This is a genomic window from Psychrobacter sp., from assembly GCF_041554015.1.
GTDB lineage: Bacteria > Pseudomonadota > Gammaproteobacteria > Pseudomonadales > Moraxellaceae > Psychrobacter.
Genome location: NZ_JBFFMS010000001.1, coordinates 57672 through 115342 on the forward strand (window position 1 = coordinate 57672; position 57671 = coordinate 115342).

Sequence of the window (57671 nt, forward strand, 5' to 3'; positions counted from 1 at the left end):
TAATACCATCCCAGCGCATGATTATTACCACTGTGTAAAAGATATTTGCAAATATAGCATATTGTTATCACAGCAGAAACAACTATAATGGACAGTATAAAATTAATGCTTTGCAGACTGATATAACGAGCGCTTGCCTCTATCAAGCAAGCACTATAAGCTAAATTGGTCTGCGTTTAATCAATGATAAAATTAATTAAAAGAGAGCTTATTATGTCAGATAAATTTATTAAATCTAAAGCCGCCATTGCTTGGGGGCCAAACCAGCCACTATCTATCGAAGAAGTGGATGTCATGCTGCCACGTAAAGGTGAAGTATTGGTAAAAATCGTGGCAAGCGGCGTCTGTCATACTGATGCCTTTACCTTGTCTGGTGAAGACCCAGAAGGCGTGTTCCCTGCGATCTTAGGTCACGAAGGCGGCGGTATCGTTGAGCAAGTCGGCGAAGGCGTGACCAGCGTACAAGTCGGCGATCATGTTATTCCGCTTTATACCGCTGAATGTGGCGAATGTAAAATGTGCCTATCAGGTAAAACCAATCTGTGCTCAGCGGTACGCGAAACCCAAGGTAAAGGCTTGATGCCTGACGGTACCACGCGTTTTTATAAAGATGGTGAGCCAATTTACCATTATATGGGCTGCTCAACCTTTTCTGAATATACCGTCTTGCCAGAGATTTCTTTGGCAAAAGTCAACGTCGAGGCACCACTAGAAGAAGTCTGCTTGCTTGGCTGCGGTGTCACCACTGGTATGGGCGCCGTGATGAATACGGCAAAAGTTGAAGAGGGCGCAACCGTTGCTATCTTTGGTATGGGCGGTATCGGACTATCAGCGGTCATCGGTGCTGCAATGGCAAAGGCCAGTCGCATCATTGCTATTGATATCAATGAAAGCAAGTTTGAATTGGCTAAAAAATTGGGTGCGACTGACTGCATCAATCCAAAAGATTATGACAAGCCTATCCAAGACGTTATCGTTGAATTGACCGATGGCGGCGTTGATTATTCGTTTGAATGTATCGGTAACGTCGATGTCATGCGCTCTGCGCTTGAGTGCTGCCATAAAGGATGGGGCGAATCGGTTATTATTGGTGTTGCTGGCGCAGGTCAAGAAATCTCAACCCGTCCATTCCAGCTCGTAACCGGTCGCGTCTGGCGCGGCTCAGCATTTGGCGGTGTTAAAGGTCGTTCAGAGCTGCCAGGTTACGTTGAGCGCTATTTAGCAGGAGACATTCCATTACAGGATTTCATTACCCACACCATGCCGTTAGAAGATATCAACGAAGCCTTTGATTTGATGCATAAAGGCGAAAGTATTCGTACGGTTATTCATTTTTAAAAATCCGTTATGAATAGTAAGGATTGTAAATTTAGCCTTAGAAAATAACAGTATGCTAAAACAAAAATGCCGCTCCTATTACGTGTATCAAAGGAGCGGCATTTTTCTGTTTATCGTTTAGTCTTTTTTAAAGCTATGCATATCTTCTAACATACCCGTAAATCTATCATATAGCCAAGGCTCCATATCATCGACCACTTGATTATATAAATGTGGCCCTATGGTCTTGATGATAAAATCCAATAAAAACTTCGCTGGCAGATTACCAATATCGACATCAAACTCATCATTCATATAATCTCTTAACTTATCCAAGACAAGGTCTTCTGTCTCATCTGATAGGGTAATCAATTTGTCTTTATTCATATAAAAATACTCTAATCCTGCATAGTCGCCAATTGCTCTAGAATATTGACATAATTGTCCACGCCCTGCGCGCCGCTCACCAAGTGCTGCTCATTAAAAATAATAGCAGGCACGCTTTGAATACCTTGCCGCTGCCAATGCTGCTCTATCTCACGTACGTCATTGGCAAACCGCTGGTCGTCTAAAACCGCCAGTGCTTCTTTGCCATCCAGCCCAATCTCTGCGGCAATATCGGCAAGCACGCTGATATCAGAGAGGTTTCTATTATCGGTAAAGTGGGCGGTAAATAACGCCTGCTTTAACTCATGCATACGCCCTTGCTGCTCAGCCCAATGCAAAAGCTGGTGCAAATTAAAGGTATTGTGCATACGCAATTCATCATTAAAGTTAAACTCAAATCCAACCTCAGCACCTGCCTTGGCTATTCTGGCGCGACTGGCATCTGACTCAGCTTTGCTTGAGCCATATTTCTCCATGATATGCTCGCGCATATTTTGACCATCACTTGGCATATTGGGGTTTAGCTCAAACGGATGCCAATGTATCTCATGAGCAGTATTGGTTTGCTTAAGGGCCTCAGCCAGTTGGCGATAGCCGACGACACACCAAGGACAAACGACGTCTGATACGATATCGATGCGTAGTGGCTGCTCTGATGTTAACTGCTTTGTGTTTTCCATATTTTCCGCCTGATTTACTATTTGTTTTTTATCTAACGAAGTGCTATTTGAAAAATGCCTTAATCGATACTAAGAGAAAGATCAGATAATTACAATGGTGACTAAGTGACAGAGTGAGAAGGTATGGTTAATCGCTATTATGAGTGAGTATATTAATGGCATGTCTTATTCAATGAGGGTGAAAGCCAATTTATTCATAAGTGGCTAGTCGTGATTAGCTAGATTTAGGGTTTTATAGTCCTAATCGTGCATTGTATATAAAAGGTGTGCTATACCTTAAATAGTTTTTATAGGACAGTGAGCTGACTTTCCTTTAAAGTGTTATTGATAAGGTCGTTTGCAACGTCGATCTGCTATTCGTCAGTATTGATGTTTTATAGTGATAATCATGAAAAACTATCAAAAATCATCAAATATGTTATATGAATACTATATAAGCCTATCTAATATCCAAAGCCAAATCTGGTAGTTTTTTTGCCATCACAGTCAGCAGGGCTTCATCAATGAATAAGATCATAATGACACAGCCCTTTATTATCTAAGTTTTTGAGTTAATAACACTTTTTTTGGATGATAAGTTTTTACGGCCCTCTATCTGACAGGTGACAGTTTTCAAAAAACTGTCCATAACTTTTGATGATGGTGATATTTACTAGACTTATACAGCAAAAAAATGATATACAGTTATGAGAAAAAATTGTTTGTGGCGCTTTATGTATGAGGTAAAGGCACAAGCAATTAGATTCTAATCCCATCAGTTTCTATACCACATAGCGTATAGCAGCGACATCAATCCTACATCTGTGTTTACCATCCTATCATTTTCGGGTATGCGATAAAGCGCCGGTGTGAATCAGCACGATGACAATTTCTACCTTAAGGAGCTTATATGAGTATCAGTCAGGCAATCGAAAAAATCGAAGCACGTTATGCCCATCAACCTGAGTTTATTCAGGCAGTAAAAGAAGTTGCAATCACGATTGCTCCGCTATATGACTCTCATCCCGAGTATGATACTTTTAAAGTTTTTGAGCGCTTGGTTGAGCCTGATCGTGTGATGGCGTTTCGCATCAACTGGGAAAATGATAAAGGTGAGGTACAGGTCAATCGCGGCTGGCGTGTCCAGTTTAGTAATGCGTTAGGGCCTTATAAGGGCGGCATTAGATTTCACCCAACCGTTAACCAATCGGTGTTGAAATTCTTAGGTTTTGAGCAAATCTTTAAAAATGCCTTGACCGGTCTGCCAATGGGCGGTGCTAAAGGGGGTTCTGACTTTGATCCAAAGGGTAAATCAGACAATGAGATCCGCCGTTTTTGCTACGCCTTTATGCGTGAGCTGCATCCCTATATCAATAAAGATACAGACGTACCGGCTGGTGATATCGGCGTTAGCGGACGCGAAATCAGCTATATGTTTGCCATGTATAAAAACTTAACCCGCGAATACGGCGGCGTGTTGACCGGTAAAGGCGTGGGTTTTGGTGGCAGTTTGATGCGTACAGAAGCAACGGGCTATGGCGCGGTATACTTCTTAGAAAATATGCTAACGGCTCAAAATGAGCATATCGATGGCAAAATAGTACTGGTGTCAGGTGCGGGCAACGTCTCCCTACATGCTGCTGAAAAAGCGCATATGCTGGGCGGCGTCGTCGTTACTGTCTCTGACTCACAAGGGACTTTGTATGATGAAAAAGGTTTTAATCAAGAAAAGATCAACTGGTTAAAAGCGCAAAAAGCCAAGAGCCAGCCATTAGCAGATTATGTCGCTGTTTATGGCGGTGAATGGCTCGCTGGTCAAAAACCTTGGCACATCAAAGGCGATATCGCGATCCCATCAGCCACGCAAAATGAAGTGAATGAAGACGATGCTAAGCGGATGGTGGAAAACGGTATCAAGTACGTGGTTGAAGGCGCTAACATGCCATTGACGGCAGAAGCGATTGATCATATTCGCTTGCACCGTGTGCACTATGCTCCAGGTAAAGCGGCAAATGCAGGCGGCGTGGCAGTATCAGGTCTTGAGATGTCACAGAACTCAGTACGTCAGTACAAAACCTTTGAGCAGATCGATGCACGTTTAAAAGCCATTATGAAAAATATCCATGACGGCGCTGCTGAAGCTTCAGGAAAATATCATCAAACCGATAAAGGCTATATCGATTATATGACCGGTGCCAATATCGTTGGCTTTAAGCGTGTCGCTGATGCTTTGGTTGCTTATGGTATCTTGAACTAAGAGGTGTTTGCTATTAGCGGCTTATGGGTCTACTGAGCCATAAGTTGTTAATGTCATAAAGTCTTGTTTTATAAATTAAAAAGCCCTAAGCAACGAATGATTGGGGCTTTTTGGATTTTAAAATACTAGGGTAAAAAACGGTGTAAAGGTTAGCGCCATTTACCGTTTATCATAATACCTTCTATAGGATTTAACCCCATCTGATAAGCTAAATCAGCAGGACGGGTGATATCCCAAAGTACCAAATCCGCATCACAGCCAATTTCTACACGCCCTTTATGCGATAAGCCAAGCGCTTGAGCAGCATGAACCGTTGCCCCTGCCAATACTTCTTCAGGGGTCATATAAAATAGCGTACAACCCATATTCATTGCTAACAGTAGCGATGTCAGCGGTGAGGTACCTGGATTACAATCGGTTGAAACTGCCATAGGTACTTGATGGTGACGCAACTCTTTAATCGGTGGCAACTTGGTATCACGTAGCGTATAAAACGCACCCGGTAACAGCACGGCAACGGTGTTGCTGGTTGCCATTTTTTTGATATCGTCTTCTACTAAATGTTCAAGATGATCGCTTGATAATCCTTTATATTCTGCGACCAAAGCGCTAGCGCCTATATTTGATAGTTGTTCAGAATGCAGTTTCACCGGAAGGTCTAATGAGCGTGCGACTTCAAAGACGCGCTTCATTTGCTCAGCAGTAAAAGCGATATTTTCACAAAAGCCATCGACTGCATCGACCAAACCCTCGCCATGCAAGATTGGTAACCACTGGCAAACTTGCTCGATATAGTCATCGGCATTGTCTTTGTACTCAGGCGGTAGCGCATGAGCGGCTAAATAAGTGGTACTAACATGAATATCATGCTTTTCGCCAAGCTGGCGCGCTACCTTCAGCATCTTACGCTCAGTCTCTAGGTCTAAGCCATAGCCGGACTTAATCTCAATACTGGTCACACCTTCTTTAATAAGGGCAAGCAAGCGCTTTTCACTTTGCGCAAATAACGCCTCAAAATTAGCCTCACGAGTAGAACGAACTGTTGAGACAATACCGCCGCCTTGAGCGGCAATATCTTGATAATTAGCACCGTGTAGACGCGCTTCAAACTCATTGCTGCGATTGCCGCCATAGATGATATGAGTATGACAATCGATCAATCCAGGCGTTATCCAATGACCGTCAGCGTCAGTGATTTGTTGACTTTGATAATGGATGAGATAGGCCGTTATTTGAGTATGCGCTCCAATCCATGTAATTTTGCCATCTTTAATACCGATAGCCGCATTTTCTAACTGACCATAAGGGGTACTTTTTGCGGCAGCGCTGTCCCTATTGTCAGCATAAATATCGAAACCATATTGCGCAGAAAACGTCGCAAGATTGGCATTAATAATGACGTGATCAAAAGAAGTCAGGGTATCCATTGCATCTGTAGTATTGATAGAGTCGTCGAGTATTTGTGCGCTAGAGTGGTTCATAATAAGCTCCTGCTTAATACTGATAGTCAGGTGAATATATAAAATTCATCTTTAAAGTTTTATTCATAAGCCTTTATTTATAAGCTTTTATTCATAAAGTCAGTAAATGCTGCTCTACAATGGTCGCTAATAGTCGTGCCGCAACTTTGCAGCTACGTGCATCAATATCAAAGGTCGGATTAATCTCAGCAATGTCAGCCATTTTTACTTTACCTGAGGACAAAATAAGTTTGACCGCGCGCTCAACGAATGCCAAGTCAATACCATAAGCCGCTGGCGCACTGACACCAGGTACGACGCTAGATGGCAAGCAATCCATATCAATGGTTAAATAAATAATATCGACGCTATCGATAAAATCTGTTATTTGAGCCGCAATTTTTTTCCATTTTTTACTGGTGCACTCTTCATCACTGATGATATGCACGCCCAATTGCTCAGCACGATCAAAGAGCGCAGCAGTATTGGAAAAGCGACTGACGCCGATACAGCAATAGTTAAATGACTGACCTTGCTCATCAAGGTGCTCAGCAATTTGTCGAAATGGCGTACCAGACGTTGCGACATCAGACTGACGAATGTCCAGATGCGCATCAAAGTTAATAATGCCAATACGCGGTAGCGCCTTTGTAGCATTGGCAGCATTGGTAATATCTGTCGGCTGTAGCGCTTGCCACAATCCTAAAAAGCTACCATAAGCAATGGCATGACCACCGCCAAGTCCGATGGGTAAGCCGCCTTGTTTAATAATATGGCTTACCTTATCGGCATAATTAACCTGTGCTTGTTCTAGAGTACTCGCAGCAAAATCATCATTATCATGACAGTGAATATCACCTGCATCCCCTAATAAGGTTGGCAATTGATTATGAAAGCGTTGTTGTAATTCAGCGATGACTGGTAGCGCAGCAAATGCCTGACGAATCAAGGGCGGAGCCGCTCTTGCACCCACGCGTCCTTGATTGCGTCTGACACCTTGATCACAAGCGAAACCGACCAGCCCAACGCGCTGGCCGTTTTGCTGACTAGTATTATCAAAGGCATAAGGCTGAGCTATTTGATACCAGTAGCGGGCACGAGCTGTCTCGAACGGCTCTGCACGCCCTGTCCAGCGACTCATATCAGCTACCGTATGGCTCACGGATTTTGTATGGATAATCGTGCTCGCTGCTTTATTTGTCAGAGAGGTCATCGCCAGCTTCCTTGTTTTATTCGCTTTTATACTATTGGCTGGGATCAACCAGTTTTTATCAATCAGCCGTTATTTAGAATCATACCAATTACTACGTAATGACTGCCAATGCTCAGCAAGCGTACCGTCCAATACCAGCTGCTTCGCTGCTTCGATGTCAGGGGCTAGATAACGGTCTTTATCATAAAAGGTTACTTGCTCGCGAAGTTTCTGATGTGCCACTGTCAACAGCTCTGAGGTTTCTAGTCCGCGATGGAAGTCGATACCTTGACTAGCAGCCAATAGCTCAATACCGATAATGGTGGCAGTGTTTTGTGCCATCTCATATAGGCGACGGGCACAATAGGTTGCCATCGACACATGATCTTCTTGGTTAGCAGAAGTTGGAATGCTGTCGACACTACCAGGATGGGCGATAGATTTGTTCTCTGAGGCGAGCGCTGCGGCGGTTACATGAGCAATCATAAAGCCTGAGTTGACCCCAGCATTATCCACTAAGAATGGCGGTAAGCCACCTGATAGGGTAGCATCGATCAGTAAAGCGATACGGCGCTCAGACATAGAGCCAATTTCGGCAATTGCTAAGGCTAAAATATCAGCAGCAAAAGCCACTGGCTCAGCATGGAAGTTACCGCCAGAGATGGCAACGGGACCGTCTTCATTGTTAAAAATAAGAGGGTTGTCAGTGACGGCATTTGATTCAATCAATAGCGTCTTGCCTGCTTGATTGATGATATCAAGGCAAGCGCCCATCACTTGCGGCTGGCAACGCAAGCAGTAAGGATCTTGTACTCTGTCGTCTTGCTCGCCATCATGTGAGGCGCGAATAGCACTGCCTTTGATCAGCTGACGGTGCGCTTTGGCAATTTCGATTTGGCCATGATGACCACGTACTTCATGAATACGCGCATCAAATGGCGCATCTGAGCCTTTAGCGGCATCGATAGACAGTGAGCCGACGATGGTTGCGGTTTCAAGCAAATCACGTGCTAAGAAATAACCACGTAATGCCAGTGCTGTGGATACTTGGGTACCATTAATCAAGGCAAGGCCTTCTTTTGCCGCAAGGGTGATTGGCTCAAGACCATGCTGCGCTAACGCATCAGCGGCTAGGACTTTTTTACCATCAACATAAACATGACCTTCGCCCATCATCGCTAATGTCATATGCGATAAAGGCGCAAGGTCTCCTGAAGCACCTACTGAGCCTTTGGCAGGGATATTTGGGGTGATTTGATTATTAATTAAACCCAGTAAGCTATCGACCACAGCGCGGCGTACGCCAGAGACGCCTTGTGCCAAACTGGTCACCTTCATTACCATAATCAGTCGAACCACGTTCGCTGGTAACGCTTCACCCGTACCCACCGAGTGAGAGACGATAAGGTTACGCTGTAGCAACTCTAACTGGTCATCGCTGATACGGGTTTTTGCCAATAGACCAAAACCGGTATTGATACCATAAGCGCTTTTATCACGGCGGATAATCGTTTGTACATCTTCGTGTGAGGCATCTATCGCCTCATAGGCGCTATCAGGCAGGGTCAATATGACGGGCTGCTCATAGATATCGCGGAGTATTTCAAAGCTAAGTTGACGCGGTTGTAGGGTGAGTTTTTTGATAGCAGTCATGATGGTAGTCCTAATGTTAAATGTTATTAGCTGTATTTATTATATGGTGGGGTAGTGATGTTGTGCTCGTATTAACAGGTGCAATTTATCTTAACTTATCCAGCCAAACGATATTGCCAAATGTCCAAAAGCTGCTGCCAACAAGATACTAAGTGCCACACGCTGGAACCAAACGATGACCATTTTGCCAACAGAGATGGGAATTTCAGTTGCTAGTACACAAGGAATCATGGCAGAAAAAAACAGCACACTGCTAATAGAGATGACGCCTGCGACGTAACGGGTCAACATATCCTCTTCACTGAGCAATAATGCGGGCAAGAACATCTCAGCCAATCCTGCAGACATGCCTTTGGCAGCGACGAGCGGCTCTGGCAAACCGCCCAACCACGTAAAGGGGTAAAGTAGCAGCCCTAGGGCGTCAAATACGGGCGTATACTTGGCCAATAATAAACCAGTGAGTCCAACGGCGATGATAGAGGGCACAATCGCTGCTGCCATGATCAAACCATCACGAAAGTTGCTCCATAGAATGTGTTTAAAATCCGATGCATGGCGTGACGTGGATAAACCCAGCTCATAAGCTGCTTTTAGACGCGCGCCTCTTTTATAGTCTAAATTTGGACGCTCTACTTCATTATCAAATAGACTAATTGGTGGAATGCGGGCAGTGATGGCGGTGACGATAAAGGTAATCACTAGCGTTGACCAAAAAAACAGATTCCAAAATTCCATCAGCCCCAGTGTTTTGGCGACAATGACCATAAATGCGGCAGACACGGTAGAAAAACCTGTGGCAATGATAATAGCTTCACGCGCAGAATACTGCTTTTGTAGATAAACACGATTGGTAATTAATAGCCCAATCGAATAACTGCCCACAAAAGAGGCAACGGCATCAATCGCTGATGCACCAGGCGTTTTCCAGATAGGTTTCATAATCGGCTGCATCAGCACGCCAACCATCTCAAGCAAACCAAAACCTACTAAGAACGCCAGAATCAATGCCCCAAGCGGCACAATCATACCAACAGGTAATGCCAGTTTTTCAAATAAAAACGGCAGCATATCCTTTTCCATCATAAAGGCTGGCGCGTTACCAGTGATATACATCACGGCTAACACTAAGCCAAGCACCTTAAAGACCGTTAGAGTTTTATGCGTGATATTTTTGCGCCATGAGCCATCGATAAATGGTTTACTCACCCCAAATATCATCAGCACAAATAATAAGGTCACAGATAACGTATGTTGCTGATTGACCAGATAAGTGGCACCATGGTCGAACAGAATCGTACTTTTGTCACCAATGGTAAAAGGGACAAAAAACATCACCAAACCTATCGTACTAAATACAATCAGCTGTAGTAGGGCAATAGGTTTTGATAGCAGGGTCTCTGATGCGGTTGTATCCGGCATGGTATTGGCATCTTGCTCAGTTTGCCCAAGGTTTATGGTATCTTGCTTGGTCATATTATCGTCCTTGATAAAATCATGTTGTCTTTTTTTCTATGAAAACTACTTAATCATCGGTAGATTTAGACCATAATCCTGAGCAGTTTTAATCGCCAGCTCATAACCTGCATCGGCATGACGCATCACACCTGAGCCGCAGTCATTGACCAGTACGCGTGACAAGCGTTTGGCCGCGCTATCTGTGCCGTCAGCGACGATGACCATACCTGAGTGCTGCGAGTAGCCCATGCCAACGCCGCCGCCATGATGCAATGATACCCAAGTTGCACCGCCTGCCACGTTGAGCATACCGTTTAATAGTGCCCAATCCGATACCGCATCTGAGCCATCTTTCATACTTTCGGTTTCGCGGTTTGGACTGGCAACAGAACCAGTATCCAAGTGGTCACGACCGATGACGATAGGGCCTTTTAGCTCACCGTTTTTGACCATCTCATTAAAGGCAAGACCTGCTTTATCACGCTCACCAAGTCCTAACCAACAGATACGTGCTGGCAGACCTTGGAACTGAATGCGCTCTTTTGCCATATCAAGCCAGCGATGGATATGGGTGTTTTCAGGGAACAGCTCTTTGATTTTTTGATCGGTTTTGTAGATATCTTCTGGGTCGCCTGATAATGCAACCCAGCGGAATGGCCCTTTACCTTGGCAAAAAAGCGGACGAATATAAGCAGGTACAAAACCTGGGAAATTAAAGGCATCTTTAATCCCTTCATCAAATGCCACCTGACGGATGTTATTACCATAATCGGTCGTTGGGATACCCATTGCCTGCAAGTCTAGCATCGCCTGTACGTGTACGGCACAAGAAGCAGCGGCAGCTTTGGTTAGATCAGCATGTTGCTCTGGATTTTCTTGAGCAGCCTTCCATTCTTCAACTGTCCAGCCACTTGGCAGATAACCATTGATTAAGTCATGGGCTGAGGTTTGGTCAGTGACCAAATCAGGTTTTATCTCGCCTGTATTGGCGCGCTTAACCATCTCAGGCAGGATATCAGCGGCATTACCAAGTAGGGCGATAGAAACCGCTTCACCGGCTGCGGTATGTTGCTTGATGAGCTCATAAGCATGGTCAAGATTGTCAGCTTGCTTATCGACGTAGCCTGTACGCAAACGAAAATCAATACTAGACTGCTGACACTCGATATTTAAAGAAGTTGCGCCCGCAAAGGTTGCTGCGAGTGGCTGCGCGCCACCCATACCGCCAAGACCCGCAGTCAAAATCCAACGCCCTGCCCAGCTACCATCATAATGCTGGCGACCAGCTTCTACAAAAGTCTCATAAGTGCCTTGGACGATGCCTTGCGTACCGATATATATCCAGCTACCAGCGGTCATCTGACCATACATAAATAAGTCTTTACGATCGAGTTCGTTAAAATGCTCCCACGTTGCCCAGCGTGGCACAAGGTTAGAGTTGGCAATCAATACCCGTGGTGCATTTTCATGGGTTTGAAAAACGCCAACTGGTTTGCCAGATTGTACAAGCAGGGTCTCATCGTCTTCTAATTCTTTGAGTGACGCTAAGATTTGATCATAGCTTTCCCAATTGCGGGCGGCGCGACCGATACCACCATAGACGACCAAGCTTTTTGGGTTTTCAGCGACATCAGGGTGCAAGTTATTTTGTAGCATACGATAAGGGGCTTCGGTCAGCCAGCTTTTGCAATGTAGCGTGCTGCCAGTCGGTGCTGCGATATTGCGACTCTCGTCACGGCGAGTATATTTAGGGGTTTTATTCAGTCCATTATCAGTGGTCATGAGCCTATCCTTGTGATATCTGTTGAGACAATATGGCAATCAAAGTGAGCCTTGTACGGCCAGTCTGCTAAATTTATTTATACTGCCGTAAAGTTGTATATACAAATTATCAGGAATGGTTTTTTCATGCAAGTTTTTTTTCTTGATTGCCGCATTATTTTTGTGAATGTTCGGATGAATCGACAGCTGTTATATGGTTTTGCTGAGGTCTAGGAGATTGTCTCGTGTTACTATGGCGCTACTATTATTGTTAAAACTAACGGTTAAACATGGATACGATAAAGGCGATTCCGGCATATCAGCGCATTAAAAATGCGATATTAGACAATATTCATTCGGGTAAATGGCAGGCCGGCAAGGCGATTTCTACCGAAATGGCGTTGGCAGAAGAGTTTGGTGTTTCTCGTATGACGGTCAACCGTGCTTTAAAGGAATTGAGTGAAGAGCGAGTATTGGAGCGCCGCCAAGGGTCGGGGACGTTTGTCGCGCAGCAGCAGTTTAATCATACCTTTGTAGAAGTGCGTAATATCGCGCAAGATTTAAAGTCCGCCAATCGTGACTATCAAGCGCAAGTGGTCAGTAAGCGTGGCATTACTGCCTCTATGCTCAATGATGAGCTGCGCCGTAAATTTGGTCTTGAGAAGGTAGCTAAAACGTCTGGTTTAAAAGACGCTACTGATATTAACGCTAGCGAGGATATCGATAATGAAACCGCTGTTTTATACGAGGTCAAAATTATCCATTTTGCTGATGGTCAGCCGATACAGTTTGAAGAGCGCTGGGTCGATGCCCTAAAGGTTCCTAAGTTTATCGAGCAAGATTTTAGCGTGGTCAATACCAGCGATTATCTCATTGCCAAAAGTCCGCTAGAGCGTGGTAGCTATACCATTCGAGCGCTGGCTGCACCCGATGAGATTGCAGCGCTACTACAAATTGCCCCGCAGTCGCCAACGTTGGTGCTTTGCCGTCAGACCTACTCAGCGGGTCAAGTATTAACCTTTGTCAAAATGTGGCACGCTGGGGAGCGTTATCAGTTTGCAGGTGAGCTATAGTAACCTTACGCATATTCACTCTTTTTGTACGCTTTTTATTGCTAAATTGCGTTAATATATCAATGAGCAGCGGTCTGATTGGCATGTTTAAGAGGGATGTTGTTCATAACCTGCCTCGAATTTTTAAGAAAAAGAGAAAACATGCATTGAAAAATATGCTGCCTATCCTCAAATTGAGCAGTCACAGTCAAATAATACCCAGCAGATATTTATGATGATATCTGCTTATTTTTCAGTAGGGTGTTATTGGCAGGACATATTTGCTTTATTTGATTCATTCACTCTTATTTACTCATTTTGATAAGGACGTCTTATGAAACGTCGCACGCTTTTAGCCCTTGCCGCCAGTACCGTATTACTTGCCGCTTGTGGTCAATCACCTACCAATGATGCTGAGACCAAGGCAACTGACACCGCTGCCAGTGGCGGCTCTGATTTGCTACAGCGTATCAACAACGGCGGTACCATCAACGTCGGTACCGAAGGCACTTATCCGCCATTCACTTATCATGATGAGAGCGGCAAGCTGACTGGTTATGACGTCGAAGTCACCCGCGCGGTTGCTGAAAAATTGGGCGTGAAAGTTGAGTTTCAAGAAACCCAGTGGGATGCCATGCTGGCAGGTTTGGACGCCAAGCGTTTTGATATGGTTGCCAACCAAGTCAGCTTGACCACGCCTGAGCGTTTGGCAAAATATGACAAAGCGCAAGCATATAGCTGGTCAGGTGCAGTGGTTTTAGCGCCAACAGATGATAATCGTTATAGCTCGTGGGAGTCATTAAAAGGTCTGCGCAGTGCTCAGTCATTGACCAGTAACTATGGTGAGCTTGCAGAGCGTTATCAAGCTGAAGTTGTCCCTGTCGATGGCATGGCGCAAGCGATTCAGTTGGTTAAACAAGACCGCGCTGACTTTACTATGAATGACAATCTTGCGGTTTTGGACTACCTAAAAAAATTCCCAGATGCTGAGCTTGAGATTAAACTGACGGCCCCTGTTAGTGAGCAGACTGGTTCAGGATTGGTATTGATAAAAGGGGATGATGCGGTGTTGGCAAAATTAAACGAAGCCATGGCGGCATTAGCAGCTGATGGTACGCTCACCAAGCTGAGCCAACAATTCTTTGGTGCTGATATAAGTCAACAAAAATAATGCTAGCTTCTATTATGCCAGCCTCCATAACGTCAGGGTTAGCAGATTTATTGGCATTACTGCCATTTATGAGTCCTGATCGAGCGCAAATTGTAATCTCGTCCTTTTGGCCGATGCTCAAAGGCGGTATCTATTATTCGATACCGTTGGCGTTGATATCGTTTGCGATCGGTATGGCCATTGCGCTGATAGTGGCGCTGATTCGTATTGTGCCGCGTGCTGGCTGGATTCATGAGATTGTTTATAGGCTTGCCCGCATCTATGTGTCTGCTATTCGTGGCACACCGATGCTGGTACAGCTGTTTATTATCTTTTACGGCCTACCAAGCGTTGGGGTCAAGCTTGACCCTTTTCCGTCAGCGATTATTGCTTTTTCGCTAAACATCGGTGCTTATGCGTCAGAGACGGTGCGCGCCTCTATTTTGTCTATTCCAAAAGGGCAATGGGAAGCTGGTTCGACGGTCGGCTTGACCTACTTGCAGACCTTTCACCATGTTATTTTGCCGCAGGCACTACGCGTGTCCGTACCGCCGCTTTCTAATACCTTTATCAGTCTGGTCAAAGATACTTCGCTGGCATCACTGGTATTGGTGACTGAGCTGTTTAAACAGGCACAGATAATCACCGCTCGTAACTATGAGTTTATGCTGGTTTATATCGAAGCCGCTGTTATCTATTGGGCTATTTGTCTGTTTTTGACCTTTATCCAAGGTAGGCTTGAAACACGTCTTGATCGTTATGTTGCCAAATAATCGCGCTAGCAACCTATGCTCACTGTATTATCTCTTTAATCTGTGTTTTTTCATTTGTAAGTGGACATCTTATGATTCAAGTCAGCAATATTCATAAAGCCTTTGGCAGCAATCAGGTGCTCAAAGGTATCGACTTGACCATCGAGAAGGGCAAAGTGGTGGTGATATTAGGACCATCAGGTTCTGGTAAGACGACGTTTTTGCGCTGTTTGAATGCGCTTGAGATTCCAGATCAAGGGGTCATTGCCTTTGAGGATGGCAGCTTGACGGTCGACTTTGCTACTAAGCCTAAGAAAAAAGCCTTACTTGCACTGCAACGTAAATCAGGTATGGTGTTTCAGTCTTATAATCTGTTTCCACATAAGACAGCCATTGAAAACTTAATGCTTGGACCTACGGTAGTACAAGGCCAAAGTAAGGTGCAGGCACGCGAGCAGGCTCTGACATTACTCGAGAAAGTAGGTTTGTCTGATAAGGCAGATCTCTATCCGTTTCAGCTATCAGGCGGTCAGCAGCAGCGTATTGGTATTGCTCGTGCATTGGCAATTGAGCCCTCGTTATTACTATTTGATGAGCCAACCTCAGCACTTGATCCTGAGCTGGTACAAGATGTGCTTGGAACGATGAAACAGCTGGCGTCAGAGGGGTGGACGATGGTTGTGGTGACTCATGAGATAAATTTTGCCCGTGATGTCGCTGACCATGTGGTGTTGATTGAAGATGGTAAGGTTGTGGAAGAGGGCAGTGCCAAGCAGTTATTTGAGGATTCTAAGCATCCGCGCACGCAAGCGTTTTTACAGCGTATTGAAAGCTAGAAAATACAGTATATTGAAAGTTAAAAAAGACTGGCTTGCGATCAAGCCGGTCTTTTTTATTTGTAGTTTTTTTAAAGCTATCTGATTATACCTGTAGTAAGAAGTTCGTCAATAAACGCTTGGCACCTTCGGTGGCAAATGATTCAGGATGGAACTGTACGCCTTGGATCGGATAGTCTTTGTGCTGAACGCCCATGATCTCATCACCTGCCAGCGCCGCTTTAGTCAAATCTAAATCATTATGTTCATCATTGGCGACAACTGCGGTGACGGTTAAACAATCTGGTAGCGTATCTGCTTGTACCATCAATGAATGATAGCGCATGATTTCTAGCTCCTGCGGCAAGTCATGATAAACGCCCGCACCATCATGACGAATGGCTGAAACTTTACCATGCATCGGTACACTGGCGCGTATCACATCACCGCCAAATACATGAGCGATGCCCTGCATGCCTAAGCAAACGCCCAATAATGGCGTGGTTTTGCCCATTACTTCAATCACTTGGGCACAAATACCAAAATAGTCAGGATCATTAGGTGAACCGGGACCGGGTGAGATAATAATACGGTCAAGATTCATCGCCTGTACGTCTGCTAAACTGATTTCATTATTACGCTTAACGATAACATTTGCTTGTTTGTCGTCATCCATCGTCTGCAATATCTCACCGATATACTGGTAAAGGTTAAAAGTGAAGGAATCGTAATTATCGATAATTAAAACATTCATAAGTCATAAGCTCTTGGGTAAAGTAGGGGCAATTTACGGATTCATCGGATCCATAAAGCTGTCTAAAACGACCTTCATCGCAGAAAGCTTACGCTGAATCTCTAGATATTCGTCAGCAGGGTTTGAGTCGTAAACATTGCCACCACATGTCTGCGCATAGGCAGATTCGCCATTAATAAATAGGCTGCGAATAGGAATAGCAAAGATACAATCACCATTAAAGTTAAAGGACCCTAATGCGCCGCCATAAGCACCACGACCATCTGGTTCAAGCTCATTAATCACTTTTATCGCTTCAACCTTTGGCGCACCTGACAAGGTACCAGCAGGGAAATTGCTGGCAAGCGCACTAAACATATCCTCATCAGGATGTAAAATACCGACGATTTCAGAGGAGATATGCTGTACGTGTGAGAAGCGTTTGATATCCATCAGATTACGCACTTTTACAGTACCAAATTGTGCGACGCGTCCGATATCATTGCGATGCAGATCGACCAGCATATTGTGCTCGGCAATCTCTTTGGCATCATTCAGTAGCGCACGCGCAAGCTTACGATCTTCGGCAACATCAATACCGCGCTTGGCCGTACCTGCGAGAGGATAGGTTTCCATCTCGCCCTGACGTAAGCGAAATAACAATTCCGGTGAAGCACCGATGATGCACTGCTGGGAAAATTTCATAAAATACATATGCGGTGAGGGGTTTACCGCGCGTAGCTTTTCATAAATCGGCATCTTATCGCCAGCAATTCGGTATTTGGATTTAAAGCCGACTTCGCATTGAAAGATACGCCCAGAGATGATGTCTTCTTTAACTTGCATGACGACTTTAGCGTGCTCTTCTTGACTCATGCCGTCACCTAAGAACTCAACAGTGGGCAATTCATAGCTTGGGATGGGGACATTAAGTAAGGTTTTGATTTGTTCAATACGATTGTCTTGCTGTGCGGTTGGGTAATAAAAATAGAATATCTCACCGGTCATCTTATCGAGCGTCAAGCCATCTAGATAGACCCCGAATTTGAATGGTTCAAAATCATCGCTTGGCTTGGCGCTCACACTTGGCTCAAAGAAATTGACACAGTCGTAACCCAAGTAACCGACCAAACCGCCGCTTTGCTCACGTGCAATCACATGCTGCGGAGTAATGGAGCGTAGTAGTTGATACGGATTATCGGTCTGATAATGTGTGGTTTTAGCGGTTTTATTATCGGTAATGGCAAGGGTGGTGCGGTCAATGGCGGCAATGGTCATCACCGGATCAAAACCAATCGCATGATGGCGTGACATATGGCTGTCCTCGCCCAAGGATTCGAGTAAATAACAGGTCGCAAAAACTTGCTCAATACGCTTAAATAATGCAAAAAAATCAATATCTTGCGTCAGTTTAATACGCTGCGGCTTGCTTGGAATATCAATAGCAGCAGGCTGGTCATATTGCAGTGTAGGAGAGGTCATAAAGAGGTCCAAAGTAATTCAAATAGGTCTTATAAAATAAATTCGGCTAACGTTTTTGGCTTAATTATTTTGTCTGTGAGTAGCTAACAGCGCGCTGACATCGTGTATTTGCATGGCCTTGGCGCCGCGAGAGACCGTTGCGATACCAACGCCCAGCTGCTCAGAGATGTCACGCTGGGTGACACCGCGCTCAAGCAAATCAAAAATGCGGATACGATTGGCAATCTCAAACTGCTCTTTATCCGTTAGCAGCGCATTTAGCAGCATTTCGATATCAGCACTACTATGACAATTGGCTAAATGGTTTAATAAGCTGCGATAAGGGTCAGTACTCATAATATTTAATCTTTATAAAAAGGAAACAAGTGACTATCTTGTTTCAGTATTCTAGTACAGTAGTACATAAAAAACAAGTAACGTAATGAAGGTTTTAGTAATAGTTGAATAAAACCTTGCTTTAAAAATAGTGAGTTTTTTATAGAGACCATAAAGCCAGCTCATATTGGTGAGCTGGCTTTAATAACAGAAAAAGCAAAAGAATAAGTGACGCGGTCAAATGTAAGACTTTGCCTTTAGATTAGATGGCTTATTTTACTGGACGGATAAACGGCATATGTCTATTGACGTCTTTATATAATAAGTATCTAAATGGACCGGGTCCGCCAGCATAACAAGATTGTGGGCAGAATGCGCGTAACCACATAAAATCACCCGCCTCAACCTCTACCCACTCACCATTTAAGTGATAGACCGCTTTACCTTCTAGTACATATAAACCATGTTCCATAACATGCGTTTCATCAAATGGAATCACGCCACCTGGCTGAAATGTCACGATATTGACATGCATATCATGACGCATATCAGACTGCTCAGTAAACCTTGTGGTTTTCCATACGCCATTGGTACCCGGCATCTCAATGGCTTCAACATCGTGATCGCTGGTTACGAATGCTTCAGGCACATCAATACCTTCACAGTGCTGATAAGCTTTACGGATCCAATGGAATTTAACGTGCTTGTCGCCATTGTTTTTTAGCGTCCATTTGCAGCCAGGTGGCAAGAATGCATAACCACCCGCTTCAAGATGATGCGACACGCCTTCAATCGTCATATCCATTTCACCTTCAACGATGAAGATAACGCCTTCAGCATTTTCATCTAGCTCAGGCTTTTCTGAGCCGCCATTAGGCTCAACTTCGACGATATACTGTGAAAAGGTCTCAGAGAAACCTGACAGTGGACGGGCAAGTACCCACATCCGCATACCTGTCCAAAAAGGCAGATAACTTATCACGATATCAGTTAATACACGTTTAGGGATAATCGCATAAGCTTCGGTGAAGATTGCGCGATCAGATAGCAGCTGGGTTTGCGGCGGCAAGCCGCCAGTTGGTGCGTAATAAGTACTTTTTGTAGACATTGTTCATATTCCTTAGTGGTTTTGTGCGGCGATAAATGTGTGTCTGAACCTTTGATTCTAAATATTCGATTTTAAGTCTTGAAGCAAAGGAGGGGTATATCTGTTTGGCTGGGGTTGCCCTTCAACCACTAAATCCTGTGCAGCTTGAAAGGCTAAGCTATTGTCAAAATTGTAAGATATTAGATATTGATCGTAGCCTGATAATTTGGATCTTTTTCATTTACATTTTTTCTGTAATTAATGCTCTGACGTTAGCGTCATTATTAACCATCTAACTACAATAATTAAGCCTGACTTTTAGCTTGCTCAGCAGAGATATCAATACAAACTTCCCAATCATCAATCTCAAGCTCATGGCAGTTATTACCCTCGCCGTTGATGCGATCGATCACTAAAAAATCACAATCTGCTTTTAACGCCAGTAGCGGATGATGCCAAACATTGGCATCATACTGTACACCTTGATGCGATTGAGCATAAAACACTTCTAAATCATCAGCTGATTTAGGCGCATCACCAGCTTTTGCCACAACCACTATATAGTCTGTGCCATTCATAGAAAAGAACGCTTGCGTGCCAAACGGATGGTATTCCATTACCGATAAGGTGATAGGGCAGTCCCGTCTTTTGGTACGAAAAATACTAAGCCCAACTTCTCCGCCATCATGTGTGACTTTTGAGATGGCATGATGGCGACAGGCAAAGCCGCGATTGATATCCCAGCTGTTTTCAGGGCACTTTTCTTGCTCGTCATAAGGCTCAATCACTGAGCCATAAGGAGCAAATGCGGCTTTTGTTAGAGGTTTAGCGATGATGGTGGTTTTCATAAGATCACCTTTGTGTTAATTAGTAATATCATTTATTTTAGTCACTGATTATGTAATAGATCCAGTTAAGCTCAGAAAATACCGGACATAAAACGTCGTTTTTGAGCAATTGAATCCCTTAGCTATCAAATCTTCAGCGTATCATACGTTGGCTTGCATGGTTTCTACGGTCCCCATGCTTATTGATGTAATGATACGCTTTAAGTTTGTTGTGACAGTTACATCCAGTTGACGGTATTATCGGCCGTTGCTGGATGATTTTCATACCAGTGCTTAGCGATTTCATCGCGGCGGCAGACCCAAACGTCGGGCTTACTGGTGATATATTTTAGAAACTGTTTGAGCGCGGTGATACGACCAGCACGGCCAATGATGCGGCAATGCAAACCAATGGTTAGCATCTTTGGTGTATGCGAGCCTTCTTCGTATAAAGTATCAAAGCTGTCCTTCAAATACTGATAAAAAGGTTCAGCGTTGGTAAAGCCAGGGCTTGAAGAAAAGCGCATGTCATTGGTTTCAAGCGTGTAAGGAATGACCAGATGCGGTTTACGGGCAATTTTACTGCCTTCTTCTACTTTGACATTGAGCCAGTAAGGAAGCTCATCGGCGTAAGAGTCAGAGTCATAAATGTAGCCACCTTGTTCGGCAACCAGTTCGCGAGTATTTGGGCTATCGCGACCCGTGTACCAACCAAGAGGCTGATTACCGACCATCCGCTCAAATATTTCAGTGGCGCGGCGCACATGCTCACGCTCAGTCTCGCGGTACATATATTGATAGGTGATCCAGCGCAGTCCGTGGCTGGCAATCTCATGACCGTCCTCGAGTACACGCTCGATGATATGCGGTGTTTTTTCGGCAGCGGCTGCACAAGTAAAGGTCGTAATGGGCAAGCCATACTCTTTAAAAGTATCTAGTACGCGCCACACGCCAACACGGCTACCATATTCAAAAGCGGATTCAATCGACTGATGGCGGTTGTTAAATTCTGGCGTACCCAATACATCTGATAAAAAACGCTCTGATTGTCCATCGCCATGCAAGACACTGTTTTCAGCGCCTTCCTCGATATTTAGTACGAACTGTACAGCAATCTTGGCCCCGCCCGGCCAATTGGCTTTGGGTGGATTGTCGCCATAGCCTTTTAGATCACGCTGATAAGCGGCTTGATCAAAGTCGCTGGTTATCTTTTTTTTCATGGTGTTTTATCCTTTATAAAAACAGAGTAATAGGTCTGTTGGACATGTAATAATCATTGTTTATGCTGCTCTTTTGCGTCATTTCTCTCATGTCACCGTTTTATTTTACTATGGTGTCAGGATCTACTGCATAAGGGCGCATCAATACCCAATATACAATGCCGCCTAGTGCCGCGCCTAATAAGAAACCGTAACCTTCAAGCTTAGCCAGTGCAGGTATCAATACTGTGGCGATAGAGAATAAAGCGCCGATGGCAAAGGCGATAAGCGCACGGATGTTCCATCCTTTATAGTAGTAATAAGCGCCCGTTGGTTGCGCGGAAAATAAATCATTCATATCGATATGTTGACGTTTAATCAGGTAATAGTCGATGACTAAAATACCGAAGAATGGAGCGATGACCGCACCAATAGCATTTACAAAGCCGACAATACCGATTTTACTGATGAATGATAACCATAATGCACCAACAAAGAAGGCGATAACAGCCGTGATTAAGCCGCCCATGCGAAAGTTAATATGCTTAGGAAATAAATTGGCCAAATCGTAAGCAGGGGGAATAAAGTTTGCAACCATATTGATACCGACGGTTGCTGCAAAAAAGGTCAACGCTGCCACAATGGTCAAGGGTAGAGAGTCCACACGATCAACAATGTCCGATGGATTAGTCAATGCTTCGCCAAATATTACTAAGGTGCCAGCGGTGATGACCAAAGCGATGAACGAGAAAAACACCATGTTGATAGGTAGACCAAGTAAGTTACCCAAGCGCATATCGCGCTCACTACGCAAAAAGCGTGAGAAGTCACCGAAGTTGATGACGACTGCGGCAAAATAAGCCACCATCGTACCGACAATGGCAGTAAATGCCTGTATGGAATTCCCACTATAATCACTACCACTAGCGAAAATAGAGTTAATCGCCGGTAGTAACTCAGAGCCTGATTGATACCAGATGACGCCCATAAGAATGACCATCACGACATAGACCAAAGGTCCTGCCCAATTCAAAAAATGCTTGATGGGCTCGATACCTGCCCAAAACAGCAAAATCTGGAATACCCAAACGATGACAAAGGCCATCCAAGCGGTACTGTTCAAGCCTAAAAATGTCGTATCTGAGCTGCCTATAATAATAGTCAATAAAATAGCAACTGCGGTAGAGGCAAAATAAGTCTGCACTCCGTACCAAAAGATACCAATAATAGCGCGTAGGATGGCTGGTAAATTGGCGCCATTGATACCCATACTGGCACGTATCAATACGGGGAAGGGGATGCCATATTTGACACTAGGTTTACCAGTTAGGTTCACCATTCCCATGACGATGAATCCTGAGCAGATAATCGCTGCCATGACCCACCAGCCATTTAGCCCGTAACTCAAAAATAAGGAGGCTGCTAAGGTATAGCCGAATAAGCTTTGAATATCATTGGACCAAACATTAAATATCGCAAACCAACCCCAATTACGCTGTTCAGGCTGTAATGGGGCAAGATCTTCATTATATAATCTTGAGCTTTTGCGTTCTGGATTAAAGGTATTGCAATCATAGAGCGCGCTATTAAATTGAGTATTGAGCTGACTTCCTTGCTCATTGGCAGTGGACATCCTTTTCTCCCTTTGGACTGGTATCAATTGACACCAAGATTGTTAACACTTAACAAGGTTTATTGTTAACACTTTAAGGATGTCTGTGTCATTGGTCAAGATAATTGTTTGATCAGCGTTTCCTTATCTGTATCTAAAATACTCATCTATAACCCTGAAGCATACGCGACCAGTTGTTGGCGCTCCTCATCTGTCAATTGAGTGATGTTACCTAGCGGCATATAGCCTGACTGTACTGCAGTTACGATTTTTGCTTTATGAATTTTCATGTCTTCAGGCGTCTGCAAAATAATACCTAAAGGCGGTGCAGCAAACCCTTGCTGAGTTGGCTGTTGCGCATGGCAAGTGCTACAACGAGCATGCACCACTTCCATCATAGCTTCATCGGCTGACGCTACGACAGGTACGGCTGCATCGGCAGTAGCAGTATCGTTAGCAGCCGTATCAGCATCGGCAGTAGTAGTTGGTGCTACCGCATTTGCCTCTTGAGTGACAGCAGCAGGCGGTGTGTCTGTTGGTGCGACTTCAGTAACAGCAGGCGTCTTTATTGGCGGTACTGGTAATGGCTCGATAGGTGCTGGACGCATCCAGATAATCAATAGCACGGTTGCGATCGCAGGAATCACTAAGAATTTTGGTCTATGGCGACCCAAGTGTTTTTCGTTAAAGTAATGACGAGCCGTTGCCGTGATGACACCGACGAATACCAATATCAACCAACCATGCGCATGTGAATACATCATTGGATAGTGATTACTGATCATGATAAAGATGAGCGGCAAGGTAAAGTAGTTATTCATCAATGAGCGGTTTCTGGCCATTAATGCTAAATCTGCTACTTCTGGACCAGGCTTGACACCGCGTCGTACACAGTCTACCAGTGCGCGCTGAGCTGGCATAATCCCAAAGAAGACGTTACCTGCCATGATAGTACCCAAAATGGCACCGACATGGATAAAAGAAGCACGATCACTAAACAGCTGGTATGAGCCCCAAGTGGCGATAATCATAAGTACAAAGATAGTGACACTAAAAGCAAGTTTATTCTTGCCGACATTGCTGCGCACAATGACTTCATAAATAAAGTAACTACCGAATAAGAATAGTAAACTGGTCGATATAGCACCAATGCTACTACCAAAATCAACTTTGCTCGGATCAATCAAATAAGCTGTGGCGTTGATGTAGTAGACAATAATGAGCATCGCCATACCAGTCAGCCATGTGGTATAAGCTTCCCACTTAAACCAATGCAGGGTTTTTGGCATCTCTTCAGGCTCGAGCTTGTATTTGGCAATTTCATAAAAACCACCACCATGTACTGCCCATAAATCACCTGAAATACCTTTTTTGGCTTTCCATTCTGGTGGCTTTTGTAGACTCATATCTAGCCATACAAAATAAAATGAGGCACCAATCCATGCCACCCCAGCGATCACATGAAACCAGCGGAAAAATAAGCTTAGCCAATCGAGAAGATATGCACCCATGTTGTCAATGTCCTTTTATATTATTATATCTTGGTAACTCGTAACGACTTTTGCTCACCTTCGTTATTATAAAAGATTGTGATACAACGTAGCGATACCAGCATTATTTATTGGGTTTTAAACGTCCAACTTCACTGTCAGATGTTTAAAGTTTCCAGCGCTCGTTGAGCCTTATGTTTATAAGGCTTTGAGCCATAAAGCGATAAAATTATGATCCGCGATAAGTGCCGTAGCCGTGCGCGCTAAGTAGTAGCGGCACATGGTAGTGACCGTTATCTTGTATCATAAAATCGATGACCACTTGCGGATAAAATACCGTAAGATTTTGTGCATCAAAATAAGACTGGGTATCAAAGGTCAACGTATAGCGACCGATGTCTAAATGATACTCGGCAATATCAATTTCTGGGTTGAATGACCAGCTGTCTGGCGTCACGCGACCATCGGCGTTGGTGACACCATGGGCCAGTAATGACGGCTCGCCACTGGCGCTCACGCGATGCAGTGTCACTGAGATATCAGCGGCAGGCTTGCCAAGATGGGTGTCCAAGATATGTGATGAAAGAGTACCTGACATAATAATTCCCTTTATAAATGAGAGAGACAAAGCAAGCGTTAAGTGTCGCCTAACAGCTTTTGTAAACGCAAACGCGTGATTTTATTTTGTTCGGCAGCAGCATTAAGCAATTCAGTCTCGCGATCATTGGGTAGACGTGCTTGTAGTAAGTCCAGCATTTGCTGCGCGCTCTTACCCGTAGCAAAGACGATAAAGATAAAACCAAACTTGTCTAAATAATCTTGATTGCCTTGGGCTAATGCTTCAAGCACAGTATCCTCAGCGTCATTGGCACCTGATTGCTCATGAGCCGCACTGTCTTGGGTGTTGCGATATTTCTCTTTTAATGAATCGACATTGCCAATCTGTGGATGACCATCAAAAGCTTCTAACAAGTTGGCCTCGTCAGTTTGGGCTTGTTGCCATGCCGCGTCGCTTGCGCTTAGTAAAGCCTCTGTATCTGCAAACGGACGCGCGTCTGCCAGGGCTTGTGCCCATTGACTACTGGTACAGCAGGTCAAAAACGCTGCTGTTGCTTCGGCTTGTGAGAGAGCATTTAGTTGCGCTAGTGATAAACTCACAGTGATATCCTTATCTGTTGATACAAAATTTTTGAGGGATACAAATGTATCATTTGAGAGAGATAAACTGATGAAGCAAAGACGTTATCGTCTGATTACATCAGTTTTTTGATTACATAACTCAGATGACAGCTCATGTAAAATGCGTATCGGTTGAGTCGTAATAGGTTTAATAGTATCCATTCTGCTTAAAGCTGACCAAATGGTCAACTACTTTATGCAAAATATTTTTATTTTTTTATTATTTGTTATAAAAGTTAACGTATTCGTTCACAGTTTATCTTAAAGTCACGCTAGAATATGGTTATTTACTGACATTACTGTCTAACGGCTTATCCTATGACTCAAAGCGCTAAAACAAATACCCCTCCTGCCTCTGAGGGGGTGGTTCATCGCAATCAGCAAGATATTCGTGCTCAAAACCAAGCGGTGATTTTAACTGCCGCCGAAGAAGAGTTTGTATTAAAAAGCTATCGCGGTGCTACCATGCAAGGTATTGCCGATCGAGCAGGGCTACCAAAGGCCAATGTACATTACTATTTTAAGAGTAAGACCAACCTGTACAAAGTGGTCTTGCGTGCCATCATTCAAGAGTGGAATGATGGCTTGGTGACGATGACAGTAGATAGTGATCCCAAAACCGTTATCGAAAAGTTTGTCCGTACAAAATTACATCAGGCCTTTGCAAACCCAAATCGCCATAAGCTATTTGCGTTAGAGGTCATCGGCGGTGCCCCGCATTTACATGATTTTATGTCGTCTGCGATGAAAGATTGGGCGCTGGACAAAACACAAGTCATGAAGACATGGCATGAGCAGGGTAAGATCGCCATTGCTGACCCTTTGCAGCTATTGATTTTGATTTGGGCGACCACGCAGCGCTATGCAGAGTTTGAAACAGAAATCATCGGCTTAATGCAAAAGAGCGCGTACGATGAGACGGACGAGGCACGCGCTGCTGATTTCTTGATACCTTTTATACTGCGGGGCTGTGGGCTTGAGTAGTTATAACGTCCAACATCAGCGATAACTTAAGCGCTCAATAGAGTTAATACTAAAGAAAGTGGATACACAGTCCTAAACCCTATGCTGCGGGATTGGCACAAATTTTCTTGCTTGCTGTGCGTATGTCGACAGAGGCTACGTAAAATTTATTCCATTCCCGCTGTCTCTTTTTTATATTAACCTGCCTATATATAAAGGATTGCCTTAACGATAGCGCTTGCCAAGCAGCGTTTTATCATCAAGGTAATCCTTTTCTTTTGTTACTCAGCAAAGTCTTTTACATTGTCTTAGAAAATCATCTAGCCCTTCACTTTTAAGCGGCTTCACGAGCAGGCTTTGTCTCATCCTCAGCGTGCTGATCAACCGTATCAAACTCAGTGCCAAAGCTTTTTGGTAAAATCATATCAAGCGTAATCGCGATAATCCCCGATACGGTCACTGCTGAACCAAAGATATTACGGAACATCTGCGGCATTTGAGCAAATACATCAGGCACAAAGGCAACACCCATCGCCAAACCTAAAGAGGTTGCAATAATCAAGATATTACGATGGGTAAAGTCTACGGTCGAGAGTATGCGAATACCAGCAGTCGCTACGGTTGCAAACATCAGCAGGGTGACGCCGCCAACCACCGGTTTTGGCAGCTGAGTAAAGATAGCGCCTAGGATAGGGAATAGACCCATAAAGAATAAGATACCACCGACATAAAAACCAACATAGCGACTAGCGATACCCGTCATCTGAATAACGCCGTTATTTTGACTAAAGGTTGTGACTGGGAAGCTGTTAAAGATGCCCGCAATGGCAGAGTTGACACCATCGGCTAATACCCCACCTTTAATACGCTTCTCATAGAGCGGACCTTTGATAGGCTCGCCTGAGATCATCGAGGTCGCGGTCAAATCACCGGCAGTCTCAATACTGGTAATGATATACATAAAGGCAATCGGTATAAATGCTTGCCAATCAAAACTAAAACCAAACTTAAAAGGAACGGGTACAGTCAGTAGCGGAGCTTGCGAGACCAATGAGAAGTCGATACGACCCATAAGTGCCGCTACCAGCAAGCCTAACATCAGACCAATAAAAATAGCGCTTGAGCGAATGACTTTATTGGGTACGATACTAATAAGCACGACACTGATTAACACCCCGCCACCCAGTAGCAAATTCTCTATGCTACCAAAATTCTCTGCACCAACACCGCCCGCTAGATCAGTTAGACCAACTTTGGTTAGCGACAAACCGATAGTAACAATGACACAGCCGGTAACGATAGGGCTCATCAAAGATTTGAGCTTGGTGATAAACTGACTTAAGAATATCTCGACAAAGGCGGCCAAGAATGTCACGCCAAAGATAACAGAGAGTATCTCCTCAGGACTACCACCTCGGTTTTTTACCACAAAGCCTGCGGCTAATACTGCTGCTAAGAAACCAAAGCTGGTGCCTTGCAACGCCATCAGCCCTGAACCGACAGGACCGAATTTACGATTTTGAATAAAGGTTGAAACCCCAGATACCATGAGCGCCATGCTGATCAGGTAGGGAATGTGCTCACCCAGACCTAAAACGCCGCCAATAATCAATGAGGGGGTAATAATACCAACGAAAGCGGCGAGTACATGCTGTACCGCACCTAAAAATGCTTTTGCAGGAGCAGGACGGTCATGCAGTCCATACAATAAATCGGGGTTCCCTTGAGTATGCTCACTCATTTTGGCTTTCTCCTAAAGTGACTTTTAGTCCAAGCTCTATGAGAATATGTAAAAGCAGCGTTATATTGATAAATAGGCACTATATAACAGTCTCTATAAACCCTTATCTCAGCTAGCTGTTTACACCATATCTAACATAGAGGCGCACAATCCTTATGCAAATACATGCAAGCAAATAACAGGACTTTCTTACTTTGACTAACAGGCGTAATGACAAACCTGACTAAATAGTCAACTATCTTAGGGTATATGTAATTGGCAGTATATTGCAATCCTTTTTTTGCCATTACGCGTTTATAAATAATCCTTCAGTCACTAATAACTACCTGCGCATATGACTCGTTATTGTCTAGACACCAATGTATTAAAGGGATTTGTCAGATGTACAGAGACTAATGCCAGCATACAAAGCTACTAACAAAGCCATTAAAAGAAAGTTTCTCAGATTAATTATTGCCAAATTGTTAATACTTCGTTATTATGCCTGTCAATATTTAAACGCTAATCATTATCATTATTATTAATAATGCCATTATTATATAAAGTCTAGTAGCGATTGAGATATTAGGCTTTATAGATAGTGATTTTGGACAAAGATTATTGGTTGTTGCTTCCTTAAACGAGTATTAAAATTTTTATAGTAGATAAAGTGAGTGTGTTATGCGCGAAGTAAAATCATCAAAGCTCTCAAGTCAATTAACCCTGTTGTCTATAGGTGTCGCAGCGGTATTAGGCGCACAGGCTGCACAAGCTGCTACCTCAGCAAATATGCCAAGCACCACCTTACAGACCATCACAGTGACCGCCAATAGCTCGGTACGTGACAAAGCACAAGAAGGTTCTGTCTATACAGAAGACTATACGCCAGCTGCTCAGGCAAGTCATTTGAGTGACTTTTTGGAAGTGGTACCAGGGGTGACAGTGGGTGGTACGTCAACAGTAAATCAGCGTATCCGTGTGCGCGGGCTTGACGATACCAATCTCAAAGTAACGATTGATGGCGCCCGCCAAGAAGGTACGCTGTTTTATCATATGGGTGATGTGACTCTCGACCCTGATTTGTTAAAGCAGTCTGAAGTGGCGGTAGGTAACAATTCAGTGACGCTAGGGAACGATGCTTTGGGCGGCGCAGTTGCTTTTAAAACGGTCGATGCAGCGGACTTGCTAAAATCGGGTCAAAAAATCGGCGCTAAACTGCATACAGGATACGCTAGTAATAATGATGAGCTACTGACATCAGCAACAGTGTTTGCTGCACCAACTGACAATATTGATCTGCTTGCTTATTATGGCAAACGCGATACCAGCTCAGGTGAAGATGGCGAAGGTCGTGAGCTGTTTGAAGACAGTGAAAGTGAGAGTATTCTATTAAAGGCCGGCGCTTATGTTGCCGATGATCATCATTTCGGTGCCAGCTTTAGCCGTACTGAAAAAGAGGGTATTTTCCCATTCCGTCCTGATTTCCCTAGTCGTAATGACGCCCCAATACCACAGCAGGTAAAGCGTGATACGCTCGGGTTGGATTATACTTACAATCCAGCAAGCAAGTTGATTGATGTCGATACCAATATTTATCAAACCAAAACCCGTATTTTGCGCGATTCTGAGTATCTGACAAAACCAGGTTTTGATTTCAATGCTCAGGTGAAAACAACCGGTGCAAAAATACAAAATACCAGCACTATCGACACCACTGTAGGTAGCCACAAACTGATCGCTGGTATTGAGCATTATAAAAAAGAATCTGAGATGGAGCGCGACTTTGTCAAAAAGGGGTCGGATGAAGCCAAAAACACCTCTGTATATTTAGAAGATCAGTGGACAAATGGCAAGCTAACCTTGACGCCTGGCGTGCGTTATGACCGTTATGAGTCGCCAGAGTTTGTAGCTGGTGGCAAAACTTATGACAACGTCGTTGGTGCGCTTGCCGCAAGCTATGAGATTGCCCCGTTAACGCAAGTGTTTGCCAGTTATACCCAGCTGTTTAATGGCCCTGATTTAAGCCAAGCAATTTTTAATTCAGGCGGTGACAACACCTACGTCAATAATGACTTAAAAGCAGAAGAAGGCTCTAATGCCGAGATTGGTATCGTCAAAACCTTGCGCGACCTAACGGTAGCGGGCGATGCACTGCAACTGAGCGGTAAATACTTTGAAACTGATATTGAAAATTTTATCCAGTTTGTGCGTGCAGGTAAAGACAGAGTTGGCTTAGACTGTGCTACTGGACAATCTGGTGGTGCTTGTCAGGGCGCTGTGAATAGTAATGAAGATTTTAAAATTAAAGGTGTTGAGCTCGCTGCTGACTATAAGATGGACAACTTTAGTATGGGTCTAAGCTATGCCCGCGCCCGTAGCAAAGGTGAGAAAACAGGTGATAGCATTCCATCAGTGACTGGCAGTGGGTCAAACTCGGGCGATCGTTACATGGTGAACTTGAACTATGAACCAAATGATGTCGTTGGATTAGGCTGGCGCAGTACTTATATGGCATCAATCACGGACAACAAACAAAACACCAAGCCAAATTATGATGTGCATGATGTGTATATGAACTATTCACCGAGTCAATTTGACAATATAAAAGCCACAGTTGGGGTATATAACATTTTTGATGAGGCTTATGCTAGCCACTCATCTCGCTTAAATACCGCTGATGCTGCTACAACTGACTTTGAACCCGGTCGTAATATCAAAGCCTCATTGACGTATCAGTTCTAAGTCGCTCATGATCGACGAATAATGAATGGATGAATACAGCCAGCTTTCTATAAAGGAGAGCTGGCTTTTTATTGCTCATCTCTTACAAGTTATTATCAATCGAGCCTTGCTGATATTGCTACCCTTTATCTACTTTTATAAAGACTAATAACCCATGACTGCATTTAACCCGCGCCATGCTTGCCTATGGATTCACCGTTATACCGGACTTGCGATGGCAGGTTTTTTAGTTGTTGCCGGAATTACCGGTACGCTGCTGGCATTTCATCATGAGCTTGATGAGGTGTTTAATCACAAGCTGGCTTATATAGACAACCAAGACACATCGCAACTGCCAGTTGCTGTTCTTCATGATGCTGTCATTAGCGCTTATCCAGAGCACAATTTTTCGAGTATGCCAATCTCCGTTGCGCCCAATCGATCGGCAGTATTTACAGTTGATAAAGTGCGAGACAAAAAAGCGAACAAGCAGCCAGCATCTGCTTTTCAAGAAGTCTATGTTAATCCCTATAACGGTCATATCATTGGCACGCGTGATAAAAACGCATGGGCATGGCGCAATACCATATGGAAGGTGTTCTGGTTGCATCGTGAGCTGTTACTTGGGGATATTGGTAAGCTGATACTGGGTATTATTGCTTTGGTTTGGACGCTTAATTGTTTTATTGGCTTTTATTTAACCTTGCCAAGAGCGGTCAAACAGCATCGCCTGCCGCGCCAAGAATCCGCCAAAAAACGCGCGTCTCTACTAAAACGCTGGCTACCGGCGTGGACAATCCGCCGTAAAACCAATACCTTTAAGCTCAATTATGATGTGCATCATGCGTTTGGCTTATGGTTGTGGCTGATACTGTTGGTGATCGCATGGTCGAGTGTCGGTTTTAATTTACAGCAAGTTTATAATCCAATCATGCAAACGCTGGTGGGACTTGAGGGGAAAGAGGATAAGTCTAATAAGAGTGGCAAATCAAGTGCACAGTCTGTGCCAGAGGCTAAGCGCTTTAATAAGGCTGTCTTAATGATTAATAAAGACAATAGTATCGAGTATTTAAGTCAGCAAGCAAATATTGCCGCTCAAAAAAACGGCTTAAACGTAGAGCAATTATTGGGTATTCGCTGGGCTGAGGAAGATAAGCAGTGGCAGATGCGTTTTAAAACCAATGAGGATATTGGTAAAAAAGGCGGTGCATCCTCAATTACCGTCAATGCAAGCGATGGTAGCGTTGAGAAAGTGAATTTTGCTTATCAAAACGCTTCATTTGGCAGTAAGGTTGACCAGTGGTTATCTACCTTACATATGGGGCATATCAGTCATGGGATAGGTCATCTGGCGTATCAGATATTTTTGGCTTTGATTGGCTTAGCCGTTGCTGTCTTGTCTGGGACGGGCGTGTATTTGTGGTACAAGGGTCGGCAGCAACGCTTAAAGTCTTTGCAAAAACTGCAATAACAGCACTTAGTAAAGTTAAACCGTATCGACAATCACCGGACGACCTTGATGATTAAGTACGGTCACATCAACGTTGTAGAGCTCTTTCATGGTCTCTTGGGTAATCACATCGACCGGTTGCCCAATAGCTTGTACTTGACCGTCTTTCATGGTCACCACGGTATCAGCAAATTGCGCCGCTTGATTGATATCGTGAAGGACAATCACTACGGTTTTTTGCTGAGTGTGACTTAATTCGCGAAGCTCTCGCATCAAGCGCCCTGAGTGATACATATCGAGATTGTTTAGCGGCTCATCGAGCAATAAATACGGCGTATCTTGGCAGACAATCATCGCAATCAGCACCCGTTGGCGCTGTCCACCTGATAAAGCAGATAAAAAACGCTCCGCTAATGGCTCAAGCTCAAAGCGCTCGATGATCTCTTTGACCTTTTGCTGATCTGTCGCCGTAGGTCGTCCTTGATGATACGGGTAGCGCCCAAACATCAATAGTTCACGTACCCGCAGCCGACCTTGCACATGATTGTCTTGACTGAGCATGGCCACCGTTGTCGCAAGCATACGCGCGTCACAGCTAACTATGTCTCGTACCTCATGATCGACCGCAAAGCTAATCTGCCCGCTCTGCAAGGATTGCAAGCGTGCCATCAGCGAAAATAAGGTCGATTTCCCCGCGCCGTTAGGACCAATTAAGGCAATGACTTGGGACGGTGGCAGCGATAAAGTGATATCGTGCAAAATCTGCTGCTTACCGATATGATGCGATACGCCCGTTATTTTTATCATAAGTGTTCTTACTTTATTGTTTTGACTTTAACTTAAATATTGTTGAGCTAAGGTTTAATAAATATTTAGAGTTTTTAGCTCGCGCGGCGTTGGCTCATTATTATCAGTGCCAAAAACACCAAGCCGCCTGCCAGCTCAATCACGACGGACAGAACACCTGCCATACCGAGCACTTGCTCAAATATGGTCTGCCCAAGTACCAAGCAAATCATCGCGACTACACTCACTAAAATAAGCCGCTCACTGTGATACATATGACGCGCCATCCGATTGGTCAAGGCGCAGACCAGTAAGCCAAAAAAGGTCACTGGACCAACCAGTGCGGTAGCCGTAGCGACCAATACGGCAATGACAGTTAACAGCCCAAATGCCAAGCGCTGATAATGAATACCGAGGTTGATCGCCTGCGCTTTGCCGAGCATCAGTACATCACACTGAAAACGCCAGCGCCAAATAACGAGTGCACTTACGACACAAATCAACAAGCTAATAGCTAAAAGCTGTGGATTGACGGTATTAAACTGCGCGTAACTGGCCGATTGCACCACCACAAAGTCATCGGGATTAATCAGCCGCGCAATCAGTGCTGATAAGCTGCGGAATAACACACCAAAAATCACGCCCACTAATATCAGCCGCGTTAAATCCTGACTGCTTTTGGAAAATAATACTTTAAATAGCAGTAACGACGCACCAAACATCAAGACGATTTCAAGTGAGAATTTGACCATCGGATTAAGGCTGGTAAAGCTGATCGCCCCCAAAAAGAACACCAATATGCTTTGTAATAATACATACAGCGAGTCAAATCCTAATAAAGAGGGCGTGAGAATAGGATTGTGGGTTAAGGTTTGAAAGAGCAGGGTAGAGACGCCAATCGCGTAGCCTACTACCATTAGCGCCAGTAATTTCTTAGCACGCAGTGGTAAGGCAAAATCCCAATGGCCATTTACATTGACCGTTAAAAATAAAATAGCGGAGATGAATAAGATAAGAGCAGCAACAGATTTAGGATGTTGACTGATAGCTAACCATAGCCTTGTCCAGAATTTTGTCACTGGGTTCAGGTTGGCGACACTGCTATTAGTAGTATTAGCAGTGTCATCGATAGTAGTATCAGTCGTTTGACCAGAGGAAGCAGAAGGTAAAAACATACGCTAATCTTATAAAAGAGAATGGCAAATAAAATACTAATGTAGCGACACTAGCCCTCGGCAGGCGCACGTAATAATAGCCACAAAAACACCACCGTACCGACCACACCAAAGACAGTTGCTACCGGAATCTCAAACGGATAACGGATAGAGCGCCCGATAATATCGCAGAGCAAAACCGCTGATGCGCCCAATAACGCCACCGCTGGCAAGCTGCGTCTGAGCTTATCGCCCATAATGCGACTGACGATATTGGGTACGATTAGACCAATAAAGGGAATCATCCCAACTGTGACCATCACCACGGCACTCATCATAGCAACCATACCAACGCCGATCCCCGTCACATGCCGCTTACTGATACCCAAATTTAAAGCAATATTATCGCCCAAACCGATAATGGTCAGCTTATCGGCAATGATGTAAGCGATAATGCAAAGCACGCCTGTGAACCATAGCAGCTCATACCGTCCTGCCAACACGCTTGAGAAGTCGCCAAATTGCCAAACACTTAGCATCTGTAGCGTCTCTGTTTGATAAGCAATAAAGGTGGTAATGGCATCAATAATCCCGCCAAATACAATACCAATCAGCGGAATCATCAAAAAATCTGTCGGCGGAATACGATGAATCAGCAGCATAAATAGCATCATGCCAAATACCGCAGCGAGTGTTGCTACGCCCATTTTGACAATCAAGGCGCTGGCAGGAAAAAACAGGCTCACTATCAATAAGCCAAGGGCAGCGCTTTGGGTAGCGCCCACCATCGATGGCTCAACGAAGCGGTTTTTGAGCACCACTTGGATAATCATCCCAGCCACCGCCATGGCAATACCAGTCAAAATAATGGCAATGGTACGAGGTAAGCGACTTATCAGCATCAACGAGCTGTCTGAGTTGGCACTATGAGTCATCAGACTTTGCCATATACCCGACCATGAAAAGTCCGCCACGCCAATCGATAAGCTCAATAATACCAATAGCCCCATAATAATGAGGCTAGCAGTATTTATCAGCCACGGTGCGATGGCAGCACGGCGATGATAAGGAGGAGTGCTATTGCTGGTGCTTTGCCAACTTGATACAGCGTCGCCAGTTTTAGCGCTGGCATGAGCACGAGGTGAAAATAACGACATAACGGCTACTGACTTAAAAACAGGGAGCGGCAGCTGACCTTGATAGTCGCTGCCCAAAAAGTAATAGCGTTTATTGAGTGCTAGCAAAGGCGTTTTTAATGGTGGTCAAATCTTGTATCCACTGATAATAACCCCCAAAGGCAAGATAAGAGTCTGGGCTAAGATAGACCACCTGAGATTTCTTCCAAGCGTTGGTTTGCGCGACCAATGGATTGTCCAGCACCGCTTTGGCACCAGCTGTATCTTCACCAATCGCTGCACTACGATCGATGACGAATAGCCAATCTGGATTGGTTTTTTGCAAATATTCAAAGGATACCGGCTGACCGTGGCGCGCGTCTTCAATCTGACCATCAGCCATCGGGATATCTAAAACGGTATGAATAAACCCATAGCGCGACTTATCACCATAAGCAGACAGCTTATTACCATTGACCATGATAACTAAGCCTTTGCCCTTATTTTTCGTGAGGTTTTTAGTGTCGTCAATAAGCGTATCGATATTCCCTTGCAGTTTCGCGGCTTGCGCACTTTTACCAAATAACGCCCCCAAATCATGCAAGCGATGCTTGCTTGAGGTATAAATATTGGCAGTATCGATACTCATATCAAGCGTTGGCGCAATACTTGATAGCGCATCGTATTTTTCTGCCATACGCGAGCCGACCAAGATAGCTTGTGGCTGCATCGCATTTAGCGCCTCAAGGTCTGGCTCAAACACAGTACCTACGGCTTTTGGCTCAGGCTGGGTCTTTGCTTGCAGGTTATCTAATTTTAGGCCGCTTGGCATGCCATCGACAGCGATATCAAGTGCTGCTAAATCTTGCAGTAAAGTCATGTCATAGACCACCAGCGGTGATGGATTCATGGCCAAATCGACATTGCCTTTTACCGTATCGACAGCGACAGTCGCCACAGAAACAGCATCATTATTGGCGACATTTGAGGCATTATCAGCCGTTTGGTTTGCAGTTTTGGCATCCGCTGGCTCAGAATCATGAGATTCAGGTGAGCTACAGCCTGCCAAACTGACAGTCGCAGCGAGTGCGGTGATCACGGCGGTCAATAAAGGACGTTTAAAAACAGCAGTAGCGCTGTGGCTAGAAAATAAGGTAGTAGACATAGGTAACTCGGTATATGACGGGTTTTGGCAGCTTTATGCAATATGCTAGATAAAGGGTTTCATTTAATATTAGATCAAATGAGTCGCTGCTTTATTATAAATGGAACAAATAAGTCAGCCGCCATCATAAAGTAATTGAGACTTATTATCAATAATGAATGATAATGATTTTTATTAAAATATAGTGAAACCATAATAAGGGCATCATAAATGCGTGTACCGAACAAATCTGGCTTAAAAGATTTGCAAAGACTACAGAAATAGTAGAAATTTAATATTGATAATAGTTATCGTTTGCATTATTATCACCCTCATTCTATAACGGTTAGATGCTAGAGTATGATGAGTTCGACAGATTTAGACGCGCCGCCACTTAAGTCAATACTGATAGCTGTCCTAGTCGTGCTAGGGCTGCATGTGTTTACAGCCGTGGCATTGGTGGCGATGAAACCGTCTATACCCAAAACCCCATTACCTAAGCCAATACCGCCTATAGAAATAGAGCTGGTGTCATTACCTGCTGCGCTGCCAAAACAGACAATTGAAGCTGCTAAATCGGTTGAAAAAAACACCCCCAAGGTTGAAGTAGAGAAGACACCGTCGCTACCAAAACCTCAGCCTACCGCAGCTACTAAACCAAAACCAGTCACTGAGACACCAAAAAAACCAGTGCTGCCAAAACAGAAGTCTGAGGTTATAGCGCCAGCTAAGGTAGAAAAACCTGCGCCAGTCGACAAAGAGCACACTGAGTACAAAGAGCACATTGTTCAAGAGTTACCAATAAAGAAACCTATGCAGCAAAACAAGTCTGAACCCAATATTGATAAAGCGATCAACAATCAGCAGGCTAAAGACCAACAGGATGAGCAGCGAAGACTCGTAGCAGCGCAAGCAGAAAAGGCTGCGCAAGAAGCTGCACAGCAAGCTCGAGCACAGCAAGAAGACATTCAAAAAGCCAGTGCCAAAGCGGCGCGTGATGCACAAGCACAGGCAGATGCCAAAGCTGAAAAGGAAGCGGCCCAAAAGGCAGAAGCAGCTGCCCGAGCAAAAGAAGCAGCTGCCAGTAATGAGCCTGTCAACTTTACTGCTAGCAGTGCAAACTGGTCTTCTGCTCCTAATCTTAGCTTTCCTGAGCGCGCCGCTCGCCGTGCCCGTTCAGGCGATACCTTCAATGTAGTGTTGGTATTGAGAGTCAATAAACAGGGCGGCATTGATGATGTGCGCATCGCTCAATCGTCAGGGAATGCCGCATTGGACAAAGAAGCAGCACGGCAAGTGCGTTCTGGTAAATTTAAACCCTTTATGAAAAACGGCGTCCCAGTGGTTGGTAATGTCACCCTACCTGTGACTTACAGCGTGCCATAAAAAGACATAACCTCATATAAGGCATCAATCTTTATACTGTTATCAACACACATATTAGCAATAACAATACGCTTATCCCTCATCAATTGGCAAGTCTTGCAATAATACAAGGAGTCTGACATGGACTTTACAACTTACTGGCAATATAGCGACATGGTAACCAGAACCTTGTTCTTTTTATTGCTCGCCTTATCTATCCTCTCTTGGGTCACGGGTATCATTCGTGTGCTACAAAGCCGAAAATTGGTCACTACGGTTGCCGATGGTTTGAGCCAACAAGTGCAGGCAAAACGCTCGGAATTGAGCATGGTTGATACGGCAACACGGCGCTTGATTACAGAGCAGACGTTACTAAAGCATATTGGTCGTTACCGTTTTGCGAGCGAGCGTGGTTTGTCAATCCTTGGTACAACGGCAGCCATTGCGCCATTTATCGGATTGTTTGGGACGGTTTGGGGTATTTTTCATGCCCTGCATAATATTGGTATGAGCGGACAAGCGGGGCTTGGGCAGGTAGCGGGGCCGGTAGGTGAGGCACTAATCATGACAGGCTTGGGTATCGCTGTGGCGATTCCAGCGGTGGTCTTCTATAACCTCGCCGTACGTATCAATCGTAGCATCATGTATTATGCCAATGACCGCGCCCATGATTTACTGGCACAGTCCACTAATGTCGCAGATACTCAGCACTTATCAGCTCAGCAATCGACAGCAGGCAGCAATTCTAGTGCTACGACAATACAACCTGCCACAGGTATGCGTACAGAGACACAAGGCTTAGAGTCATCTGAGCATTATCATAAGTCAGCATCATCGCAGCTGTCATAATTATTTAATAATAAAACGCTACGCTAAAACCAGTTAAAAGTAACAGGCGACAAAGACTTTAATTAACGGTATTGAGAATATTATGGCATTTCAATTGGGTGATGATAATAGTCAAAGTATGAATGAGATGAACCTCATTCCGCTGATCGATATTATGCTGGTATTGATGATTATCTTTTTATTGACGGCGACGGTACTAAACCCAACGGTGCCATTAGATTTACCAAAAACCAGTGCCGCATTGAATGACATGCCGCCTGAGGTGATCCAAATCAGCATTGATAAAGATGCAGGGATATTTTGGGACAGTGATCCTATTAGTCTGGAGGCGTTAGAGGTGCGTCTGCAGGAGCAAAGCGCTTCAGGCAAAGACCCTTCTGTACAGCTGCGGGCTGATAAAGACAGTAAATATGATACGGTCGCCCAAGTATTGGCGGCGGCCAGTCAAGCAGGACTTAGCAAGATAGCTTTTGTTAATGAATGAGTATTAAAACCATAAACCTACTAAAAATATCAGTAGGCTTATGAGTAGAAAAATCAGCAGAATAATAACAAGAATCATTAAAATAATAAACTTTCTCTCCGGCCTCACAAGGTATCCTTGTGAGGTTTCCTTTATTATATTGGCTTGTTTTAAAATAAAAACATACCGATGTAGCTAGGATTTTATATCAAGTATTTACCAACCATAACCAAACGGGCGATAGCCATAACTGAAGGGTCTAGGGCCATAACCAAAGGGATAGGGCGAACGCAAGTAATCAAGATCACGCTGACGGATATAATAGTAGCGTCCTTGGGCGTAAGCTTCCTCTAACTTTTCAATCCCTTCAAGCGGACAGACAGGCTGCCAATCATAGCCTTCACGGCCCCGCTTATAAGCATTTAACTCAGTACAGTAGTTTTTTAGCCCTAGCTGGCGACCTTGTTCCCATTGAATCCGGTTTGGCATGGGAGCGCCAGCCTTTGCACAGCTATTGGCATAATGCCCAAAGTAGTCACCTGAGCGACCATTGATGCCATCAGCATAGCCAACTTCTTGCCAGTTACTACTTTGGCATTGCTGCGGCGTCAGGTTTTTTTGAGTGGTTGCACAGCCTGACAAGGCAAATAAGGCAATACCTGTTAGCGTGAGTGCAACACGTGATTTACTCATCAGTGAAGTAGCTGATTTTTGAGTCACATCAGCACTCGATGAGTTTCGCTTGATAAGATTATTCATAATAAACCTGCGCGCGTTTAAAATTATGGTTTATCATAGCACCTTTTTACAGGCGCGACTTTTTGTATCTTGTTATTGGATAAGGTGTTTTTTAGGCTAAGTATTTGATATAGCATTACAAATATCAGCTGCTTTAGAGGTGAGCTTTGCTTCACCTTTGATACTAGAAAATCTACTGAAGGGTAATTTATTAGCGTGGCTCTCTATCATTGTTGATTATTGAGGGCTTATACTGATAAATACAGCCAATCAGATATAACAATAAGCGCTGTTATGAGCGAATTTACTAGCTAAAAGGTCAGATTGTCATGGGTATGTGGATTGCTATTGTCATTGTACTATTTGTATTAGGGAGTATGATGGCGCTCAAACCAAGTGCTATTGATCAGCGTTTAGATAAGCTGCGTATGTCCGCGCGCCGCTTGCAGCTCAATCCAAAGCTGGTGACGTGTCCTGATTGGATTAAGGGTAAGGATAACGAGTATGGCCGTGGCATGATAGGTCAGTACTGCTTAATACTAGACGATATCAATCTGCCGTTTACCCGCTATCAAGTGATTGAGGGACAGTGGCGACCTGATAGCAGTTTTGTCGATACTGCTACAGAGGATAATAAGCTTATCGTGCCAACGGCTATACGCGGCAATCAAGCTTCGGCTGCTACGAGTGTTAAAAAGATCAATGACAGTTTGGATAAGGTAGTACTTGATTTGCCAGTCAGTATTGAACCCCATGTAAAAGGGTTATTGACCAAAGCCAATAGCATTGTGATTTATTGGGAGGATATCGCTTATGTACGCCCTGCGACCAATCCCACTTATCAGCAAAAGCTGATTGAGAGCGACTTATTAACGCTCAAAGAAAAGCTTGAAGCATGGGCGCTACAGGTGCAAAAAGGCTGATAAAAACCGCGATAAGGTAGCAAATTGTTTTTTCGTCTCCATAAACGGACGATATGCAAGTACTTTTGGCAGACGCTCAGTCATTTTCAGTTGACATTTTAAGCCTTAGCAGTGTAACGTCTTTATAACTAAAACCTTTCGTTATGGTTATTGTTTGTTTTATAACCGATTTTACTAGCAGCCATTATTACAATAATTTGCCACGGCCTGATAGCCAAACCTATAAATGGCATGCTGCTAGACAACTTTTATTTTAATTTACTTATTATGGTGTCGTCACATATGACAAAACCCACAACCAAAAAAAGCGCGGTGCCCGCAGCTGACAAAGCCAAAGCCAGTCCAAAAGGCAAGTCTTTGGTGATTGTTGAATCACCCGCCAAAGCAAAAACCATCAATAAATATTTGGGTGATGATTTTATCGTACGCTCAAGTATCGGTCATGTCCGAGACTTGCCCGTTGGCGCGAGCAAAAGCGCAAAGAAGCTCGTGGCGAGCAAAAAAGATGACAGTCTGAGTAAAGAAGAAAAGACCCAGCAAGCACTGGTCCGTCGTATGGGCGTTGACCCTGAGCACGATTGGGCGGCAGTCTATGAAGTATTGCCAAACAAAACCAAGGTGATAAAAGAGCTTAAAGCCTTAGCCAAAGACGCTGACAAAATCTATCTTGCAACGGATATGGATAGAGAGGGAGAGGCGATTGCTTGGCATCTAAAAGAGGTCATCGGCGGTCCAGACAGTAAATATGAGCGCGTGGTCTTTAATGAGATTACCAAGTCTGCCATTCAAAATGCCTTTAAGCAGCCATCGAAGCTCGATATCGACCGCGTAAACGCTCAGCAAGCGCGTCGCTTTTTAGATCGCGTCGTGGGCTTTATGGTATCGCCATTATTGTGGCAAAAAGTCGCGCGTGGTCTGTCAGCAGGTCGTGTGCAATCAGTTGCGATGCGCTTGGTCGTTGAACGTGAGCATGAAATTCGCGCCTTTATCCCAGAAGAATATTGGCAGATTCATGCCGATACCCATGTTGCTGATAGCAAAGCCAAAAAAGCGGCAGACGCTGAGCAATTGGCGATTCGCTTAGAAGCTATCAAGCAAGGCGGCAAAACGCTAAAGCTTGTCAATAAAGAGCAGACCGATAAAGTCTTAGCAGTGCTTAACTCAAGTGACTTTATCGTTAAAGAGCGTGAAGAAAAGCCAACGCAGTCACGTCCAAGTGCGCCTTTTATCACCTCGACGTTGCAGCAAGCGGCCAGCACACGCTTAGGGTTTTCGGTTAAGAAAACCATGATTTTGGCGCAGCGTCTTTATGAAGCCGGTCACATCACCTATATGCGTACCGACTCGACCTTTTTATCAGGGGACGCGCTTGCTGCTGTACGCGGCTATATCGAAGACAGCTATGGTGAGAAGTACGTACCAGAAAAGCCAAATTTTTATGGCAATAAACAGGGCGCACAAGAGGCGCACGAGGCGATTCGACCGTCTAACGTCCATATGAAGTCATCTCAGTTAAAAGCTGTCGAACGTGATGCCATACGTTTATATGAGCTGATTTGGCGTCAGTTTGTTGCCTGTCAGATGTTGCCAGCAAAATATCTATCAGTGAACCTGTTTGTGGCTGCGGATGATGTCGAGCTAAAAGCGCGCGGGCGTACCTTGGTGTTTGATGGCTATACCAAAGTCATGCCACCAGCCAAGACTGACGACACCTTATTACCAGATGTCAAAAAAGGTGACAAGTTAACACTAGATAAGCTTGATCCGAGTCAGCATTTTACCAAGCCGCCACCGCGCTATACTGAAGCAAGCTTGGTCAAAGAGCTTGAGAAAAAAGGTATCGGTCGTCCGTCGACCTATGCTTCTATTATCTCGACCATTCAAGATCGTGGTTATGTGAAGCTTGAAAACAAACGCTTGTTTGCGGAAAAAATGGGCGATATCGTCACCGATAGATTGACCGCCAGTTTTCCTGACTTGATGGATTATACCTTTACCGCCGCGCTGGAAGACAAGCTTGATCATGTCGCTGAAGGAGATACAGACTGGAAGGATGTGCTCGATAATTTCTATGGAGATTTTAAGACCACACTTGATCGTGCCAAAGAAAAAGACGGCATGCGTCCAAATGACCCAACTGATGTGCCAGATGTGCATTGCGACCTCTGTGACCGTCCGATGCAGCTGCGTACCGGTTCTACGGGAGTATTCTTAGGTTGTACCGGTTATAACTTACCGCCAAAAGAGCGCTGTAAAGGCACTAAGAACTTAATGCCAGTCGAAGCCTTTGCCAATCTTGATGATAGCGACAGCGATGATGAGGCGGCGGAAGTTCGAGACTTGATGGAGAAAAAACGTTGCCCGAAATGTGGTACGGCAATGAATGGTTATATCGTTGATGGCGGTCTAAAGCTGCATGTCTGCGGTAACAACCCTGATTGTGATGGCTACGTCTTAGAAGAAGGTAAGTTTGAAGTACCTGGTTCTGACTCGCCAACCATTGATTGTAATAAGTGCGATGGGCAGATGGAGCTAAAGACGGGTCGCTTTGGTCCTTATTTTGCTTGTCAGCAATGTGATAATACCCGTAAAGTCTTAAAGACGGGTGAGGCAGCGCCGCCGCGTATGGATCCTATCCATTTGCCGGAGCTAAAATCTGTCAAGCATGATGATTACTTTATCCTGCGTGAAGGCGCAGCTGGCATGTTCTTAGCCGCGTCTAAGTTCCCAAAAGTACGCGAGACGCGTCCGCCAAAGCTTGCTGAGCTGCGCGAGATTAAAGATAAAATGGAAGATAAGTTCCAGTATTTGTTTGAAGGACCAGATGAAGATCCGGATGGCAATCCAACCATTCTGCGTTGGTCACGTAAGAAAAAAGAGCAGTATATCGGCTCTGAGAAAAACGGCAAAGCTACGCGTTGGGGTCTGTACTGGCGTAAAGGTGAGTGGGTAGAGGAGTAAGTCTTGTCTACCTTTGAGCCAAAATGAGTTTTAAAACAAAAAAACCTCTTAGAGACTCTAAGAGGTTTTTTTATGGCTTAACATCGAAGATCTGATTATAGATAATGGATTATCTTTTTTCGATAATACCGCAAGCGACGCGATCACCGGCGTTACCAGCGGGCTGGCTGGTATAGTCATCAACACCGCCATGTACGATAAAAGCCAAACGGTTAACGCTGTACTTACCAGCATCAGCGGCAGAGATTTTCTTATTTACATAGTTAATGGTTGCGACGCCATCGGCATTTGCTGTTAGATTGGGCAGGTCGCCTGCATGACCATTCATGTCATCTGGGTTTGAGTGGGGCTTATTGTCAGGATTAAAGTGACCCCCTGCGGCTTTACCCATATTGCCACAGCTGCCAGTTTCATGGATATGTAGCGAGACAGTTTGACCTGGCTGTAGATTCATCAGTTTACCGTAAACCTGTACACCACCATCAACAGGGCGTAAAAACATTTGACCGACCTCATTTTTTTCACCAGTGACGGCATGAATAGTCGACTTTAAAACAGGTTGGTTTAAAGGATTGCCAGTCTGCATCTGACCTTCTACCGTTTGGCAACCTGTTATCGCTAGAGCAGAACCACACAGTAGCGCGCTTGCAAGCATTATTTTATTCATTATTATCTCCATTTTAATTTTGTATTTATGACGTGATCTCTTATTTGCTTAATTAGTATAGCTAGGCACTTAAACAAGTTATTCATCAAATGCGCAACAATCGGTTAATAAATGTAAGTATCGGATGGGTAGGAGATTTATTTACGGTGTTGTCTTTGCTTCGTTTTGCCAAACTAAGGTTTCGCCTGTTGCCATCTTTTGCAATAGGTTATAGCGAGGCATATCAGTCTGATTGTCTGATTTTGGCGATATCGGTTGTGAGGGTTGTAAGCTTAAACTAAGAGTGCTTTTGCTATTACTGATAAGTTTAGAGAGCTCGCTCTCAATTCTATTACCTGTCTCGCCGCAACCCATAAGTGTTTGTGGTCCTGAACCGACTAATAAAGTATGGTCTTTCATAAAAATAAAAGGACCGCCAACACCATTGCAGCTAGAGCTGAAAAACGCATATTGACTATTATCATACCCTCTAAATTTTAATGATACTGGAAAATCTGGATGATAAAAATCACCAATAGGCTGGCGAGATATTACCTGCCCTTTGTCATTGATAGTATTACGAACAGCGCTAACCAGTTGCCAGTCATAGCGCTCTAACAAGGCTTTATTAATAGGCAGTCCAGTCGGTTCTTTAAATGTCCTAACCGTACCATCAAATGTTAATGTATTTCCATTTTCGATTTTAACAACCAAGTTTTTCGATGCCATCTGAGTATTAACGAGATTGCTTTTTGCGACTGGTAATAGCTCAATATCTAATTGCATAGTGCTACTGTTATCAGGAAATAATGCTTTGATATTTGTATTATTTGTTTCATTTTCAGGAGCGTTTTTGCAGTTTGAGGGTTTTTCATTTAGCCTGCTACCATACTTAAAAGGCGGTGCAGACATCCATATGAATTTGATAGCAAAATGTTGGCAGCCTTGAGATAAGTTCAGTGAACTGGGCGCGATTTCTAAAGTAATCGGTGTATCAGTGCTAATATTAATGGCGTTACTTTTCTTATTTTTAATATTTGTTAACTGCCAATGATAATTACTTGCCCATTGCAGCGTCGTAGCTTCAGAAACTCTTTCATTAGCTACCACTACGATCTTTTCTTCTAGCTTTTCAGTTTTTACAATGGACTGATATGATATTGGATCAGAAGTGCTAGAGCCAGTCACTATTGAGTTAGCAGGTATATAGTTATCCTTTGCAATATTAGATTGACAGCCTACTAGCCCTATTGGAAAAGAGATAGCGAGCAACAAGGATAAGGTTGAGCGGTTAAAAACCAAGAATTTTGCGATCATTGTTATTACTAAATAAACATTTGTCTAAAATATAGCATAGAGGTTGATTTGGATTGTTGTTTATTCATGCCAAAAAAAGCCACCCTTCATTACGAAGAGTGGCTCTTTAATTTATAAGATTAGATTAGTAACTAATCAGATTAGTTGTGTAGCGCTTTGCCTTTGGTCTTATCAACCGTTACTTTGGCAGGTTTTAGTGGCACTGGCATACTGACCAAGGCTACCTTTAATATCTCGTCAATCGTCGCAACAGGCTGAATGGTCAAGCCCTCTTTGACGTTATCAGGGATATCGGCTAGATCACGTTCGTTGGTATCTGGAATCAAGACATGCTTGATCCCGCCGCGATGCGCAGCAAGTAGCTTCTCTTTTAGGCCACCGATGCGTAGGATTTTACCGCGTAAGGTAATCTCGCCTGTCATCGCAATATCTGGACGAATGGCAATGCCAGTTAAGGCAGAGACCAGTGCTGTCGTGAGCGCACCACCAGCAGATGGACCGTCTTTTGGCGTCGCACCTTCTGGCATATGCACGTGGACATCAGTGGTCTTAAAAGTCTCGTAGTCAATTCCTAAGCTATCGCCGCGAGCACGTACCACACTCATGGCAGCGCGAATAGACTCTTTCATCACATCGCCAAGTGAACCGGTAAAGATAAGCTCGCCTTTACCTTTCATCGCCACCGCTTCGATGGTTAATAGCTCGCCACCGACTTGAGTCCACGCAAGCCCAGTAATACGTCCAATCTCAGGTTCTTCTTCTGCCAACCCAAAGTCATACTGATGCACGCCTAGATAGTCATCGATGTTTTTGTCATCGACTACCACCAGCTGGCGTTCTGCTTTTTTTGGTGCGCGGGTGCCATGCGTTTCGACCGAACCACGAACTACTTTGCGGCAGATTTTATTAACTTCACGCTCAAGGTTACGCACACCAGCTTCACGGGTATAGCTACGCACGATGCTATGCAGCGCTGCTTCAACAATCTCAATTTCGCCTTCTTTGAGACCATTATTTTTAATGGCTTTTGGCACCAGATACTTCTGCGCGATGTTGACCTTTTCTGCTTCGGTATAACCTGGTAAACGAATCACTTCCATACGGTCAAGCAGGGCAGCTGGAATATCCATGCTGTTAGCGGTACAGATAAACATCACTTGCGACAAGTCCAAGTCCATATCTAAATAATGGTCATTAAACGTATCGTTCTGTGACGGATCTAATACTTCAAGCAAGGCTGACGCTGGATCACCGCGGAAGTCTTGCGCCATCTTATCGATTTCATCTAATAAAAATAGTGGGTTTTTGACTTCTACTTTGGCCAACGACTGCACAATTTTACCCGGCATCGCGCCGATATAAGTACGGCGATGACCACGAATCTCAGCTTCATCACGGACACCGCCAAGTGCCATACGCACAAACTTACGACCCGTTGCGCGTGCAATCGACTCGCCCAATGAAGTTTTACCGACACCTGGAGGACCGACTAGGCACAGAATAGGTCCGCGCAGCTTTTTCACCCGCGACTGTACGGCGAGGTATTCTAAGATGCGGTCTTTGACATCTTGTAAGCCATAATGGTCTTCATCTAAAACCGTTTTAGCTTTGTCTAAATTGATAGAAACTTTGGTCGTCGCGTTCCACGGCGTGTCCAAAATCCATTCAATATAATTACGTACCACTGAAGACTCTGATGAGGCAGGTGGCATCATTTTGAGCTTTTTCATCTCTTGTTCAGCTTTTTTGCGCACATCTTCCGGCAAATCAGCTTCATCTAGACGCTGCTCAAGCTCAGCCACATCATCTTCACCATCGAATGCACCGTCATTCATATCTGACAGCTCATTCTTAATGGCTTTCATCTTCTCATTTAAGAAGTATTCGCGCTGATTGTCTTCCATTTGCTGACGGACAGCTTCTTGGATATCTTGTTCGATATTTTGCTCAGCACTTTGCTTAACCAGATATTCAGTCAAGGTGTTGATATGGGTTTTGACGTCATCGTTTTCCAAAAATGACTGTTTGATATCCAGATCCATTGACACACGGGTCGAGATAAAATAAACCAGCTCAAGCAAATCATCGATACGTTTTGCCACACGTGTCAGCTCACGGGCATTACGCAAGCGCGCATCTGCATAGCTCTCAAACAGTGTGGTTAAAGCGGTGATGGTGTTTTTTTGCTGACTCTCATCCATACTGACATCAAGGTCAGCACGCTCAAATTTTGCCATCAACAAGTCATCATGGCTCTCAATCGAATCTACGCGCGCGCGATATTGACCTTCAATCAATACTTTGATGCAATTCTCATCGCTGTCATGCGGCATGGTGCTGACGATGCGGCACACCGTACCATATTGATATAAATTGTCATGATCAATATCTTCAGTCAGCGAATCTTTTTGGGCAACGACCAGTACTTTATTGCCATACTCAGCTTGCGCCAATTCAACGGCTTTGACCGATGGCTCACGACCGACGAACAAGGCAATTTGCATATGTGGATAAACGACAACATCACGCAAAGCCAATAACGGCAGATAATCTTCAGAGCCGTCATTTTGAATGGTAGTGTCTTCATTATCGTTTTTAGCATCATGAGACATCGATTTTGATACAGCATCAGCTGTCATGTCCTGCTCATGATCGCCAGTAACAGTCGCTGATACGTCGACATCGATGTCGATATTGTCTTGGGCAATTTTATGTTCACTCATATATTCTTCCTCGTTCACCAGACTTGTAAAGTCAAGTTAGTGGTTCATGTTTAGATAAATGGTGCTGCTAAAAAAAATTGCAAGGCTCTGTCCTGAACCGTAGCAGGAATATTGCCCCTTTATTTATCTTTTCTCTACTACCTCTTAGGTTCTGAGCGTGGGTTTTACGGTCAAAATCAGGTAAAATAGCGCCCGTCTTAATCGCTCCGTTTAAATAGCGACTGTGTGGATTAAAATGCTAGGGTCAAACAAATAGGTCCGTAAGGTGTCGATAACGGATCACAAAATATAGGGTAAAGGGGCGAGAACATGACCATCAATGCGGTATTACTGGCAGTAGTCATCATGCTAGGGCTGTCTTTGGCGCGGGTACACGTGGTACTCAGTTTGTTAATCGGTGCGCTAGCAGGTGGCCTCATCGCAGGTTTGGGTATGACCGATACCTTAAATGCCTTTCAAGAAGGGATCAAAAACGGCGCACAAATCGCGCTGTCTTATGCGCTGCTCGGTGCCTTTGCGGTCGCAATCGCCCATTCTGGCTTACCGCAATCTTTGGCAGGTGCGGTCATTAAGCGCATTGATGCAGGCGGTACCAGTAGCATGATTAAGTATATGCTATTTGCTGGTCTGTTGACCATGAGCTGCTTTAGCCAAAACTTAATTCCGATTCATATCGCCTTTATTCCACTGCTCGTGCCGCCTCTATTGCTTGCCTTTAACCGTATGCAGATTGATAGACGCCTGATTGCCTGTCTGATTACTTTTGGGCTTGTCACGACCTATATGTTTATTCCGTATGGCTTTGGCGATATTTATCTCAATCAGATTATGCTCAAAAACGTTGGTGAAGCTGGTATTGATGTTGCTAATATCTCAGTTACTAAAGCCATGGCGATTCCAGCACTTGGTATGCTCGTGGGCTTACTCACGGCAGTATTCATCAGCTATCGTAAGCCGCGACAGTATCAGCAGTTGGCAATTGATAAACAAGCACGCGATGCTGTCGTGGAAGGCGATGCGTTAAGTAAAACCGCCGCAGATGCGCAAACACAAAGTAAGATGAAGACGCTGGTTGCTATTGCAGCAATTGTTACCGCCTTTGTCGTACAGCTTTATACCGACTCGTTATTACTCGGTTCGATGTTTGGTTTTGGCGTCTTTATGGCGACAGGCGTGGTTAAGTGGCGTGATGCCGATACAGTGTTTAATGACGGTATCAAGCTGATGGCAATGATTGGATTTATTATGATTACCGCGCAAGGGTTCGCTGAGGTGATGAAAGCGACCGAGCAGATTCAGCCTTTGGTTGATGGGGCGGCAGCATTATTCGGCGGTAATAAAGCGATGGCAGCATTTATTATGCTACTTATTGGCTTGATTGTAACTATGGGTATTGGCTCATCCTTTTCGACCATTCCTATTTTGGCAGCGATTTATGTACCATTGTGTATCTCTTTAGGGTTCTCACCTTTAGCAACCGTTGCGATTATAGGTACAGCGGGCGCGCTGGGTGATGCCGGTTCGCCAGCGTCAGACTCAACCCTTGGACCAACGTCTGGTCTAAACGTTGACGGTCAGCATGATCATATCAAAGACAGTGTGGTGCCAACCTTTATCCATTACAATATTCCGCTATTGATATTTGGCTGGATTGCAGCGATGGTGCTCTAAGTAATCATCCAACTCTGATAGTAAACATAAAAAAGGCGAGTGCTTATCAAGGCGCTCGCCTTTTTGCTTTCTTGTTATAGAGTCATTTATGCTTTTCTCAACATTAGTCATCAAAATCCTCAAGCTCACTATTTAAACTCTTTAAAAACTCATCACTTTTCGCCATCAGCTCAGTTAAACGTTGCTCATTGATAGACCTTGCCAACTCGTCAGCGCTAAAAGTCTGCTCTTGACTATAATATAGCCGCTCATAATCCGCTTTTTCTAACTCTTGCAAATGTTGTTCGACGTTCTCTGCGCTAGAGTTGGTATCTGACTTTTTCTTCTTATCATTCATCAAAACCACCTCAAGCCACTGGGCGTTATCAGTCCATCTAAAGGCACATCCCACGCTTCGTGCTCAAGCTGCTCAACCACTTGAAAGTCATAACACCAGCCTATCTTTAACGGTTTTTTTGCGCCTGCCTGATGGCTTTTGCTAAGGGTCGTATCATAAAATCCGCCACCCATCCCCATACGATTGCCGCTTTTATCAACCGCCACTAATGGACAGATAATGACGTCTAATTCTCGCGCCCATAACAACCTGCGATGATGATTTTGCTTCATACCTAAGCTATGAATGCGCGTCGGTATATTGAGCAGCTTTGATTGATAAATAGGCACAAAGCGCAGCCGTTTATCCATATTATCCTTATTATCACGGCTGAGCGAACCAACCACCGGCAAATACGGCAAATAGCCTAAGCGTCTACACCAAGTTAACAGTGGCTGAGTAGGCAGCTCACCAAAGCCATCATAATATAAGCCGATACGTGCATGCGGTGCTAGGCGCTGCTGTAGCTTGACTAAATGCAAGCTTGCCATGCGCGCGTACTGCCTACGTTCGCCATCTGTTAATTGGCGGCGCTGGCGAGTAAATTGTCGTCTTGGCGGGTTGCTCAAAGTGTCAGCGATTTCTCCATCTTTTTTAGTAGGATTAAAAACCTCAGTTATCTTGGGTCGTAAAGTAGCAGATTGTTGTTGGCTGGTGTTCTTAGACATCAGTTAGCCTCACGGACGTGGAGAAATTTGTGATAAGTCATGCTATCATAACGCCACTTTACAGCGTATTTTTCTTTGTGTGCAGCAGCTGTTGCACTTTTTATGACAAACCATTCATTACCAAACCATCAAAGAGGGTAGTTATGTCAACACAGAATCAGGCAACACGACTTGAAAAAGACACCATGGGCAATGTGGAAGTCCCAGCTGATGCTTATTGGGGCGCGCAAACCCAGCGTAGCCGCGAGAACTTCAAAATCGGTGGCGAAACTTTGCCGCGCCCGATGATTGAAGCGATGGCACTGGTCAAAAAAGCCGCTGCGATTACCAATGCCAGCCTTGAGCGTATTGATGCAGACAAGCGTGATCTTATCGTCCAAGCTGCTGATGAAGTCATCAACGGTGGTTTAACCGATCAGTTCCCGCTAGTCGTTTGGCAAACAGGTTCTGGCACCCAGTCAAACATGAACATGAATGAAGTACTGGCAAACCGCGCCAATGAAATCGCTGGGAACGCGCGTGGCAGCTACACGCCTGTACACCCAAATGACCATGTGAACCATGCTCAATCTACCAACGATAGCTTCCCAACAGCGATTCGTGTGGCTGCGGCTCGTGAAATCAATAGCTTGCTGATTCCAGCGGTAAGAGCACTGCGCGATACACTAGCTGCTAAAGCCAAAGAATTCGATAGCATCGTAAAAATTGGTCGTACACATTTGCAAGACGCCACGCCTTTGACATTAGGTCAAGAGTTTAGTGGTTATGTGAGTCAGCTTGACCATTCATTAACTCGTATCGACAACGCGCTACAAGGCTTATATGAATTGCCTTTAGGCGGTACAGCGGTTGGTACAGGTCTAAACGCCCACCCTGATTATGCGGTAAAATCAGCTGAACAACTAGCGACATTGTCTGGTCTGCCATTTGTCACATCACCAAATAAATTTGAAGCACTAGCCGCTCGTGATGCCGAAGTATATGCTTCTGGTGCACTTAAAACCCTAGCAGCAAGCTTAAATAAAATCGCTAATGACGTACGCTGGCTCGCTTCAGGACCTCGTTGTGGTCTTGGCGAGTTGACGATTCCTGAAAATGAGCCAGGCTCATCTATCATGCCGGGCAAAGTGAACCCAACGCAGTCAGAAGCGATGACCATGGTTGTGGCACAAGTGATGGGTAACGATGTCACTATCAGCATGGCAGGCGCGTCAGGTAACTTTGAGCTAAACGTTTATAAGCCAGTTATCGCCTTTAACTTATTGCAATCTATCAAACTACTTGGCGATGCGTGCAATAGCTTTAACGAAAATTGTGCCGTTGGTATCGAGCCTGTCAAAGACAAAATTGATGACTTCTTGCATAACTCGTTGATGCTAGTGACAGCACTTAACCGTCATGTCGGTTATGAGAATGCAGCCAAAATTGCTAAGACAGCTTATAAAGAAAATAAAACCTTGAAGCAAGTTGCGGTTGAGTTAGCGCTATTAACTGAAGCCCAGTTTGATGAGTGGGTTATCCCTGCTGATATGGTAAATCCTAAGTAAGCTATCTGATACTTTCTTAGAGTCATAAAAAGACCTTGCTACCCCTTATAAATGGAGGTGGCAAGGTCTTTTTTTATCTGTCGATTGAAGCACATACATCACGCGCAACAATGTCTTACGCTCAAACAACAAGCAAACCAATAGTTATAACAGTACCAACAAAAATTTTGTTTATAATAAGCGCTTAGATAGGAGTAGGTGAATAACAGCGCCTAAATGAATAACTTTTAAATAGCCGTTTCAAATCATGATAAAGACAATAAGAGCGAACGAGCAGACAAACTAAAAACAGTTCGCCGCTAACGTCCATATTTGTATCTATGCTTGTATGCTCCTATCTAAGACCATGCTAATTATATAATTGAGGTGATTTTATGAAAAAATTAACTGCTGCTTTATCATCAGCCGGTATTTTGCTTGCGATGTTGGGTTCTGGTTCTGCTATGGCTTACTCGGACAAAGTAATGGAACCAAGCGAGAGCTATGATAGTGCTGTCAAACACAGACAGGTCAATTATACTTGCCAAAACAATAAGAAAGTCAGCGTGACTTATGGTTTTAACAAGCAAAACCTACCGACCTTTGCAGAAGCCAATTTGAATGGCAAAAAAAGATTTTTACCTATTAACTTAGGTCGCTCTGACATGGTTGATACCGTGTTTGGTGATGAAGATAATTTTAGTATTATGACGGGCGCACTGCGTTTAAATAACTATCATAAATCATCGGCCAATATCCAAAATGCCAGCAGTGAAATCCTTTATAAAGGCTGTAATGTTAAATCTATCAAAAAGCTTAAAGGCTAATCTTTAGCAAGCTGATAGATAAAAAAAGACCTTGCCACATTACGTGACAAGGTCTTTTTTTATCTAAAATTTATTTTTGATTAGAATTTATACAGCAGCCCAAGTGTCGTCGTGGCATCCGTACGCGAGTCAACCATTGGACTATCATACTGCTCATTTGGCAAATAGCTTAAGCTTTGATTGGCAAAGCCTGCCCAGCGATTATTAAAGTCATAGTTAGCACTAATATTGATATAGGGATTCAAACTTGAATTTGCAGTATAAGCTTTAACGCCCGTTCTATTTGACTCTGTATCGCTTACACCATAATAGTATTGATTGTAGTCGGCATCGTGATATTCAAAGCCAACGCTTGGATAGACGGTGAGCTTATTTTTAGTGATTTTACCAATATAGCTTAAGCGCGCAGTATTGCCGCCGCTATTATCTAAGATATCAGTCGCATATTGGGCGCGGAAGCCACCAACGGGGGTGGTGCGCATATAGCTTAGTCCAGCCGCTGCCGAGGCTTTACGCTCATCAAGTCCTTGTAGATTGCCGGTGGCATCATCAGGTTCAAACTCACTGCCGTCGAGCTGAGCATATGCTGCCAGCTGGTTTTTGCCATCATTGATGATATAAGCACCTGCTTGAGCGCCGCGCGCATAGATTCTATTATTGTCATAGAATACCCCTGGCAATACTTTTATCTCAGTGCTTTCTTCCAGATCATAAGCAGATTTGACTGCCATAACGTTGACACCAACGCTTAATACGGCATCAGGGTCTTTTGGCAAGTTTTTATTAAAAAGCGAGGCATTAGATAGGCTAGCTGCGCCGAGCATAACGGTCGCTGTCAACGTGCTAAGCAAAGCGCGTGTAAAAGTAGCAGATAATACTGATGATGTAGACATAATGTGCTCTCATAAGTGGGTGAAACAAAGGGATAAAAAGAGTAAGTCGCGTAAGGTGTTTGTACGTTGGAATCAGTTAAAAATAGAGGTATAGATTAACGAGTGTTTTGTTCGATAGCATTGAGCACTTCTACTAATTGCTGATGGATATCTTGCCACCACCATATAAAGCCGAGGCCAATAGATAACATCACAATCCACGGCAGCAGTTGCCAAATAAGCGCAGGTTTGATAGTAGTGTTTGAGTTTACACCACTATTATTATCGACATGACTTTCATTGTGCAAGCTGGCATGATTTAGATGAGCATTGTCTAAGTGAGCGTTGTCTAAATGAACTTCATTATCAAAACCAGTGTCGCTGTCCACTGTCACTGGCGTATTGATATAAGTAGTATGGTATTCGTTTTGCTGCCCATGTTGATGCTGAGGCAAATAACCATTCTGATAAGTGGCAGTATTCTGTATGACGGCTGCCATACGCTGACGATAGGCAATCGCAAAAGCCAGTGCAATGACAAGACCGGTAATCGCACCGCCGATATGACCGGCATTATCGATACCCGGCACCGCAAAACCATACACTAAGTTGATGCCCATAATAAGTATCAGGCTTTTAAGATTGAGCACCATTCCATTGACTGATATCTTGAACAGCGCAGCGATCAATAGCGCAGCGCCAATACCCATGATGCCGCCTGATGCGCCCGCAGATAGACCAGCTTGTCCTGTCCCATCTATAATGCCTTGCCATGTAACGTAATTATTGAGTAAGTTGCCACCGATTGCTGCTAATAAAAACAGTGCCAAAAACTTTGCGGAGCCAAACATCGGCTCGGCGATTTGCCCAAAAAAGTACATGGCAAACCCATTAAACAGTAAGTGCATCAGCCCAATGTGCAAAAACGCACTGCTCACCAAGCGCCACGGTTCGCTATCCATGGTAAAGGGCAGGGCATTGGCGCCCCACTTTACCAGCGCCGCAGTTGATGGGTTATTGGCATCCACGCCAGTCAATACCTGCATGATAAATAGCCCAATAAAACTGACTAATAACAGGGTAGTGACAGGTGCGGTCTTTAATAGTTGTTGAATGGTCATAACATCTGGTTATCAATAAAAAATTATCAGTACAGTATAAAGGGTATGGGTAGTATAAAGAAAGTGACCAACAACTCTAAGCAGCTATCTTATCTATACTTACCAGCGCATCGGCGCTACGTAAGGCAGGGCAGTTTTAAGATGCTCATAAGTACCTTTGACCAAGATATCATCCGTCACTTGATGAATATCGGTATGACCACAAAACGCCATACTGATATCACACTCGTTATAAATCAGCTCAAGCGCGCGGCGGACGCCATCTTCGCCATAGGCACCAAGACCGTAAAGAAAAGCACGACCAATCATCGTCCCATTTGCCCCAAGCGCCATCGCTTTAAGTACATCTTGTCCAGAACGAATACCACTATCGAGCCAAACTTCAATCTGACTGTCTTCAGCACATACGGCTTGGACGATATCGGATAGAGATGAAATAGAAGAGGGCGCACCGTCTAACTGGCGTCCACCATGGTTGGAGACCACCAGCGCATCGGCACCGCTACGAGCGGCCATGATGGCATCTTCAGGCTCCATAACACCTTTGATAATTAGTTTGCCACCCCACATGTCTTTAATACGAGCGACATCATCCCAGCTAAGCGCCGGATCAAACTGCTCAGCTGTCCATGCCGATAGCGATGAGATATCCTCAACGTTTTTGGCGTGACCGACGATATTACCAAAGGTACGGCGCCGAGTTTGGAGCATATTCATGCACCATTCTGGTTTGGTCATCAGATTTAAGATGTTCGTCAGTGTCGGTTTTGGTGGTGCAGATAGACCGTTTTTGATGTCTTTATGACGCTGACCCAGTACTTGTAAGTCGGCAGTCAGGATAAGCGCTGAGCAATTGGCTTCTTTTGCGCGGCGTATCAAATTGGCGATAAAGTCCATATCGCGCATCATATATAGCTGAAACCAAAACGGCTGGCTAGTATGGGTGGCGACATCTTCGATAGAACAAATACTCATGGTCGATAGCGAAAACGGTACACCAAATTTTTCTGCTGCCTGTGCCGCGAGGATTTCACCATCTGCCCACATCATGCCAGTAAAGCCTGTTGGCGCAATCGCAACCGGCATCTTTACTGGCGTGCCCAGCATTTCTGTAGCAAGCGAGCGACCTTCCATATTGACCAATACCCGCTGACGTAGTTTGATACGGTCAAAGTCAGTTTCATTATTACGATAGGTGGTCTCAGTCCATGAGCCTGAGTCGACATAATCATAAAACATGCGGGGTACTTTGCGCTCAGCGACACGTCTTAAGTCTTCAATTTCAGTAATCTTGCTCAAATTTTTCATGGGCTCTTCCTTGTGGCTTATTTTATAACCGTTTATTCATTATGCTGCTGTGGTCATTTGTTGTTTATCGTGAATGAGTGGAGGATATTATCTTAATCGTGACATAAAAATCATGACAGAAAACTGACGCTATCATAGTTAGTATAATAGCGTCAGTTCAAGTGCTCAGTGCGGATTGACAGATTTACCAGTATAGCTAATACATCTTAAGTAGTGACTTTTTTACTCGTTATTGCCATGATGCCAAAAAACGCGATTGGCCAAATGACCGCTAAGATCCACCACCACATTTGACCAAAAATAATACCCATACCGATCAGTCCTGCCTGAATCACATAGTAGGTCATGGCTACCAAGGTTTTGCGAATAACATAGCCCTCCTTGTCCATCAGCCCAACCACCGCGCAAGCAGCCACGACATTATGTACCG

General features: G+C 44.3%; 50 protein-coding genes (2 of these 50 cut by a window edge). 17 read left to right on the forward strand and 33 right to left on the reverse strand.

The window, feature by feature from the left end:
• A protein-coding gene (locus tag ABYU67_RS00245) for a LysR family transcriptional regulator (protein ID WP_372842939.1) crosses the window boundary here: on the reverse strand, positions 1-19 show its 5' portion. The gene continues 872 nt to the left of window position 1, outside the view; only the first 19 of its 891 coding nucleotides appear in the window; it begins with the start codon at positions 17-19; the stop codon falls past the left edge of the window.
• Positions 20-213: 194 nt separating this feature from the next.
• Between ABYU67_RS00245 and ABYU67_RS00250 the strand changes: the two genes are divergently transcribed.
• On the forward strand, positions 214-1338 hold the full coding sequence (locus ABYU67_RS00250; protein ID WP_372842940.1) for an S-(hydroxymethyl)glutathione dehydrogenase/class III alcohol dehydrogenase: 1125 nt from the start codon (positions 214-216) through the stop codon (positions 1336-1338).
• A 117-nt stretch (positions 1339-1455) separates the two neighbouring features.
• Here ABYU67_RS00250 and ABYU67_RS00255 read toward each other — a convergent pair whose 3' ends face one another.
• Positions 1456-1704 carry a DUF2164 domain-containing protein gene (locus ABYU67_RS00255; RefSeq protein ID WP_372842941.1) on the reverse strand — a complete coding sequence of 83 codons (249 nt, stop codon included), beginning with the start codon at positions 1702-1704 and terminating at the stop codon, positions 1456-1458.
• An 11-nt stretch (positions 1705-1715) separates the two neighbouring features.
• A complete protein-coding gene (locus tag ABYU67_RS00260; protein ID WP_372842943.1) occupies positions 1716-2384 on the reverse strand; it encodes a DsbA family protein in 669 nt (222 codons plus the stop codon).
• Positions 2385-3273: 889 nt separating this feature from the next.
• On the opposite strand from ABYU67_RS00260, the gene gdhA reads away from it, so the two are divergent.
• Positions 3274-4620, forward strand: coding sequence for an NADP-specific glutamate dehydrogenase (gdhA, locus tag ABYU67_RS00265; protein WP_372842944.1), 1347 nt, complete (start codon positions 3274-3276; stop codon positions 4618-4620).
• A 149-nt stretch (positions 4621-4769) separates the two neighbouring features.
• On the opposite strand, the gene hutI is transcribed toward gdhA, so the two are convergent.
• The 5 genes from hutI to hutU form a co-directional block, all read right to left on the reverse strand.
• Positions 4770-6047, reverse strand: coding sequence for an imidazolonepropionase (hutI, locus tag ABYU67_RS00270; RefSeq protein ID WP_372843116.1), 1278 nt, complete (start codon positions 6045-6047; stop codon positions 4770-4772).
• Positions 6048-6192: 145 nt separating this feature from the next.
• Positions 6193-7293, reverse strand: coding sequence for a formimidoylglutamase (gene hutG / locus ABYU67_RS00275; protein WP_372842945.1), 1101 nt, complete (start codon positions 7291-7293; stop codon positions 6193-6195).
• A gap of 69 nt (positions 7294-7362) precedes the next feature.
• Complete coding sequence (gene hutH, locus ABYU67_RS00280; protein WP_372842946.1) at positions 7363-8925, reverse strand: histidine ammonia-lyase; 1563 nt, start codon at positions 8923-8925, stop codon at positions 7363-7365.
• A gap of 90 nt (positions 8926-9015) precedes the next feature.
• On the reverse strand, positions 9016-10398 hold the full coding sequence (locus ABYU67_RS00285) for a YjiH family protein (protein WP_372842947.1): 1383 nt from the start codon (positions 10396-10398) through the stop codon (positions 9016-9018).
• 45 nt (positions 10399-10443) lie between these two features.
• Positions 10444-12162 (reverse strand): urocanate hydratase, encoded by a 1719-nt coding sequence (gene hutU, locus ABYU67_RS00290; RefSeq protein ID WP_372842948.1) that lies wholly within the window; start codon positions 12160-12162, stop codon positions 10444-10446.
• Positions 12163-12431: 269 nt separating this feature from the next.
• Here hutU and ABYU67_RS00295 point away from each other — a divergent pair, with 269 nt between their 5' ends.
• From ABYU67_RS00295 to ABYU67_RS00310, 4 genes are all read left to right on the forward strand, one after another.
• Positions 12432-13214 carry a UTRA domain-containing protein gene (locus ABYU67_RS00295; RefSeq protein ID WP_372842949.1) on the forward strand — a complete coding sequence of 261 codons (783 nt, stop codon included), beginning with the start codon at positions 12432-12434 and terminating at the stop codon, positions 13212-13214.
• Between the two features lie 313 nt (positions 13215-13527).
• Positions 13528-14364: an amino acid ABC transporter substrate-binding protein gene (locus ABYU67_RS00300; protein WP_372842950.1), complete on the forward strand. Its 837-nt coding sequence runs from the start codon at positions 13528-13530 to the stop codon at positions 14362-14364.
• A 68-nt stretch (positions 14365-14432) separates the two neighbouring features.
• Positions 14433-15116 (forward strand): amino acid ABC transporter permease, encoded by a 684-nt coding sequence (locus tag ABYU67_RS00305; protein WP_372843118.1) that lies wholly within the window; start codon positions 14433-14435, stop codon positions 15114-15116.
• Between the two features lie 71 nt (positions 15117-15187).
• On the forward strand, positions 15188-15931 hold the full coding sequence (locus ABYU67_RS00310) for an amino acid ABC transporter ATP-binding protein (RefSeq protein WP_372842951.1): 744 nt from the start codon (positions 15188-15190) through the stop codon (positions 15929-15931).
• 85 nt (positions 15932-16016) lie between these two features.
• Here the strand turns inward: ABYU67_RS00310 and ABYU67_RS00315 are convergent, their stop codons facing one another.
• From ABYU67_RS00315 to uraD, 10 genes are all read right to left on the reverse strand, one after another.
• Positions 16017-16664, reverse strand: a complete 648-nt coding sequence (locus ABYU67_RS00315) for an aminodeoxychorismate/anthranilate synthase component II (RefSeq protein ID WP_372842952.1) — start codon at positions 16662-16664, stop codon at positions 16017-16019.
• Positions 16665-16697: 33 nt separating this feature from the next.
• Positions 16698-18125, reverse strand: coding sequence for an anthranilate synthase component I family protein (locus ABYU67_RS00320; RefSeq protein WP_372842953.1), 1428 nt, complete (start codon positions 18123-18125; stop codon positions 16698-16700).
• A 60-nt stretch (positions 18126-18185) separates the two neighbouring features.
• Positions 18186-18461, reverse strand: coding sequence for a Trp family transcriptional regulator (locus ABYU67_RS00325; RefSeq protein WP_372842954.1), 276 nt, complete (start codon positions 18459-18461; stop codon positions 18186-18188).
• Positions 18462-18711: 250 nt separating this feature from the next.
• The gene (locus ABYU67_RS00330) at positions 18712-19548 is read right to left on the reverse strand and encodes a bifunctional allantoicase/(S)-ureidoglycine aminohydrolase (protein ID WP_372842956.1); all 837 of its coding nucleotides are present in this window, start codon (positions 19546-19548) and stop codon (positions 18712-18714) included.
• A 284-nt stretch (positions 19549-19832) separates the two neighbouring features.
• Complete coding sequence (locus ABYU67_RS00335; protein ID WP_372842957.1) at positions 19833-20375, reverse strand: ureidoglycolate lyase; 543 nt, start codon at positions 20373-20375, stop codon at positions 19833-19835.
• 218 nt (positions 20376-20593) lie between these two features.
• Positions 20594-21574, reverse strand: coding sequence for an allantoinase PuuE (gene puuE / locus ABYU67_RS00340; RefSeq protein ID WP_372842959.1), 981 nt, complete (start codon positions 21572-21574; stop codon positions 20594-20596).
• 100 nt (positions 21575-21674) lie between these two features.
• On the reverse strand, positions 21675-23186 hold the full coding sequence (locus ABYU67_RS00345) for an NCS1 family nucleobase:cation symporter-1 (RefSeq protein ID WP_372842960.1): 1512 nt from the start codon (positions 23184-23186) through the stop codon (positions 21675-21677).
• Between the two features lie 146 nt (positions 23187-23332).
• On the reverse strand, positions 23333-24676 hold the full coding sequence (locus ABYU67_RS00350; protein ID WP_372842961.1) for a urate hydroxylase PuuD: 1344 nt from the start codon (positions 24674-24676) through the stop codon (positions 23333-23335).
• 208 nt (positions 24677-24884) lie between these two features.
• Positions 24885-25253, reverse strand: coding sequence for a hydroxyisourate hydrolase (gene uraH / locus ABYU67_RS00355; RefSeq protein WP_372842962.1), 369 nt, complete (start codon positions 25251-25253; stop codon positions 24885-24887).
• 38 nt (positions 25254-25291) lie between these two features.
• Entirely contained in the window at positions 25292-25813 is a 522-nt protein-coding gene (uraD, locus tag ABYU67_RS00360) for a 2-oxo-4-hydroxy-4-carboxy-5-ureidoimidazoline decarboxylase (RefSeq protein ID WP_372842963.1), read from the reverse strand.
• Positions 25814-26152: 339 nt separating this feature from the next.
• Here uraD and ABYU67_RS00365 point away from each other — a divergent pair, with 339 nt between their 5' ends.
• A complete protein-coding gene (locus ABYU67_RS00365; protein WP_372842964.1) occupies positions 26153-26818 on the forward strand; it encodes a TetR/AcrR family transcriptional regulator in 666 nt (221 codons plus the stop codon).
• Between the two features lie 313 nt (positions 26819-27131).
• Here the strand turns inward: ABYU67_RS00365 and ABYU67_RS00370 are convergent, their stop codons facing one another.
• On the reverse strand, positions 27132-28538 hold the full coding sequence (locus tag ABYU67_RS00370; RefSeq protein ID WP_372842965.1) for a uracil-xanthine permease family protein: 1407 nt from the start codon (positions 28536-28538) through the stop codon (positions 27132-27134).
• Positions 28539-29198: 660 nt separating this feature from the next.
• Here ABYU67_RS00370 and ABYU67_RS00375 point away from each other — a divergent pair.
• Both ABYU67_RS00375 and ABYU67_RS00380 read left to right on the forward strand, forming a co-directional pair.
• Positions 29199-31259: a TonB-dependent receptor domain-containing protein gene (locus ABYU67_RS00375; protein ID WP_372842966.1), complete on the forward strand. Its 2061-nt coding sequence runs from the start codon at positions 29199-29201 to the stop codon at positions 31257-31259.
• A gap of 154 nt (positions 31260-31413) precedes the next feature.
• Complete coding sequence (locus tag ABYU67_RS00380) at positions 31414-32709, forward strand: PepSY-associated TM helix domain-containing protein (protein WP_372842968.1); 1296 nt, start codon at positions 31414-31416, stop codon at positions 32707-32709.
• A gap of 15 nt (positions 32710-32724) precedes the next feature.
• On the opposite strand, the gene ABYU67_RS00385 is transcribed toward ABYU67_RS00380, so the two are convergent.
• From ABYU67_RS00385 to ABYU67_RS00400, 4 genes are all read right to left on the reverse strand, one after another.
• Complete coding sequence (locus tag ABYU67_RS00385) at positions 32725-33495, reverse strand: ABC transporter ATP-binding protein (protein WP_372842969.1); 771 nt, start codon at positions 33493-33495, stop codon at positions 32725-32727.
• Positions 33496-33569: 74 nt separating this feature from the next.
• Positions 33570-34649 carry an iron chelate uptake ABC transporter family permease subunit gene (locus ABYU67_RS00390; RefSeq protein ID WP_372842970.1) on the reverse strand — a complete coding sequence of 360 codons (1080 nt, stop codon included), beginning with the start codon at positions 34647-34649 and terminating at the stop codon, positions 33570-33572.
• A gap of 50 nt (positions 34650-34699) precedes the next feature.
• Complete coding sequence (locus ABYU67_RS00395) at positions 34700-35785, reverse strand: ABC transporter permease (RefSeq protein ID WP_372842971.1); 1086 nt, start codon at positions 35783-35785, stop codon at positions 34700-34702.
• A 70-nt stretch (positions 35786-35855) separates the two neighbouring features.
• Positions 35856-36908, reverse strand: coding sequence for a siderophore ABC transporter substrate-binding protein (locus tag ABYU67_RS00400; RefSeq protein ID WP_372842972.1), 1053 nt, complete (start codon positions 36906-36908; stop codon positions 35856-35858).
• Between the two features lie 339 nt (positions 36909-37247).
• Here ABYU67_RS00400 and ABYU67_RS00405 point away from each other — a divergent pair, with 339 nt between their 5' ends.
• The 3 genes from ABYU67_RS00405 to ABYU67_RS00415 all read left to right on the forward strand — a co-directional run bounded on the left by ABYU67_RS00405 (position 37248) and on the right by ABYU67_RS00415 (position 39585).
• The gene (locus ABYU67_RS00405; protein ID WP_372842973.1) at positions 37248-38273 is read left to right on the forward strand and encodes a TonB family protein; all 1026 of its coding nucleotides are present in this window, start codon (positions 37248-37250) and stop codon (positions 38271-38273) included.
• A 120-nt stretch (positions 38274-38393) separates the two neighbouring features.
• Complete coding sequence (locus tag ABYU67_RS00410) at positions 38394-39101, forward strand: MotA/TolQ/ExbB proton channel family protein (RefSeq protein WP_372842974.1); 708 nt, start codon at positions 38394-38396, stop codon at positions 39099-39101.
• An 82-nt stretch (positions 39102-39183) separates the two neighbouring features.
• The gene (locus tag ABYU67_RS00415; RefSeq protein ID WP_372842975.1) at positions 39184-39585 is read left to right on the forward strand and encodes an ExbD/TolR family protein; all 402 of its coding nucleotides are present in this window, start codon (positions 39184-39186) and stop codon (positions 39583-39585) included.
• 195 nt (positions 39586-39780) lie between these two features.
• Here ABYU67_RS00415 and ABYU67_RS00420 read toward each other — a convergent pair whose 3' ends face one another.
• Positions 39781-40323 (reverse strand): DUF2799 domain-containing protein, encoded by a 543-nt coding sequence (locus ABYU67_RS00420; protein WP_372842977.1) that lies wholly within the window; start codon positions 40321-40323, stop codon positions 39781-39783.
• Between the two features lie 308 nt (positions 40324-40631).
• On the opposite strand from ABYU67_RS00420, the gene ABYU67_RS00425 reads away from it, so the two are divergent.
• Together ABYU67_RS00425 and topA are read left to right on the forward strand one after the other, a co-directional pair.
• Positions 40632-41225, forward strand: a complete 594-nt coding sequence (locus tag ABYU67_RS00425; RefSeq protein ID WP_372842978.1) for a hypothetical protein — start codon at positions 40632-40634, stop codon at positions 41223-41225.
• Positions 41226-41507: 282 nt separating this feature from the next.
• Complete coding sequence (gene topA / locus ABYU67_RS00430; protein WP_372842979.1) at positions 41508-44186, forward strand: type I DNA topoisomerase; 2679 nt, start codon at positions 41508-41510, stop codon at positions 44184-44186.
• A gap of 109 nt (positions 44187-44295) precedes the next feature.
• On the opposite strand, the gene ABYU67_RS00435 is transcribed toward topA, so the two are convergent.
• From ABYU67_RS00435 to lon, 3 genes are all read right to left on the reverse strand, one after another.
• Positions 44296-44853 carry a superoxide dismutase family protein gene (locus tag ABYU67_RS00435; protein WP_372842980.1) on the reverse strand — a complete coding sequence of 186 codons (558 nt, stop codon included), beginning with the start codon at positions 44851-44853 and terminating at the stop codon, positions 44296-44298.
• A 141-nt stretch (positions 44854-44994) separates the two neighbouring features.
• Positions 44995-46149: a hypothetical protein gene (locus tag ABYU67_RS00440; protein ID WP_372842982.1), complete on the reverse strand. Its 1155-nt coding sequence runs from the start codon at positions 46147-46149 to the stop codon at positions 44995-44997.
• Between the two features lie 140 nt (positions 46150-46289).
• Entirely contained in the window at positions 46290-48761 is a 2472-nt protein-coding gene (lon, locus tag ABYU67_RS00445; RefSeq protein WP_372843119.1) for an endopeptidase La, read from the reverse strand.
• Between the two features lie 420 nt (positions 48762-49181).
• On the opposite strand from lon, the gene ABYU67_RS00450 reads away from it, so the two are divergent.
• A complete protein-coding gene (locus tag ABYU67_RS00450) occupies positions 49182-50543 on the forward strand; it encodes a Na+/H+ antiporter family protein (RefSeq protein WP_372842983.1) in 1362 nt (453 codons plus the stop codon).
• A gap of 103 nt (positions 50544-50646) precedes the next feature.
• Here ABYU67_RS00450 and ABYU67_RS00455 read toward each other — a convergent pair whose 3' ends face one another.
• Both ABYU67_RS00455 and ABYU67_RS00460 read right to left on the reverse strand, forming a co-directional pair.
• Positions 50647-50880, reverse strand: coding sequence for a hypothetical protein (locus ABYU67_RS00455; RefSeq protein ID WP_372842985.1), 234 nt, complete (start codon positions 50878-50880; stop codon positions 50647-50649).
• Positions 50880-51587: a 5-formyltetrahydrofolate cyclo-ligase gene (locus ABYU67_RS00460; protein WP_372842987.1), complete on the reverse strand. Its 708-nt coding sequence runs from the start codon at positions 51585-51587 to the stop codon at positions 50880-50882. The genes ABYU67_RS00455 and ABYU67_RS00460 overlap by 1 nt, the downstream gene beginning before the upstream one ends.
• Positions 51588-51730: 143 nt before the next feature.
• Here ABYU67_RS00460 and fumC point away from each other — a divergent pair, with 143 nt between their 5' ends.
• Both fumC and ABYU67_RS00470 read left to right on the forward strand, forming a co-directional pair.
• Positions 51731-53134, forward strand: coding sequence for a class II fumarate hydratase (fumC, locus tag ABYU67_RS00465; protein ID WP_372842988.1), 1404 nt, complete (start codon positions 51731-51733; stop codon positions 53132-53134).
• A 374-nt stretch (positions 53135-53508) separates the two neighbouring features.
• The gene (locus tag ABYU67_RS00470; protein ID WP_372842989.1) at positions 53509-53940 is read left to right on the forward strand and encodes an adhesin; all 432 of its coding nucleotides are present in this window, start codon (positions 53509-53511) and stop codon (positions 53938-53940) included.
• Positions 53941-54020: 80 nt separating this feature from the next.
• On the opposite strand, the gene ABYU67_RS00475 is transcribed toward ABYU67_RS00470, so the two are convergent.
• From ABYU67_RS00475 to ABYU67_RS00490, 4 genes are all read right to left on the reverse strand, one after another.
• Positions 54021-54833 (reverse strand): MipA/OmpV family protein, encoded by an 813-nt coding sequence (locus ABYU67_RS00475; RefSeq protein ID WP_372842990.1) that lies wholly within the window; start codon positions 54831-54833, stop codon positions 54021-54023.
• Positions 54834-54928: 95 nt separating this feature from the next.
• Positions 54929-55933: a rhomboid family intramembrane serine protease gene (locus ABYU67_RS00480; protein ID WP_372842992.1), complete on the reverse strand. Its 1005-nt coding sequence runs from the start codon at positions 55931-55933 to the stop codon at positions 54929-54931.
• Positions 55934-56032: 99 nt separating this feature from the next.
• Positions 56033-57241: an L-lactate dehydrogenase gene (locus ABYU67_RS00485; protein ID WP_372842994.1), complete on the reverse strand. Its 1209-nt coding sequence runs from the start codon at positions 57239-57241 to the stop codon at positions 56033-56035.
• 206 nt (positions 57242-57447) lie between these two features.
• Positions 57448-57671, reverse strand: partial view of an L-lactate permease gene (locus ABYU67_RS00490; protein WP_372842995.1) — the final stretch only. Its footprint extends 1534 nt past the window's final position; the window shows 224 of its 1758 coding nt (coding positions 1535-1758); the start codon falls outside the window, past its right edge; its stop codon occupies positions 57448-57450.

Coding starts and splice junctions, on each gene's coding strand:
- topA (WP_372842979.1), top strand. CDS start 41,508: ATGACAAAACCCACAACCAAAAAAAGCGCGGTGCCCGCAGCTGACAAA.
- hutI (WP_372843116.1), bottom strand. CDS start 6,047: ATGGATACCCTGACTTCTTTTGATCACGTCATTATTAATGCCAATCTT.
- ABYU67_RS00410 (WP_372842974.1), top strand. CDS start 38,394: ATGGACTTTACAACTTACTGGCAATATAGCGACATGGTAACCAGAACC.
- ABYU67_RS00390 (WP_372842970.1), bottom strand. CDS start 34,649: ATGTTTTTACCTTCTGCTTCCTCTGGTCAAACGACTGATACTACTATC.
- ABYU67_RS00385 (WP_372842969.1), bottom strand. CDS start 33,495: ATGATAAAAATAACGGGCGTATCGCATCATATCGGTAAGCAGCAGATT.
- ABYU67_RS00450 (WP_372842983.1), top strand. CDS start 49,182: ATGACCATCAATGCGGTATTACTGGCAGTAGTCATCATGCTAGGGCTG.
- ABYU67_RS00435 (WP_372842980.1), bottom strand. CDS start 44,853: ATGAATAAAATAATGCTTGCAAGCGCGCTACTGTGTGGTTCTGCTCTA.
- fumC (WP_372842988.1), top strand. CDS start 51,731: ATGTCAACACAGAATCAGGCAACACGACTTGAAAAAGACACCATGGGC.
- ABYU67_RS00375 (WP_372842966.1), top strand. CDS start 29,199: ATGCGCGAAGTAAAATCATCAAAGCTCTCAAGTCAATTAACCCTGTTG.
- ABYU67_RS00380 (WP_372842968.1), top strand. CDS start 31,414: ATGACTGCATTTAACCCGCGCCATGCTTGCCTATGGATTCACCGTTAT.
- gdhA (WP_372842944.1), top strand. CDS start 3,274: ATGAGTATCAGTCAGGCAATCGAAAAAATCGAAGCACGTTATGCCCAT.
- ABYU67_RS00300 (WP_372842950.1), top strand. CDS start 13,528: ATGAAACGTCGCACGCTTTTAGCCCTTGCCGCCAGTACCGTATTACTT.
- ABYU67_RS00400 (WP_372842972.1), bottom strand. CDS start 36,908: ATGTCTACTACCTTATTTTCTAGCCACAGCGCTACTGCTGTTTTTAAA.
- ABYU67_RS00420 (WP_372842977.1), bottom strand. CDS start 40,323: ATGAATAATCTTATCAAGCGAAACTCATCGAGTGCTGATGTGACTCAA.
- lon (WP_372843119.1), bottom strand. CDS start 48,761: ATGTCTCATGATGCTAAAAACGATAATGAAGACACTACCATTCAAAAT.
- ABYU67_RS00305 (WP_372843118.1), top strand. CDS start 14,433: ATGAGTCCTGATCGAGCGCAAATTGTAATCTCGTCCTTTTGGCCGATG.
- ABYU67_RS00350 (WP_372842961.1), bottom strand. CDS start 24,676: ATGGGTGCATATCTTCTCGATTGGCTAAGCTTATTTTTCCGCTGGTTT.
- hutH (WP_372842946.1), bottom strand. CDS start 8,925: ATGACTGCTATCAAAAAACTCACCCTACAACCGCGTCAACTTAGCTTT.
- ABYU67_RS00365 (WP_372842964.1), top strand. CDS start 26,153: ATGACTCAAAGCGCTAAAACAAATACCCCTCCTGCCTCTGAGGGGGTG.
- hutU (WP_372842948.1), bottom strand. CDS start 12,162: ATGACCACTGATAATGGACTGAATAAAACCCCTAAATATACTCGCCGT.
- ABYU67_RS00250 (WP_372842940.1), top strand. CDS start 214: ATGTCAGATAAATTTATTAAATCTAAAGCCGCCATTGCTTGGGGGCCA.
- ABYU67_RS00455 (WP_372842985.1), bottom strand. CDS start 50,880: ATGAATGATAAGAAGAAAAAGTCAGATACCAACTCTAGCGCAGAGAAC.
- ABYU67_RS00315 (WP_372842952.1), bottom strand. CDS start 16,664: ATGAATGTTTTAATTATCGATAATTACGATTCCTTCACTTTTAACCTT.
- ABYU67_RS00460 (WP_372842987.1), bottom strand. CDS start 51,587: ATGTCTAAGAACACCAGCCAACAACAATCTGCTACTTTACGACCCAAG.
- ABYU67_RS00345 (WP_372842960.1), bottom strand. CDS start 23,186: ATGTCCACTGCCAATGAGCAAGGAAGTCAGCTCAATACTCAATTTAAT.
- ABYU67_RS00330 (WP_372842956.1), bottom strand. CDS start 19,548: ATGTCTACAAAAAGTACTTATTACGCACCAACTGGCGGCTTGCCGCCG.
- ABYU67_RS00335 (WP_372842957.1), bottom strand. CDS start 20,375: ATGAAAACCACCATCATCGCTAAACCTCTAACAAAAGCCGCATTTGCT.
- ABYU67_RS00425 (WP_372842978.1), top strand. CDS start 40,632: ATGGGTATGTGGATTGCTATTGTCATTGTACTATTTGTATTAGGGAGT.
- uraH (WP_372842962.1), bottom strand. CDS start 25,253: ATGTCAGGTACTCTTTCATCACATATCTTGGACACCCATCTTGGCAAG.
- ABYU67_RS00480 (WP_372842992.1), bottom strand. CDS start 55,933: ATGACCATTCAACAACTATTAAAGACCGCACCTGTCACTACCCTGTTA.
- ABYU67_RS00285 (WP_372842947.1), bottom strand. CDS start 10,398: ATGACCAAGCAAGATACCATAAACCTTGGGCAAACTGAGCAAGATGCC.
- ABYU67_RS00325 (WP_372842954.1), bottom strand. CDS start 18,461: ATGAGTACTGACCCTTATCGCAGCTTATTAAACCATTTAGCCAATTGT.
- hutG (WP_372842945.1), bottom strand. CDS start 7,293: ATGACCTCTCTGACAAATAAAGCAGCGAGCACGATTATCCATACAAAA.
- ABYU67_RS00415 (WP_372842975.1), top strand. CDS start 39,184: ATGGCATTTCAATTGGGTGATGATAATAGTCAAAGTATGAATGAGATG.
- ABYU67_RS00475 (WP_372842990.1), bottom strand. CDS start 54,833: ATGTCTACATCATCAGTATTATCTGCTACTTTTACACGCGCTTTGCTT.
- ABYU67_RS00255 (WP_372842941.1), bottom strand. CDS start 1,704: ATGAATAAAGACAAATTGATTACCCTATCAGATGAGACAGAAGACCTT.
- ABYU67_RS00405 (WP_372842973.1), top strand. CDS start 37,248: ATGATGAGTTCGACAGATTTAGACGCGCCGCCACTTAAGTCAATACTG.
- ABYU67_RS00260 (WP_372842943.1), bottom strand. CDS start 2,384: ATGGAAAACACAAAGCAGTTAACATCAGAGCAGCCACTACGCATCGAT.
- ABYU67_RS00310 (WP_372842951.1), top strand. CDS start 15,188: ATGATTCAAGTCAGCAATATTCATAAAGCCTTTGGCAGCAATCAGGTG.
- ABYU67_RS00440 (WP_372842982.1), bottom strand. CDS start 46,149: ATGATCGCAAAATTCTTGGTTTTTAACCGCTCAACCTTATCCTTGTTG.
- ABYU67_RS00485 (WP_372842994.1), bottom strand. CDS start 57,241: ATGAAAAATTTGAGCAAGATTACTGAAATTGAAGACTTAAGACGTGTC.
- puuE (WP_372842959.1), bottom strand. CDS start 21,574: ATGAAAAAAAAGATAACCAGCGACTTTGATCAAGCCGCTTATCAGCGT.
- ABYU67_RS00320 (WP_372842953.1), bottom strand. CDS start 18,125: ATGACCTCTCCTACACTGCAATATGACCAGCCTGCTGCTATTGATATT.
- ABYU67_RS00470 (WP_372842989.1), top strand. CDS start 53,509: ATGAAAAAATTAACTGCTGCTTTATCATCAGCCGGTATTTTGCTTGCG.
- ABYU67_RS00395 (WP_372842971.1), bottom strand. CDS start 35,785: ATGTCGTTATTTTCACCTCGTGCTCATGCCAGCGCTAAAACTGGCGAC.
- ABYU67_RS00295 (WP_372842949.1), top strand. CDS start 12,432: ATGGATACGATAAAGGCGATTCCGGCATATCAGCGCATTAAAAATGCG.
- ABYU67_RS00370 (WP_372842965.1), bottom strand. CDS start 28,538: ATGAGTGAGCATACTCAAGGGAACCCCGATTTATTGTATGGACTGCAT.